The organism is Wenjunlia tyrosinilytica (assembly GCF_014646055.1).
GTDB lineage: Bacteria > Actinomycetota > Actinomycetes > Streptomycetales > Streptomycetaceae > Wenjunlia > Wenjunlia tyrosinilytica.
The window spans coordinates 115343-165553 of the sequence record NZ_BMMS01000021.1; the positions used below are offsets into that span (position 1 = coordinate 115343).

45 protein-coding genes, 3 tRNA genes and 1 pseudogene (1 of these 49 running past the window's edge) are annotated in these 50211 nt (G+C 71.9%); 13 read left to right on the plus strand and 36 right to left on the minus strand.

From position 1 onward, the window contains the following. The 4 genes from IEY86_RS23320 to nsdA form a co-directional block, all read right to left on the minus strand. A protein-coding gene (locus IEY86_RS23320; protein WP_189133778.1) for a [protein-PII] uridylyltransferase crosses the window boundary here: on the minus strand, nucleotides 1-1031 show its 5' portion. Its footprint begins 1510 nt before the window's first position; only the first 1031 of its 2541 coding nucleotides appear in the window; it begins with the start codon at nucleotides 1029-1031; its stop codon lies off the left edge, out of view. Nucleotides 1032-1075: 44 nt separating this feature from the next. Further along, nucleotides 1076-1414: a P-II family nitrogen regulator gene (locus IEY86_RS23325; protein ID WP_189133779.1), complete on the minus strand. Its 339-nt coding sequence runs from the start codon at nucleotides 1412-1414 to the stop codon at nucleotides 1076-1078. Further along, nucleotides 1411-2799: an ammonium transporter gene (locus IEY86_RS23330; protein ID WP_189133780.1), complete on the minus strand. Its 1389-nt coding sequence runs from the start codon at nucleotides 2797-2799 to the stop codon at nucleotides 1411-1413. The genes IEY86_RS23325 and IEY86_RS23330 overlap by 4 nt, the downstream gene beginning before the upstream one ends. A 464-nt stretch (nucleotides 2800-3263) precedes the next feature. After that, a complete protein-coding gene (nsdA, locus tag IEY86_RS23335) occupies nucleotides 3264-4718 on the minus strand; it encodes a transcriptional repressor NsdA (protein ID WP_189133781.1) in 1455 nt (484 codons plus the stop codon). Nucleotides 4719-5221: 503 nt separating this feature from the next. Between nsdA and IEY86_RS23340 the strand changes: the two genes are divergently transcribed. After that, the gene (locus IEY86_RS23340; RefSeq protein ID WP_189133782.1) at nucleotides 5222-5905 is read left to right on the plus strand and encodes a bifunctional DNA primase/polymerase; all 684 of its coding nucleotides are present in this window, start codon (nucleotides 5222-5224) and stop codon (nucleotides 5903-5905) included. A gap of 177 nt (nucleotides 5906-6082) precedes the next feature. Here the strand turns inward: IEY86_RS23340 and ftsY are convergent, their stop codons facing one another. Next, nucleotides 6083-7297: a signal recognition particle-docking protein FtsY gene (ftsY, locus tag IEY86_RS23345; RefSeq protein ID WP_189133783.1), complete on the minus strand. Its 1215-nt coding sequence runs from the start codon at nucleotides 7295-7297 to the stop codon at nucleotides 6083-6085. Nucleotides 7298-8095: 798 nt separating this feature from the next. On the opposite strand from ftsY, the gene IEY86_RS23350 reads away from it, so the two are divergent. After that, nucleotides 8096-9082, plus strand: coding sequence for an LLM class flavin-dependent oxidoreductase (locus IEY86_RS23350; protein ID WP_189133784.1), 987 nt, complete (start codon nucleotides 8096-8098; stop codon nucleotides 9080-9082). Nucleotides 9083-9119: 37 nt separating this feature from the next. Here the strand turns inward: IEY86_RS23350 and IEY86_RS23355 are convergent, their stop codons facing one another. The 4 genes from IEY86_RS23355 to IEY86_RS23370 all read right to left on the minus strand — a co-directional run bounded on the left by IEY86_RS23355 (nucleotide 9120) and on the right by IEY86_RS23370 (nucleotide 15698). Then, nucleotides 9120-10547 (minus strand): sugar porter family MFS transporter, encoded by a 1428-nt coding sequence (locus IEY86_RS23355; protein ID WP_229698685.1) that lies wholly within the window; start codon nucleotides 10545-10547, stop codon nucleotides 9120-9122. A gap of 248 nt (nucleotides 10548-10795) precedes the next feature. Continuing rightward, entirely contained in the window at nucleotides 10796-14359 is a 3564-nt protein-coding gene (smc, locus tag IEY86_RS23360; protein WP_189133785.1) for a chromosome segregation protein SMC, read from the minus strand. A 482-nt stretch (nucleotides 14360-14841) separates the two neighbouring features. Further along, nucleotides 14842-15045: a hypothetical protein gene (locus IEY86_RS23365; RefSeq protein ID WP_189133786.1), complete on the minus strand. Its 204-nt coding sequence runs from the start codon at nucleotides 15043-15045 to the stop codon at nucleotides 14842-14844. 371 nt (nucleotides 15046-15416) lie between these two features. Further along, nucleotides 15417-15698 (minus strand): acylphosphatase, encoded by a 282-nt coding sequence (locus IEY86_RS23370; protein ID WP_189133787.1) that lies wholly within the window; start codon nucleotides 15696-15698, stop codon nucleotides 15417-15419. A 605-nt stretch (nucleotides 15699-16303) separates the two neighbouring features. Here IEY86_RS23370 and IEY86_RS36645 point away from each other — a divergent pair. Continuing rightward, a complete protein-coding gene (locus IEY86_RS36645) occupies nucleotides 16304-16753 on the plus strand; it encodes a CAP domain-containing protein (RefSeq protein WP_265805315.1) in 450 nt (149 codons plus the stop codon). Nucleotides 16754-17335: 582 nt separating this feature from the next. Here the strand turns inward: IEY86_RS36645 and IEY86_RS23380 are convergent. The 11 genes from IEY86_RS23380 to fakA all read right to left on the minus strand — a co-directional run bounded on the left by IEY86_RS23380 (nucleotide 17336) and on the right by fakA (nucleotide 29040). Further along, a complete protein-coding gene (locus tag IEY86_RS23380) occupies nucleotides 17336-18583 on the minus strand; it encodes a hypothetical protein (RefSeq protein WP_189133789.1) in 1248 nt (415 codons plus the stop codon). A 95-nt stretch (nucleotides 18584-18678) separates the two neighbouring features. Next, nucleotides 18679-19548: a bifunctional DNA-formamidopyrimidine glycosylase/DNA-(apurinic or apyrimidinic site) lyase gene (gene mutM / locus IEY86_RS23385; RefSeq protein ID WP_189133790.1), complete on the minus strand. Its 870-nt coding sequence runs from the start codon at nucleotides 19546-19548 to the stop codon at nucleotides 18679-18681. Between the two features lie 136 nt (nucleotides 19549-19684). Next, nucleotides 19685-20488 (minus strand): ribonuclease III, encoded by an 804-nt coding sequence (rnc, locus tag IEY86_RS23390; RefSeq protein WP_189133791.1) that lies wholly within the window; start codon nucleotides 20486-20488, stop codon nucleotides 19685-19687. Between the two features lie 19 nt (nucleotides 20489-20507). Continuing rightward, entirely contained in the window at nucleotides 20508-20681 is a 174-nt protein-coding gene (gene rpmF, locus IEY86_RS23395; RefSeq protein ID WP_189133792.1) for a 50S ribosomal protein L32, read from the minus strand. A 2-nt stretch (nucleotides 20682-20683) separates the two neighbouring features. Continuing rightward, complete coding sequence (locus IEY86_RS23400; RefSeq protein WP_189133793.1) at nucleotides 20684-21322, minus strand: YceD family protein; 639 nt, start codon at nucleotides 21320-21322, stop codon at nucleotides 20684-20686. Nucleotides 21323-21598: 276 nt separating this feature from the next. Next, nucleotides 21599-22732, minus strand: a complete 1134-nt coding sequence (locus tag IEY86_RS23405; RefSeq protein WP_189133794.1) for a F0F1 ATP synthase subunit B — start codon at nucleotides 22730-22732, stop codon at nucleotides 21599-21601. Between the two features lie 92 nt (nucleotides 22733-22824). Beyond that, nucleotides 22825-23304, minus strand: a complete 480-nt coding sequence (coaD, locus tag IEY86_RS23410; protein ID WP_229698686.1) for a pantetheine-phosphate adenylyltransferase — start codon at nucleotides 23302-23304, stop codon at nucleotides 22825-22827. A gap of 47 nt (nucleotides 23305-23351) precedes the next feature. After that, nucleotides 23352-23915, minus strand: a complete 564-nt coding sequence (gene rsmD / locus IEY86_RS23415; protein ID WP_189133796.1) for a 16S rRNA (guanine(966)-N(2))-methyltransferase RsmD — start codon at nucleotides 23913-23915, stop codon at nucleotides 23352-23354. 103 nt (nucleotides 23916-24018) lie between these two features. Then, complete coding sequence (locus tag IEY86_RS23420; RefSeq protein ID WP_189133797.1) at nucleotides 24019-24546, minus strand: hypothetical protein; 528 nt, start codon at nucleotides 24544-24546, stop codon at nucleotides 24019-24021. Nucleotides 24547-25145: 599 nt separating this feature from the next. Next, nucleotides 25146-27362, minus strand: a complete 2217-nt coding sequence (gene recG / locus IEY86_RS23425; RefSeq protein WP_189133798.1) for an ATP-dependent DNA helicase RecG — start codon at nucleotides 27360-27362, stop codon at nucleotides 25146-25148. A 37-nt stretch (nucleotides 27363-27399) separates the two neighbouring features. Continuing rightward, the gene (fakA, locus tag IEY86_RS23430) at nucleotides 27400-29040 is read right to left on the minus strand and encodes a DAK2 domain-containing protein (protein ID WP_189133825.1); all 1641 of its coding nucleotides are present in this window, start codon (nucleotides 29038-29040) and stop codon (nucleotides 27400-27402) included. A 285-nt stretch (nucleotides 29041-29325) separates the two neighbouring features. Between fakA and rpmB the strand changes: the two are divergent. Then, a pseudogene (rpmB, locus tag IEY86_RS38505) lies at nucleotides 29326-29436 on the plus strand (50S ribosomal protein L28); the annotation flags it as partial. Between the two features lie 174 nt (nucleotides 29437-29610). On the opposite strand, the gene thiD reads toward rpmB, so the two are convergent. Next, nucleotides 29611-30402, minus strand: coding sequence for a bifunctional hydroxymethylpyrimidine kinase/phosphomethylpyrimidine kinase (gene thiD, locus IEY86_RS23440; RefSeq protein ID WP_189133799.1), 792 nt, complete (start codon nucleotides 30400-30402; stop codon nucleotides 29611-29613). 23 nt (nucleotides 30403-30425) lie between these two features. Next, nucleotides 30426-31385, minus strand: coding sequence for a thiamine-phosphate kinase (locus tag IEY86_RS23445; RefSeq protein WP_189133826.1), 960 nt, complete (start codon nucleotides 31383-31385; stop codon nucleotides 30426-30428). 160 nt (nucleotides 31386-31545) lie between these two features. Here IEY86_RS23445 and IEY86_RS23450 point away from each other — a divergent pair, with 160 nt between their 5' ends. Both IEY86_RS23450 and IEY86_RS23455 read left to right on the plus strand, forming a co-directional pair. After that, nucleotides 31546-31779, plus strand: a complete 234-nt coding sequence (locus IEY86_RS23450; RefSeq protein ID WP_189133800.1) for an Lrp/AsnC ligand binding domain-containing protein — start codon at nucleotides 31546-31548, stop codon at nucleotides 31777-31779. 26 nt (nucleotides 31780-31805) lie between these two features. After that, nucleotides 31806-32318 carry a DUF3515 domain-containing protein gene (locus IEY86_RS23455; RefSeq protein WP_229698687.1) on the plus strand — a complete coding sequence of 171 codons (513 nt, stop codon included), beginning with the start codon at nucleotides 31806-31808 and terminating at the stop codon, nucleotides 32316-32318. 182 nt (nucleotides 32319-32500) lie between these two features. Here IEY86_RS23455 and IEY86_RS23460 read toward each other — a convergent pair whose 3' ends face one another. From IEY86_RS23460 to IEY86_RS23470, 3 genes are read right to left on the minus strand one after another with little or no spacing between them, the layout of a single operon-like run. After that, the gene (locus IEY86_RS23460) at nucleotides 32501-33667 is read right to left on the minus strand and encodes a D-alanine--D-alanine ligase family protein (protein ID WP_189133801.1); all 1167 of its coding nucleotides are present in this window, start codon (nucleotides 33665-33667) and stop codon (nucleotides 32501-32503) included. A 60-nt stretch (nucleotides 33668-33727) separates the two neighbouring features. Continuing rightward, the gene (locus IEY86_RS23465) at nucleotides 33728-34732 is read right to left on the minus strand and encodes an NAD(P)H-dependent glycerol-3-phosphate dehydrogenase (protein ID WP_189133802.1); all 1005 of its coding nucleotides are present in this window, start codon (nucleotides 34730-34732) and stop codon (nucleotides 33728-33730) included. Then, complete coding sequence (locus IEY86_RS23470) at nucleotides 34729-35622, minus strand: lysophospholipid acyltransferase family protein (protein WP_189133803.1); 894 nt, start codon at nucleotides 35620-35622, stop codon at nucleotides 34729-34731. Before IEY86_RS23470 ends, IEY86_RS23465 begins: the two co-directional genes overlap by 4 nt. A gap of 188 nt (nucleotides 35623-35810) precedes the next feature. On the opposite strand from IEY86_RS23470, the gene cofC reads away from it, so the two are divergent. Beyond that, nucleotides 35811-36635, plus strand: coding sequence for a 2-phospho-L-lactate guanylyltransferase (cofC, locus tag IEY86_RS23475; protein ID WP_229698688.1), 825 nt, complete (start codon nucleotides 35811-35813; stop codon nucleotides 36633-36635). Nucleotides 36636-36644: 9 nt separating this feature from the next. Further along, entirely contained in the window at nucleotides 36645-36866 is a 222-nt protein-coding gene (locus tag IEY86_RS36650) for a hypothetical protein (RefSeq protein WP_229698689.1), read from the plus strand. Between the two features lie 298 nt (nucleotides 36867-37164). Here IEY86_RS36650 and IEY86_RS23480 read toward each other — a convergent pair whose 3' ends face one another. The 4 genes from IEY86_RS23480 to leuC form a co-directional block, all read right to left on the minus strand. After that, nucleotides 37165-37755, minus strand: a complete 591-nt coding sequence (locus IEY86_RS23480; RefSeq protein WP_189133804.1) for an HU family DNA-binding protein — start codon at nucleotides 37753-37755, stop codon at nucleotides 37165-37167. A 125-nt stretch (nucleotides 37756-37880) separates the two neighbouring features. After that, entirely contained in the window at nucleotides 37881-38120 is a 240-nt protein-coding gene (locus tag IEY86_RS23485; protein ID WP_189133805.1) for an SCO5555 family protein, read from the minus strand. A gap of 157 nt (nucleotides 38121-38277) precedes the next feature. Further along, nucleotides 38278-38871, minus strand: coding sequence for a 3-isopropylmalate dehydratase small subunit (leuD, locus tag IEY86_RS23490; RefSeq protein WP_189133806.1), 594 nt, complete (start codon nucleotides 38869-38871; stop codon nucleotides 38278-38280). Nucleotides 38872-38877: 6 nt separating this feature from the next. Then, a complete protein-coding gene (gene leuC, locus IEY86_RS23495; RefSeq protein ID WP_189133807.1) occupies nucleotides 38878-40299 on the minus strand; it encodes a 3-isopropylmalate dehydratase large subunit in 1422 nt (473 codons plus the stop codon). Nucleotides 40300-40463: 164 nt separating this feature from the next. Between leuC and ndgR the strand changes: the two genes are divergently transcribed. Further along, nucleotides 40464-41180 carry an IclR family transcriptional regulator NdgR gene (gene ndgR / locus IEY86_RS23500; RefSeq protein WP_189133808.1) on the plus strand — a complete coding sequence of 239 codons (717 nt, stop codon included), beginning with the start codon at nucleotides 40464-40466 and terminating at the stop codon, nucleotides 41178-41180. A 47-nt stretch (nucleotides 41181-41227) separates the two neighbouring features. Here the strand turns inward: ndgR and IEY86_RS23505 are convergent, their stop codons facing one another. The 7 genes from IEY86_RS23505 to IEY86_RS23535 all read right to left on the minus strand — a co-directional run bounded on the left by IEY86_RS23505 (nucleotide 41228) and on the right by IEY86_RS23535 (nucleotide 45082). After that, the gene (locus tag IEY86_RS23505) at nucleotides 41228-41725 is read right to left on the minus strand and encodes a DUF4188 domain-containing protein (RefSeq protein WP_189133809.1); all 498 of its coding nucleotides are present in this window, start codon (nucleotides 41723-41725) and stop codon (nucleotides 41228-41230) included. A gap of 196 nt (nucleotides 41726-41921) precedes the next feature. Next, a tRNA-Glu gene (locus IEY86_RS23510) sits at nucleotides 41922-41997 on the minus strand. A 66-nt stretch (nucleotides 41998-42063) separates the two neighbouring features. Beyond that, a tRNA-Glu gene (locus IEY86_RS23515) sits at nucleotides 42064-42136 on the minus strand. A gap of 84 nt (nucleotides 42137-42220) precedes the next feature. After that, nucleotides 42221-42292: transfer RNA gene (locus tag IEY86_RS23520), tRNA-Gln, on the minus strand. A 187-nt stretch (nucleotides 42293-42479) separates the two neighbouring features. After that, nucleotides 42480-43964, minus strand: coding sequence for a glutamate--tRNA ligase (gene gltX, locus IEY86_RS23525; protein WP_189133810.1), 1485 nt, complete (start codon nucleotides 43962-43964; stop codon nucleotides 42480-42482). Continuing rightward, nucleotides 43957-44754 carry a fumarylacetoacetate hydrolase family protein gene (locus IEY86_RS23530; RefSeq protein WP_189133811.1) on the minus strand — a complete coding sequence of 266 codons (798 nt, stop codon included), beginning with the start codon at nucleotides 44752-44754 and terminating at the stop codon, nucleotides 43957-43959. The genes gltX and IEY86_RS23530 overlap by 8 nt, the downstream gene beginning before the upstream one ends. A 139-nt stretch (nucleotides 44755-44893) precedes the next feature. Beyond that, a complete protein-coding gene (locus tag IEY86_RS23535; protein ID WP_189133812.1) occupies nucleotides 44894-45082 on the minus strand; it encodes a hypothetical protein in 189 nt (62 codons plus the stop codon). 581 nt (nucleotides 45083-45663) lie between these two features. Between IEY86_RS23535 and IEY86_RS23540 the strand changes: the two genes are divergently transcribed. The 4 genes from IEY86_RS23540 to IEY86_RS23555 form a co-directional block, all read left to right on the plus strand. After that, the gene (locus IEY86_RS23540) at nucleotides 45664-48930 is read left to right on the plus strand and encodes a nitrate- and nitrite sensing domain-containing protein (RefSeq protein WP_189133813.1); all 3267 of its coding nucleotides are present in this window, start codon (nucleotides 45664-45666) and stop codon (nucleotides 48928-48930) included. Between the two features lie 9 nt (nucleotides 48931-48939). Further along, a complete protein-coding gene (locus IEY86_RS23545; protein ID WP_189133828.1) occupies nucleotides 48940-49353 on the plus strand; it encodes a roadblock/LC7 domain-containing protein in 414 nt (137 codons plus the stop codon). A 93-nt stretch (nucleotides 49354-49446) separates the two neighbouring features. Further along, the gene (locus IEY86_RS23550; protein WP_189133814.1) at nucleotides 49447-49857 is read left to right on the plus strand and encodes a DUF742 domain-containing protein; all 411 of its coding nucleotides are present in this window, start codon (nucleotides 49447-49449) and stop codon (nucleotides 49855-49857) included. Next, nucleotides 49838-50211: GTP-binding protein (locus IEY86_RS23555; RefSeq protein WP_373287081.1), on the plus strand; the 374-nt coding region annotated here is incomplete at its 3' end. The genes IEY86_RS23550 and IEY86_RS23555, both read left to right, overlap by 20 nt.

Here is a 50211-nt window from a genome sequence, read left to right on the forward strand (position 1 = left end):
CTGGTGGCTCGGCCGAGTCCGAGCAGTCCGCGGCGGCCCTTGCGTCCTTGTCCGTCGCGGGCGCGCAGCACTCGTCCGACCTCGCGCCAGGTGACGTCGGCGGCGTAGCGGACGGTGTGGGCGGCCTCGTAGACCTGGCGCAGCAGGGCGTCCGCGTCGAGCAGGCCCATGGCGCTGGCGACCTGGTCCTGTTCCTGGAGGGCCAGCCGGTCGGTGGCGCGGCCGGTGCACAGGTGGAGGGCGTCGCGGACGTCGAGGAGGCGGTTGCGGGCTTCGTCCAGGCCCTCGCGAGGGGCGTCGGCGAGCCAGGAGGCGGCGACGGCGCGCAGCACGGTGGCGTCGCGAAGCCCGCCGCGGGCCTCCTTGAGGTCGGGTTCGAGGAGGAAGGTCAGTTCGCCGTGGCGCTCGGCCCGTTCCTGGCAGAGCTCGTGGAGCTCGGGGAGGCGCTTGGGGGCGGCGGCGCGCCAGTCGGCGAGCACGGCCGCGCGCAGGGAGGTGGTCAGGGCCGCGTCACCGGCGATGTGCCGGGCGTCGAGGAGGCCGAGTTGGGCCTTGAGGTCCTCGGCGGCGGTCTTGCGGGCCTCGGCGGGGGTGCGGACCGAGTGGTCCAGTGCCAGGCCCATGTCCCACACGGGGTACCAGATGCGGTCGGCCAGGGAGGCGATCCGGTCGCTCTTCCAGCTGCCGTCGTGGATGAGTACGAGGTCGAGGTCGCTGCGCGGGGAGAGCTCGCCGCGCCCGTAGCCGCCGACGGCCACGAGGGCGACACCGGGCGCGGCACCGGGGGCGTTGGTCGTGCGGGGTCCGCCCGAGCCGTCGGAGCCCTCGGGGTCCGGCCGCTGGTACTGGGCGGTGGTGGCGGCGACACCTCCGGCGAGGAGGGCGTCGAGCCAGCGGTCGGTCAGTTCGGCGAGGGCTGTGCGGCGGCCCCGCCCGGACTGCGTCTCCTCCTGGAGGAGGCGCAGCCGGGCCTGGGCGTATCCGCCGGTGTTGCCGGCCGCCTCTGACGGGGTTTCGACGCGTTCCGTCACTCGGTCTCCTTCTTGATTTCCGGGGCGGGACACGTCGAGGGGCGTCACAGCGCGTCCGGTCCCCGTTCGCCTGTGCGGACTCTCACCGCGGTCTCGACCGGCACGCTCCACACCTTGCCGTCGCCGATCTTCCCGGTGCGGGCGGCCTTGACGATGACGTCGATGAGCTGCTCGGCGTCGTCGTCCTCCACCAGGACCTCGATCCGCACCTTGGGCACGAGGTCGATCGTGTACTCGGCGCCGCGGTAGACCTCGGTGTGGCCGCGCTGGCGGCCGTAGCCGCTGGCCTCGGTGACGGTCAGACCGTTGACTCCGAAGGACTGGAGGGCGTCCTTGACGTCGTCGAGCCGATAGGGCTTCACGACGGCGGTGATGAGCTTCATGCGTCAACCTTCTTCTGCTCGGCCTGGTTCTCGGTCGTGCCGCTTCCGTTCTCCTCGCCGATCGGCAGGACCGGTCCCGTTGCGGGAGTGCGGCCGAGTGAGCCTCCCACGGCGCTGAAGTCGTAGGCGGTCTCGGCGTGGAACGCCTGGTCGACGCCGGCGGTCTCCTCGTCGGCCGTGGCGCGGAAGCCGATCACCAGGTCGACGATCTTGGCGAGGAGGTACGAGGCGACGAACGAGTAGCCGAGGACGGAGAAGGCACCGATCGCCTGCTTGCCGAGCTGGTCGAACCCACCGCCGTAGAACAGGCCCTTGACGTCGCTCTGGACACCGCCGGAGGCGAACAGGCCGATCAGCAGGGAGCCGGTGAGTCCGCCGACGAGGTGGACGCCGATGACGTCGAGGGAGTCGTCGTAGCCGAAGCGGTACTTCAGGCCCACGGCCCAGGCGCACAGGACACCGGCGATGACGCCGACCGCGATGGCACCCATCGGGCTGACGGCGCCGCACGCCGGGGTGATGGCGACGAGGCCCGCGACCGCGCCGGAGGCGGCGCCCAGGGTGGTGAAGCTGCCGTGGCGGATCCGCTCGAAGGCGAGCCAGCCGAGCATGGCGGCGGCGGTGGCGATCTGCGTGTTGAAGAAGGCGACACCCGCGACGCCGTCCTTCACACCGAGCCACGAGCCCGCGTTGAAGCCGAACCAGCCGAACCACAGCAGTCCGGCGCCCAGCATCACCAGCGGGAGGTTGTGCGGGCGCATCGGGTCCTTCTTGAACCCGATCCGCTTGCCGAGCACGAGGATGGCGCCCAGCGCCGCGGCACCGGCGTTGATGTGGACGGCGGTGCCGCCCGCGAAGTCGATGACGCCGAGTTCGAAGAGCCAGCCGCCGGCGCCCCACACCCAGTGAGCGACGGGGAAGTAGACGACGGTGACCCACAGCGTGATGAACAGGGTCCACGCGGTGAACTTCACCCGGTCCGCCAGGGCCCCGCTTATCAGCGCGGGGGTGATCACGGCGAACATGAGCTGGAAGACGGCGAAGACGTAGATGGGAATGGTGTAGCCGGGCCAGAGCTCGGTGAGCCCGATACCGCTGAGGCCCAGGTAGTCACCCTTGCCGATGAAGCCTCCGGCGTCGGTACCGAAGGTAAGGCTGAAGCCGTACAGCACCCACAGGATGGTGACCACCCCGAGGCTGATGAAGCTCATCATGAGCATGTTCAGAACGCTCTTGACCCGCACCATGCCCCCGTAGAAGAAGGCAAGGCCAGGCGTCATCACCATCACAAGAGCGGCGCTGATGATCATGAAGGTGGTGTTACCCGTATCCAATTTGTCCGCGGCCAGGGATACGGTGCTCGCGGCGCTGAGGCCAACCGGCATCGGCGTCTCCTCATCTCGATCCGGCCCAGGGCGGTCAGGGAAGGTGGGCCGGTTTTCGCCATGAGATTGGCGGACGGGGGTTTCAGCGGATGCCATGCGGTGTTTCACCGCAGTGACGAACCCCCCGGGCGTGTTACACGGCCGTGAACTGCCGGATGGGGCGGAGCGCCGCGCGTACCGTGGGCGGCCGCTCCGTACAGCAGCGCCTCTCACGACCCGGTGACCCTGGCGGAGCCCGTCGGCGGCCTGTGCACGGGGCTCCGCGGTGGCCTGCGGCGGGGCTCTGCCGGGGGGAGGAGCACCGGCCGCGGAAGTCTCCCTGTCGACCTGGCGTGGGGGAGCCGAGTCGGGCGGTTCGGGGGCTTCCGCGGCCGGAACCTGCGGGCGTCGGCCGGTGTCCGAGCGGTGAGACGGGCCTGTGCCGACGAAGGGTGCCGGTGGTCGCACCGGCGCTGAGGGCAGGGTCAGACGGCCTGCCTGGCGGGGGTCGGGTCGGAGGGGTCGGGGAGCTCGGAGAGGTGCTCGGCGAGCTCGCGGACCTCGGGGACGTCACCGAAGTCGTTCATGGCGTTGGCGGTCGTACGGCGCAGCCGCGTATTGACCCGCTCGGAGCGGATCCGCTCCGCGACGCCCGCGGCTTCGTATGCGAACGCGGCGGCCTCCTCGGGCTCGCGCTGGAGCAGGTGGACCGTGGACATGCCGATGAGGTTGAACGCCAGGGTGCGCTGCTGGTCGGGGTCCTGGCGGAAGAGTTCGACGGCCTTCTCCATCGCCGGGCGGGCCAGGGAGGCGTAGGCGGGGCTGCGTCCGGCGACGTACGACAGGTCGCGGTAGGAGTGGGCGTTCTCCCCGTACAGCTCGCCCTGCGTGAAGAAGCCGATCCAGTCGGGGTCCTCGCCCGGCCGCGACTCGGTGAAGGTCTCCTCGGCCATGCGCACCGCTCGGTGGCACTTGTTGACCTCGCCCATATTGGCGTAGGCGCGGGCCTCCACCGCGTGCAGCATCGCCTGCGTCCTGGCGGTGGCCGAGTCCCGGCTTCCGTACTGGGCGAGGTGGATGAGCTCGAGGCCGTCCTCGGGGCGGTTGAGGTGGATCATCTGCCGGCCCATCGCGGACAGGACCAGCGCGCCGAGCGGGCGGTCCCCCGCCTCCTTGGCGGCGTGCAGCGCGAGGACGAAGTACTTCTGCGCGGTGGGCTGCATACCGACGTCGTAGCTCATCCATCCCGCGAGGTGGGCGAGTTCCGCGGTGGTGCGGAACAGGCGCTTGGCCACGGGTGCCGGGTGCGACTCCTGGAGGAGGTCGGTGACCTCGTGGAGCTGGCCGACGACGGCCTTGCGGCGCAGCCCTCCCCCGCACTGGGCGTCCCACTGGCGGAACATCACCGTCGTGGTCTCCAACAGGTCCAGCTCGGGCTCGGACAGCCGGGTGCCGCCCCTGCGCACGTCCTGGCGGGGGATCTCGACCACGCCGGTGGCGGTCGGTGCCAGCCAGCGCTGCATCGGCTCGACGAGGGCGGGGCCGGCCGAGAGCGCGAGGGAGGTGCCGAGGAATCCGCGGCGGTTGAGCATCAGGTCGCTGCGGGAGAACTCGTTGATCAGCGAGACGGTCTCGGGTGCCGCCCAGGGCAGGTCGATGCCGGACATCTGCGGCGAGCCGAGGGTGGAACGCAGCCCGAGGTCCTCGACCGACACCACGCTGCCGAAGCGCTCCGAGAACAGCTCGGAGAGGATCTTCGGAATGGGCTCGCGGGGCTGTTCCCCGTCGAGCCAGCGCCGCACCCGCGAGGTGTCGGTGCTGATGTGGTGGGCCCCCATCTGCCGCGCTCTGCGGTTCACCTGGCGTGCGAGCTCGCCCTTCGACCAGCCGCTGCGCATGAACCACGAGCTCAACTGGGCATTGGGCTGCTTCTCACCCACCGGAACGCCCCCATCCCGGGTCTCCCCGCTGCTGTCGCCCGCCGAATTCGCTTCCGGCGGTCGGGCCTGAGAACCGTCACCAGAATGCCCTGTCCCGGGCGTCCTGCCGACACCACGTCAGAGGTCTGTCGGAGGGGGCCCGGGACTCGACCCGAAATCCGGCTCGAAAGCCGACTCGAACGTCGAACGGATGCCATTGCCTCCGGCATACCCGCGGACTGACGCGCCGCCGGGTTCATGCACTGAACGTAATCCCCCGATCACCGGTCCCGCGAGGGAGGTCGCAGAAACGCCACCATTCGCCACCCCTACGGATGAACTCTTCTACCGCATCGCACGATTCACTTGACACATGACGATTGGAGCGCGCGGGGAGAGCCACGAGGCAGCGAGGGGCGCAAGCCTCGAAGGCCGCGCCGCACCGCCGCGGCGCGCGCCGCCACATCCTCGACGCTGTGTCACAGGGGCGTAACCATCGGCTACCACGACCCGTTGGAGGTGACATGGGCATCACGTTGGGCGACATCAGGACCGGCTCGCGCCGCCGCGCCCGCGCCACGGTGTGCAGCACTGTGACCGAGTACACCGGACTGTGGGGCTGGGCCGTCGCACCGGGCACCCGCCTGGTCCGCGGTGACGAGTGCTCGTGCGGGGACGAGCGGTGCGCCGCCCCCGGACGCCACCCGCTGGCCGGGGCCGGTGAGGTGGGGCCCGGATCGACGGCCGACGAGGTGGCGGCCCTGTGGGAGCGGTTTCCCGGGGCGTCGGCGCTCCTTCCGGCCGGGCGCTCCTTCGACGTGCTCGAGGTGTCCGAGGCCGCGGGATGCCGGGCGATGGTCAGGCTGGAGCGGATGGGCACCCGGCTGGGGCCCGTGCTCGCCACGCCCGAGGGCCGGGCGCAGTTCTTCGTGGCGCCGGGCGCCGCCGCGGAGCTGTCCGGGCTGCTGTACAAGATGGGCTGGGACGACGCCGGGCTGGATCTGCGCCCGCTGGGGCTCGGTGACCACGTCACCGCGCCGCCCTCCGAACTCGGGGGGCTGGGGCCGGTCCGCTGGCTGCGCCCGCCGACGCTCGACACCGCCGTGCACCCGCCCGAGGCCCGGCTGGTCCTCGGCACCCTCGCCTACGCCTGCCACCGGGACCGGCGGCCCTTGGCAGGCAGCGGCTCCTGGCTCGTTCCGTCGTAGTCCGAGCGGCCGCCCCGCAAAGAGCGTCGGCCCCTCCCGCCCGGTGGCGGAGGGGCCGACGCTCTTCTGTGCGCTCCTGAGATCGGTGCGCGGCGCACGCTCGGTGCGCTCGGTGCGCTCGGCGTGCTCGGTGCGCTCGGCGCATCGCGGTGCGCGCGGTCTGCGGTGGCGTGCGGCTCACTCGCCGATGAGGGCGTCCACGAAGGCGCCCGGCTCGAAGGGCGCCAGGTCGTCCGGGCCCTCGCCGAGTCCGACGAGCTTGACGGGCACGCCCAGCTCGCGCTGGACCGCGACCACGATGCCGCCCTTGGCCGTGCCGTCGAGCTTGGTGAGCACGATGCCGGTGATGTCGACGACCTCGGCGAAGACCCTCGCCTGGACCAGGCCGTTCTGGCCGGTCGTGGCGTCGAGGACGAGCAGGACCTCGTCGACGGGGCCGTGCTTCTCCACCACCCGCTTGACCTTGCCGAGCTCGTCCATCAGGCCCGTCTTGGTGTGCAGGCGGCCGGCGGTGTCCACCAGGACGGTGTCCGCGCCCTCGGCGATACCTTCCTTCACCGCGTCGAACGCGACGGAGGCGGGGTCCCCGCCCTCCGGCCCGCGCACGGTGCGGGCGCCGACGCGTTCGCCCCAGGTCTGGAGCTGGTCGGCCGCGGCGGCGCGGAAGGTGTCGGCGGCACCGAGCACGACACTGCGGCCGTCGGCGACGAGGACACGGGCGAGCTTGCCCGTGGTGGTGGTCTTGCCGGTGCCGTTGACCCCGACGACCATGACGACGGCCGGGCGCTCCTCGTGACTGTGCGTGTGCAGGCTGCGGTCGGCGTCGGTGCCGATGAGGTGCACCAGCTCCTCGCGCAGCAGGCCGCGCAGTTCGGCGGGGGTGCGGGTGCCGAGGACCTTCACCCGGGTGCGCAGGCGCTCCACGAGTTCCTGCGTGGGCGCCACGCCGACGTCGGCGGTGAGGAGGGTGTCCTCGATCTCCTCCCAGGTGTCCTCGTCGAGGTGCTCACGGGAGAGCAGGGAGAGCAGTCCCTGGCCCAGGGTGTTCTGGGAGCGGGACAGGCGCGAACGCAGCCGCACCAGGCGCCCGGCGGTGGGCTCGGGCACCTCGATGGCGGGCGGGGGCAGGGTCTCGGGAACCCCGGGGATCTCGGGCTCGAGGACGGTGACCGTGCCGGCGTCCGGCAGGTCGACGGACTCCACGGTGCGCTTCGGTGTGTCCCGGGGGACCTCCGCGTCCTCGCCGACCTGCGGCTCGGCGGGCGGCGCGAGCGCGTCCGGCTTGGGGGCGGGAGGGGCGGCGTGCCCCTTGCGGCGCCGCGCCAGGACCAGGCCGCTGAGCCCGCCGAGAACGACCACCGCGATGACTACGGCAAGGATCACAAATTCCATAACGCATCCAGTATCACGGACGCGCGGCCCGGCGCTGGGCGGCGGTTGGGAAGGGACTGCTGGGCCGGACGGTGAGAGGTGATGGGGATGAGACCGCCCGGGGCGGCGCCGGAGAACGGAAGGGACAGCGGCTGCCGGGCGGCCGGGGCCGCGAGGAACGGCACTGCGGGCCGATGGCGCCTCGGCCGCTGTGCGGCGGCTGGATGGGAAGGGCGCCGCCGTGGACGGGGCCGGTAGGCGGGGTGGGAAAGACGTTGCCGTGGGGCGGGGCCGGTGGGCGGGGTGGCACGGGCGCCTACCGTGGGCAGGGCCGGTCGGCGGGGTGGCTGCGGAGGCAGCCGTCGGTGGGATCGGTCGGCTGGGTGGGTGGGTAGGGGGCCCGGCTGCGGGCGGGGGCCGGTCGGCGGGGTGGCTGCGGAGGCAGCCGTAGACGGGGCCGGTCGGCGGGGTGACACGGGGGTCGCCATGGGCGGGTCCGGTCGGCGGAGTGGCACGGGCGCCAACCGTGGGCCGGGTCCGGTCGGCGGAGTGGCACGGGCGCCAACCGTGGGCGGGGGCCGGTCGGCGGGGTGGGAAAGGCGCCGCCGTGGGCGGGGCCGGTCGGCGGGGTGGCTGCGGGGGCGGCCGGGCCGAAGGGGGGCGGCACCCGCCCGGCAGGCACCCTTCGTGGGACGAGGGAGCGCTTCCCCCCTGCTCCGCTGCAGGGGGCGCTTCCCCGTTGGGTCTGCGTGAGCATTGAAAGCTGACGATGTGTCAGCTACCTTGCCCCGGACATCTTCCGCTGGGGAGGGGTGCGGCGTGGTGGTTTCCAATGTTCGGTTCAATCTCGTGCAGCCGGGGTTGGCGACCGAGGAACTGGCCGAGCGGTACCGGGCGGCCGTGGAGATGGCCGCGGCGGCCGACGGCAGTGGGGTCGACACCATCACGCTCGAGGAGCACCACGGCGCCGACGACGGATGGCTGCCCTCGCCCCTGGCCCTCGCCGGGCTCATGCTCGGGCGGACCCGGCGGATCGGGGTCACCGTTTGCGCGTTGATCACCCCGCTCTACGACCCATTGCGCCTCGCCGAGGATCTGGCCGTGCTCGACCTCGCCGGGGGCGGTCGGCTGATGGCGGTGGCCGGGATCGGCTACCGGCCGCAGGAGTACGCCGCGCACGGGCGGGACTGGCACGCGCGCGGGAAGCTCCAGGACGAGTCGCTGGAGACGCTGCTCGCGGCGTGGAGCGGTGAGCCGTTCGAGCACCGGGAGCGCACCGTGCGGGTCACTCCTCCCCCGGCGACGCGCCCGCATCCGCTCCTGCTCGTCGGCGGGGCCTCCAAGGCGGCCGCGCGCCGGGCCGCCCGCCTGGGGCTGCCTTTCTTCCCCTCCGCGCATCTGCCGGAGTTGGAGGAGTACTACCACGCCATGCGCGCCGAGTACGGGACGGAGGGCTGGTGCCTGCTGCCCCCCGCCACCACCGCGTTGCTGCACATCACCGAGGACCCCGACCGGGCCTGGGCAGAGTACGGGAAGCACCTGCTCCACGAGGCCGCCGTCTACGCCGGGTGGCAGACGCCCGAGACCCGTTCCGCCGTGAAGTCGGCCGCCGCCACCGCCGAGGAGCTGAGGGCCGAGGGCGTGTACCGGATGCTGACTCCGGACGAGTGCGTGGCGTTCGCCGAGGAACAGGGGCCGGGCGCCGCCCTCGTCCTGCACCCGCTGTGCGGCGGAATGCCCGTGGACGAGGGCTGGCGCAGCCTCCATCTGTTCACCGAGCGGGTCCTGCCCAGGCTGAAGGACTAGGCCGCTGACGGAACGGGCCGGCGGAACAGGCCGGACCTCAGCCCATCTCCTCCAGCTTCTTGCCCTTCGTCTCGGGCACGAACTTCAGCACGAAGAAGAACGACAGCACGGCGAATCCGGCGTATGCGATGTACGTGGCCGACAGGTTCCAGTCCGACAGCGACGGGAACGTCACCGTGATCGCCCAGTTGGCCAGCCACTGCGCCGACGCGGCGATGCCGAGGGCGGCGGCGCGGACGCGGTTGGGGAACATCTCACCGAGCAGGACCCAGACCACCACACCCCAGGACAGGGCGAAGAAGAGCACGAAGACATGCGCGGCGATGAGCGCCACCGTGCCCTGCGTGTCCGGGATGGAGATGTCCTGGCCGGTGCCGCTCTTGTAGGAGAACGCCCATGAGGCGGCCGCCAGCGACAGCGCCATGCCGGCGGAGCCGACCAGCGCCAGGGGCTTGCGGCCGACCCGGTCGACCAGCGCGATGGCGATGAAGGTGCCGATCAGGTTGATGATCGAGGTGGAGAGGCTGATCAGGAGGGAGTTGCTGGTGTTGATGCCCACCGACTGCCACAGCGCCGAGGAGTAGTAGAAGATCACATTGATGCCGACGAGCTGTTGGAACACCGACAGCAGGATGCCGACCCAGACGATCGGGAGCAGGCCCCACCTGCCGCCGAGCAGGTCGGAGAGCTTCGGCTCGTGGTCGCTGCGCAGCAGTTGTTCGATCTCGGCGACCCGCGTGTCGAGGTCCACGTCCGAACCCTCCACGTCGGCGAGGACCTTGCGGGCCTCGTCGTGGCGCCCGGCCGAGATCAGATACCGCGGCGACTCGGGGATCGTGAGCGACAGCACCCCGTAGAGCGCGGCCGGGACGACCATCACACCGAGCATCCACTGCCAGGCCTCGATGCCGAGGATCGTGTTCGTGGTCTCACCGCCGGCGGCCTGGGCGACGGCGTAGTTGGCGAGCTGGGAGATCACGATGCCCACGACGATGCCGAGTTGCTGGAGCGAGCCGAGGCGGCCCCGGTACGCCGGGGGCGCCACCTCGGCGATGTAGGCGGGGGCGATGACCGAGGCCATACCGATCCCGATGCCGCCGACGACCCTCCAAAAGCCCAGGTCCCAGAGGGAGAAGGGGAACATCGAGCCGATCGCGCTCGCCGTGAACAGCACGGCCGCGATCTGCATCGAGCGGATACGACCGAGCCGGTCGGCCAGTCGCCCGGCGAACGCGGCGCCGAAGGCGCAGCCGAGCAGCGCCACGGAGACGACGAGGCCGGTCTCACCGCTGCCGACCCCGAAGTGGGACTTGATGCCGGTGACGGCGCCGTTGATGACGGCGCTGTCGTAGCCGAACAGGAAGCCGCCCATCGCGGCCGCCGCGGTGATGAAGACGACATGGCCGAGATGGTCGGGGTGGGCGCTGCGGCCCTGCGGGTCCATCGGCGGGGCGGTGCTGGTCAACGCTTGCTCCTGGCGGTCCGGCGCCTGTGCCGGACCTGTGGCTCGGGCCTTCGGCGGCAGCCGGTCGGGACCCGAGCACGGCTATCACTCGAAAGCAAAGACAACGCAACGGACACTATGCCTTCAACTTCCGAACACAAATCATGAGCGAGAGTGCCATGGAAGCTGCGCTTCCGCGCATACCCGCGGCGGCAACCTTCACTCCATGACATTTGCTGCACGGCCCCGAGCCGCTGCGAAAGCGGTCCCTACGAGGCCCGGTCCAGCCTCTGGCTGATGACCTTCGAGACCCCGTCACCCTGCATCGACACACCGTAGAGCGCGTCGGCGACCTCCATCGTCCGCTTCTGGTGGGTGATCACGATCAGCTGCGAGCTCTCCTGGAGCTCGCGCATGATCCGGATCAGCCGCTGGAGGTTGGTGTCGTCGAGCGCCGCCTCGACCTCGTCCATGACGTAGAAGGGGCTCGGCCGGGCCTTGAAGATCGCCACCAGCAGGGCCACCGCCGTCAGGGACCGCTCCCCGCCGGAGAGCAGCGAGAGCCGCTTGACCTTCTTGCCGGGTGGCCGCGCCTCCACCTCCACACCGGTGGTGAGCATGTCCGAGGGGTCGGTGAGGATCAGCCGCCCCTCACCGCCGGGGAACAGCCGGGAGAAGACGCCCTCGAACTCCCTCGCGGTGTCGTGGTAGGCCGCGGTGAAGACCTGCTCCACCCGCTCGTCGACCTCCTTGACCACCGTCAGCAGGTCGGCGCGGGTCTTCTTCAGGTCCTCGAGCTGCTCGGTCAGGAACTTGTGCCGCTCCTCCAGCGCCGCGAACTCCTCCAGCGCCAGCGGGTTGACCTTGCCGAGTTGGGCGTAGGCACGCTCCGCCGCCTTCAGCCGCTTCTCCTGCTCGGCCCGTGCGTACGGCCTCGGCTGCGGGTCCTCGGGCGCCTGCTCCCCCTCCGCCGGGGGCGAGGGCGGAACGAGGACCTGGGGACCGTACTCGTTTACGAGCCCGTCCGCCTCGATGCCGTGCTCCTCCAGCGCCTTGGTCTCCAGCTGCTCGATGCGCATGCGCTTCTCCGCGCCGAGCACCTCGCCCCGGTGCACCGAGTCGGTGAGCTTGTCCAGCTCCGACTTCAGGTCCCGGCCGCGCGAACGCTCCAGGCCCAGCTCCTGTTCGCGTTCGGCGCGCACCTGCTGGGCGAGTTCCCGTTCGCGTTCCGCGCGGACGAGGGAGACCTCGATGAAGCGCAGCAGGTCCCTCGAGCCCGCCAGCACCGCGGTCGCGACCGAGGCCTCGCGCTCCATGCGGGCCCGGCGCGCGGCTGCCTGCGCTCGTGCCTCGCGCTCCATGCGGGCCGCTCGGTCCAGTCCGTCCGCCCGTCCGGCGAGTCCCTTGACCCGCTCCTCGTGGGTGCGCACCTGGAGGCGCGCCTCCATCTCGGTCTGGCGGGCGTTGGCGCCGTCGGCGGCGAGGCGGTCGCGGGCCGCGGTGTCGGGCTCCTCCTCGGCCGGCTCCTCCTCGGCGTAGTCGAGCCGGGCGGACAGCTCCTCGTAACTCGCCCTCGCCTTCTCCAGCGACTCCTCCGCCCTGGCCACGGAGGCGGCCAGCCGCTCGGCCTCACCCGCGGCGCCGCGGGCCTGCCCGCCGAGGCGCCCGAGCGCCTGCGCGTACGAGGACTTCTCCTTCTCGGCCGCGCGCCGCCGCTGGGTCAGCTCCTCGACCCGCGCCTGCGCGTTCCTGCGGGCTTCCCCTGCCTCGGCCTGGTCGACGGCGGCCTGCTCGCAGCGAGTCTCGAGCTCCTCCAGCCGGGACGCGGCCTCGTCGACCGCCGCCTGCACCTCCAGCAGGCTGGGCGCCCCGGCGGACCCGCCGTGGGCGAAGTGGCCGCTGAGCAGGTCACCCTCCGCGGTCACGGCGGTCAGGGAGGGGTGGTGGGAGACCAGCGTCTCCGCGGCGTCCAGTGTGGGCACGGCGACGATGCCGCGCAGCATCGCGCGCACCGCGGGCAGCAGTCCTTCCGGCCCGCCGACCAGTTCCTCCGCCCACCGTGCGTCCGGCGGCAGCGGCGGACGGGGAGCGGTGCCGGGCCAGGGAGCGGTTTCCGGGGCGCCTTCGAGCAGGAGCGCGGCCCGCCCGGCGTCGTCCTTGCGCAGCAGGCGCAGCGCCTCGGCCGCGGCAGCGGTTCCCGAGACGGCGACCGCGTCGGCGGCGACGCCCAGCGCCGAGGCGACGGGCACCTCGTACCCGACCGCCACCGTCAGGAGTTCGGCGGCCGGGCCGAGCAGGCCGGTGAGCCGGTCGGCGGCCAGCAGCGCCCCCGTGCCGTCCTTGCGCCGCAGGCCCATGGCCAGGGCCTCGTGCCGGGCCTGGAGCGCGGCCCGCTGCCGCTCCGCCGACGACTTCTCCTCCCGGGCGCGGCCGAGCGCCTCCTCGGCCCCGGCGAGGCGCCGCTTGGCCTCTTCGAGCTCGTCCTCCATGTCGGCGCCGCCCTCGTCGAGGCCGTCCACCTGCGCCTGGAGCTGCTCGTACTCCTCCTGCGCGGCCTGCGCGCGCGCCAGGGCCTCGTCGCCGGCGGACCTGAGCCGGCCGATCTCGGCCTCGGCGGCGCCCACCTGGCTGCGGGCGGCGTTGACCTGGCCGTGCAGCCGGGCCAGGCCCTCGCGCCGGTCGGCGATGGCCCGGGCGGCCGCCTTCAGGCGCTTCTCCTCCTCGACCAGCTCGCGTTCGAGGTGGGCGCGGTGGTCCACGGTGTCGTCGAGGGCGCGCTGCGCCGCCTCCAGCGCGTCCTTGAGCTCCGCCTCCTGCTCGCGGATGCGGGCGGCCTCGCGCTCCATGTCCTCGGGGTCGCGGCCGCGCCGCTCCTGCTCGGGCGCGGCGGTGGCGTGCTTGACGCGCTGCTCGGCGAGGCCGATGGTCCCGCGCACCCGCTCCGCCGCCTGGGAGAGCCGGTACCAGGTGTCCTGCGCACGGGTGAGCCGGGGCGCGAGCTCGCGCACCTGCGACTCCAGATACGCCTCGCGCTGCTGGGCTGCGGCCAGCTCCTCCTCGACCGACTCCTTGCGTGCCTTGAGCGCGGCCTCGTCGGCGACCTCCGCCCGCAGCGCCTTGCGCAGGGTGACGAGGTCGTCGGCGAGCAGCCGCAGCCGGGCGTCGCGCAGGTCGGCCTGGATGACGGCGGCGCGGCGGGCGACCTGGGCCTGGCGGCCGAGTGGCTTGAGCTGGCGGCGCAGCTCGTTGGTGAGGTCCTGGACGCGGGCGAGGTTGGCCTGCATCGCGTCCAGCTTGCGCAGCGCCTTCTCCTTGCGCTTGCGGTGCTTGAGGACCCCGGCGGCCTCCTCGATGAACGCGCGTCGCCCGGCCGGGTCCGCGTGGAGCACGGAGTCGAGCTGTCCCTGGCCGACGATCACGTGCATCTCGCGGCCGATGCCGGAGTCGGAGAGCAGTTCCTGGATGTCGAGCAGGCGGCAGGTGTCACCGTTGAGCTGGTACTCGCTGCCGCCGTTGCGGAACATCGTCCGCGTGATGGTGACCTCGCTGTAGTCGATCGGCAGGGCGCCGTCGGTGTTGTCGATGGTCAGGCTCACCTCGGCGCGGCCGAGCGGCGGGCGGCCGGTGGTCCCGGCGAAGATGACGTCCTCCATCTTCCCGCCGCGCAGGGATTTGGCGCCCTGCTCGCCCATCACCCAGGACAGGGCGTCGACGACATTGGACTTGCCGGAGCCATTGGGGCCGACGACGCAGGTGATACCCGGCTCGAAGCGCAAGGTGGTCGCGGAGGCGAACGATTTGAAACCGCGAAGGGTCAAGCTCTTCAAGTGCACGCCGAGCTCTCCTCCTCTTGGACCTGTTTGTCTGGCTTGGCCGGGGTGTCTGCGCAGGCTCGGACTCTACCGGTCGCGGAGGGCTCCACAGCGGTTTCACCGCCGTGGCCAGGGGGCACATCAAAGGTGAAGGCTCAGTGGATGATCAGTCAGTGGATGATCAGGGGGATCACGGGGAAGCGCTCACAGCGAGCGCGAGGGCCCATCATTCGAACGACTCGTACAGGACGACCGGCGCACGGGGCGCTCGGCGCACACACGGAAAGCGGGGGAACCAGGCCCGGCGGACGACCACCGGGCCGTTTGAGCGGCCGGACGACTGACAGGCCGCACGCCAGCCGCGGGAATTTCAGCAATGACAGCGGCGGCAATGACAGCGGCAGGAATGGCAGCGGCGGGAATGACAGAAGGGACGCCGAAGCGTCCCTTGGGATTTGCCGAACGGCGAGAGCACAGCCCGCCCGTCCCTGGCACGGGACGGATCAGGTGAGCGCAGGCTCCGCCTGGGGTACGTCGATGCTGCGGAGCAGCGCCTCTTCACGCGATGCGGCAGCGAGCGCGTCGTTCTCGGACTGGATCCGTACGAGCTCGGACTCAAGGTCCTGTACGCGCTGCTGGAGCCTTCGCATCTCGGAGAGGAGTCGCGGGTCGGGACCGCCGACGTAACCGAGAAGCGCCTTTGCCATGATGGATGGTCCTCCACGCTGAGTGACCGACCGGGAGCGGTTGGGTCGAGAAGGGTTCGCACCCGCTATGTGCGCGCCTACACATCGTTCCGTACTTGCAGACAGCGGAGTGCGCGGGCTTTCAGCGTCTCACCAAATGGTTTGAGGGTCAACACGATCACAGCGCGTTATTCGCGACCGCCCAGGCGCAGAACGGGGGCACTCCCCCGCGCGCGGCGGTCCGGCGGCCGTGGCGATCATTGGCGATCATCCTCAGGCCCCGGAGTTAAGCACGGTCCTCCCGGATTGGCAACCTCCCGTTCGGCAGCGCCCGATGGACTCCTCTGCCGCCCGCCCGGTCCCCGCCGGACGGTGCCCGCCGGGAGGGGATCTCAGCGGATGGCGAATCCGTCGTAGCCACCACGGGGTTCGCCCCACAGGTCGGCCACGCCGACGACCTGTCCGGGCGTGTCGGGCGCCGTCCGCAGAAGCTCCAGAAGGCGCTCGCAGTACTCGCGCGGCCCCTCCGCCACGACCTGGACCCTGCCGTCGTCGAGGTTGCTCGCGTAGCCGAGAACGCCGATCTCCAGGGCCCGGGCACGGGTCCACCAACGGAATCCGACGCCCTGCACATCTCCCCGAACCCAGGCAGTAAGCCGGACATTGCTGCTCATATTCGCCACGCTATACCGGTAACGAACCCTCTTCACAGCGGCACCTCCCGTATCTGGTCTAGAGTCCACGCCGAGGCCATTCACTCCTTCGAGTGATCTCCCCAATCTGACTCTGACGGAGGCGACAGATGGGCCGCCACAGCCGTAACCGCGTCGGCGCCGTTTCCGATGCCATGCCGGCGTCCGCTCGGCACCGGGGTCACAGAAGCCCCCGGCGTCGTTCCGGCAGCCCGGTGCGAACGGGTTTCCTCGCCACATCCGCAGCTCTGGCTGTCGGAGCGGTGGCCATGGGCAGCGGGCTCATTCCCGGCCCCTCGGGACTTCCCGGCAATGTGAGCGCGTTCGGGGGCGGCAACGGCCCTGCGCAGCCGCTGCCGCCCGGGTCCTCGACCGGTCCCGACGGTTTCTCCGGCGCCCCGGTGGACCCGGGGTCCCACACCGCTCCCCCGGCGCCGGGCCGCGGTTCAACGCGCACACCGGCCCCGCCGAGCAGCCCGACGCAGACGAGCCCGACACGGACCCCTTCAGCGCCGAGGCCCTCCCACACCAGGCCCCCCTCGACCCCTTCCGCGCCCACCACCAAGCGGCCGACGACTCCGCCGCCGGTGACGAAGAAGCCCAAGCCCGGGAAGCCGACGAAGAAGCCCAAGGAGACGCAGCCGCCGGGTCCGAGCACCGGTGACGCGGCGGAGGCGGCCGTGGTCTCGCTGGTCAACATCGAGCGGGCCAAGGCGGGGTGCAAGCCCCTGAAGCCGTCCGGTGGGCTGGCGGACCTCGCGGGCGCGTTCAGCCTCGACATGGCGCTGCGCGGCTTCTTCGACCACACCGACCCCGATGGGCTCACCCCGTGGGACCGCGCCTCGGCGGCGGGCATCACGACGCTCGGCGGCGAGAACATAGCCAGGGGCCAGGCGGACGCCGAAGCGGTGATGGCGGCCTGGATGGGCAGCCCCGGCCACCGGGCCAACATCCTCAACTGCGACTACAAGACGATAGGCGTGGGTGTCCAGAACGGCCTCGGCGGCCCGTGGTGGACCCAGGAGTTCGGCTACTGACCGGACCACCGTCCCGGTGGCGGCAGCCCCGGTCGGCGCAACGCCGACCCGGTAGCGCCAGCCACGGACAGGCGCAGCCCTGGGCTTGCGCAGCGCTGGACAGGCACAGCCCTGGCCGGGGCCAGCGCTGGACTGGCGGGGCGCCGGACAGGCACAGCCCTGGGCAAGGCCAGCGCTGGACAGGCGCTGCGCTGGACTGGCGCAGCCCTGGGCTTGCGCAGCGCTGGACAGGCAGAGCCCCGGTCGGGCCAACGCTGGACAAGCACAGCCCCGGACAGGCACAGCCCTGGCCGGGACCAACGCTGGACAAGCACACCCCCGGTCGAGCCAACGCTGGACAAGCACAGCCCCCGACAAGCACAGCCCTGGACAGGCACAGCCCTGGCCGGGACCAACGCTGGACAAGCACAGCCCCCGACAGGCGCAGCCCTGGAAAGGCACAGCCCTGGCCGGGGCCGGCGCTGGGCAGGCGCGGCCCCCATCGGCGCTGCCGCGGTGGATCCTGCCTCGCTCCCGCTCGGGTGCGGGGCTGTGAGGGCGCGCGGGACCGTTGGCCCGGGGGCGGCCGGGAGGCCGCCCGCGTCAGCGGGGCACAGCGCAGACCAAGTGGGCTGCCTCGGGGACACGGGAACGCGTCAGGAGGTGCGCGCGGGAGCGGTCCACCGTGTCCCAGACCGCTATGCCGGAGCCGGCCTGCCCCTCGCCGCCCACCAGGAAGAGCACCCGCGCGCCGCGGCCGACCACGCCGCGCGGGTCGGCCGAGGAGGCGCCCTCGCTGCCCGGGACGAGGACGGAGCGGCCCGTGTACAGATCGGCGTAGGCCAGCGCCGTCTGCTCGCCGTCGGCCGTTCGGACCACCATCGCGAAGCCGCCGTCGGCGAACGCGAACCGGCCTGCCCGCGGCGGGCCGGGCAGTGTCCAGCCCTCGGGCAGGGTGACCGCGGTGCGGACGGCCTCGCCGCGCTGGTTGACCTGGATGACGACGAGTCGCAGGTCCAGGGCCACGATCGCGTCGCGGCCGTACGCGAGGACGCGGTCCACATGGAAGCCGGTGCCACGGCGCCCCGGCCACTCCACGTGGAGTTCGTAACCGCCCGCGCGCGGGAGCGACGGATCCCCGGAGTCCGCGAACAGCACCCCGGTGTCGGCCCGTGCCACGGGGCCGGGGAAGACCCGGTCGTCCAGCAGCGCCACCGGCACCCGGGAGTCGGCGCTGCGCCGGCTCAGGTCGATCATCCGCACCGTACGCGGCGCGGCCTCGGCGCCCCTGCGCACCCTCACCCCGGCGTCGGGGGTACCCACGCCCTCCTTCGAGACCGTCCAGACCTGCTCTCCGCGGTATCCGAGCAGCCTGATGAACGGGGGAACGGTGTCCACCTCGCCCATCAGCCCGGGTTCACGCAGCGCCGGGCGGCTCTCCCCCGCCGCCCACATGCGCTGGACGACCGCGCGGCCGCCCCTGCCGTCCGACGGCACGGCGCACGGGTCGAGGCCCTCGGGGACGTCCAGGAGCGTCCCACGCAGCGGCACACTGCGTTCCCGGACGCCGGGGCCCATGCGGGCCAGCACCGTGCCTCCGCCGGGGAAGCCGTCCTCGCCCATGGCCACGATGGCGTCCACGTCGGCGTCGCTCAGCACGGGGCCGGGTGTGCCGGGCAGGGTGCGGCTGCGGGCGGAGTCGGGCCGCCCGTGCTCGGCGTGCATGGTGACGAATCCGTACCAGGCGAGCAGGAGCCCCGCGACGGTGGCGGCGGTCAGTCGCAGCCCTCGCCGGAGCTGCGCGGTCCCCCACTCGCGGTCCCCGCCCCCGCCTTCGAGCACCTCCGGCATGGGCTCATGGTGACGCACCGGTCCGCCGATGTAACTACCCCGTGCTCACCTCGGCCCCGGGGGAAGGGCCGCTGGGCCCCCAGGGAAGGGTCGCCTCAGCCGCGCGGGAGCCGCGGTGGCCGCTGGCATCTGGGGCAGTAGTAGCTCGAGCGGTTCATGAACGGGCGCCGGCGGACCGGGGTGCCGCAGCGGCGGCAGGGCTCGTCCTCGCGCCCGTAGACGTCGAGCGAGCGGTCGAAGTAGCCGCTCTCGCCGTTGACGTTGACGTACAGGCTGTCGAAGCTCGTACCGCCGGCCTCCAGCGCCTGGCCCATCACCGCGCGGACCGCCGCCACCAGCTCGGCGGTGCGCGGGCGGGTCATCGAGCCGGTCGGCCGGTCGAAGTGCATCCGGCAGCGCCACAGCGCCTCGTCGGCGTAGATGTTGCCGACGCCGCTGATGAGCGACTGGTCCAGCAGCGCCCGCTTGAGCCCGGTACGGCGGCGGCGCAGCGCGATGTGGAAGACGTCCTCGTCGAAGTCCGGGTCGAGGGGGTCGCGGGCGATGTGCGAGATGGCCAGCGGGGTGGCCTCGGGGTCGCCGGGCCGGGCCTCGTGCACGGAAAGGCCGCCGAAGGTGCGCTGGTCGACGAACCGCAGCTGCATGCCCCCGTCGGTGAACGAGATCCTGATCCGCAGATGCGTCTCGTCGGGCGAGTCCGCGGGCCGCACCAGGAGCTGCCCGCTCATGCCGAGATGGCCGAGCAGGGAGAAGTCGGTCTCCTCGATCGGCAGCCACAGGTACTTGCCCCTGCGGTAGGCGGGGCCGAGGCGGTGGCCGACCAGAGCGGCTGCGAAGTCCTCCCCTCCGCCCACCTGGCGGCGCACCGCGCGCGGGTGGAGGACGTCCACGGCGGCCACGGTCCGTGCGCTGACCCAGCGGTCCAGGCCGCGCCTGACCACCTCGACCTCGGGAAGCTCGGGCACGTGCCCCTCCTTGCGTCGTCCGGTGCGCGTCCGCCGCCCCGGTGCGGCTCCGGCGATTCCGGTGCGGCTTGCTGCAAACGCAGAAACCCACCGCCCTGGGGACGGTGGGGTTGTGCGTCGTGCGGGTGTCCGGCGATCAGAGCGCGGCCGTCTCGGCGCTGTCCGCCGATCCGGCCTTGCCGCCCTTTTCCCCGTACTGGTCGCGGATGGCGTGCCAGGCGGCCTGTGCCGCCTTCTGCTCCGCTTCCTTCTTGCTCCGGCCCACCCCGGACCCGTAGTCCTCGCCACCGACCCGGGCGCGCGCCGTGAACGTCTTCTCGTGGTCGGGTCCCGACTCACTGACGACGTACTCGGGGACGCCGATGCCCGCCGTGGCCGTGAGCTCCTGGAGACTGGTCTTCCAGTCCAGGCCCGCGCCCAGGTTGGAGGACTCCTCGATCAACGGATCGAAGAGCCGGTGCACCAGCTCGGAGGCCGCCTCCAGGCCGCGGTCGATGTAGACCGCGCCGATCACGGCTTCGAGGGTGTCGGCCAGGATCGAGGACTTGTCCCGTCCTCCGGTCCCTTCCTCACCGCGTCCCAGCCGGATGAACCTTCCCAGCTCGAGGCCGCGGCCGACGCCCGCCAGCGCACGCGAGTTGACCACCGCGGCCCGGAGCTTGGCCAACTGGCCCTCCGGGAGGTCCGGGTGGATGCGGTACAGCGTGTCCGTGACCACGAGGCCGAGCACGGAGTCCCCCAGGAACTCCAGCCGCTCGTTGGTCGGCAGTCCGCCGTTCTCGTACGCGTAGGAACGGTGCGTCAGCGCACGCACCAGAAGGGCGGGCTCGAGGGTGTACCCGAGCCGCCCTTCCAGGAGTGCGTGGGACGAGGCCTTGTCGGGCGGTCCGTCCCCGCCTGAGCGGGGCGAGCGCTTCTTCGGCGCTGTGCCGTCTGACATCGAGCCTGTCACCCGCCGATCAGACCTCGAGGACCTGACGACGGTTGTAGGTGCCGCAGCTCGGGCACGCGATGTGCGCCAGCTTCGGCTCGCGGCAGCGGTCGCACGCCACGAGAGCCGGAACCGCAGCCTTCCACTGCGAACGGCGGTGACGCGTGTTGCTGCGCGACATCTTCCGCTTCGGAACAGCCACGGCTACTTCTCCTGGTTCTCGTCGGGGGCCTCCCGGCCACCGATGGGTTCGTCCTTTTCGCCATCCTCAGCAGAGGCGGCGAATCCCTGCAGAGCCGCCCACCGGATGTCGACGGTCTCGTGGTGGTGGCCGGGGTCGTCCGACAGCCTGGCTCCGCATTCGGAACACAGGCCGAGGCAGTCCTCCCGGCACACCGGCTGCAGCGGCAGTGCGAGCACCACCGCGTCACGCAGCACGGGCTCGAGGTCGAACATGTCGCCCTCGAGAACAAGCACCTCCTCCTCGTCGCCCTCCTCGGCATCGCTGCCGCGGTCATCGGCGTCGGGGTAGGAGTACATCTCCTGGAACTCCGCTTCGAGCTCCCGCTCGAGCGGATCCAGACAGCGTACGCATTCTCCCTTGAGCGGTGCGGTGGCGGTACCCGTGACGAGCACGCCCTCCATCACCGACTCGAGTCGCATCTCCAGCTCGACCGTCGCGCCTTCGGGGACGCCGATCACCTCGACGCCGAGGTCCGCCGGAGCCGAGATCGTACGGGAAACCCGCTTCATCGACCCAGGCCGTCGCCCCAGCTCGCGTGTGTCGAACACGAGCGGGTCGCGGTGGTCTAGGCGGTTCAGGGCTTCCTGCTCTCGGATCATCCCCCGCCGGGGCGGAGAGTGCGGTTCTCGGACATCGCTCCCGTGCCGCAAGGGATGCGGTACTCGGGCAGCCGACATCACCGGCGCTTCAGAGGCCGGAGGTGTCAGGATACTGGACAAGCTCCGCGAGCCCAACTTCGGGCCCCGCCGAGGGACTGCGGCCCCGGCTTCCCTGCCGGCCCCGGCCCCCGTACCGGGCCCGGCGGTCCCGATCCGGACCCCGGCGGCCTCGGTCCGGTCCCCCGGCGGCCTCGGCAGTCCTCGGCAGTCCTCGGCTCAGCCCCGGCCGTCGAGTTCCCGCAGGCGCTGGACGTCGATCACGGAAGTGTCGAAGAAGCTGGTCTCGTCCAGGCTCCCGCCGCCGTACCCGGCCTGGGGCTGCTGGTACTGCTGGGGGTCCTGCTGCGCCTGGGCCCCCTGCTGGGGATCGAGCGGCTGGGCCTGCCGGCCGTATCCGTCCTGGGCGTAGCCCTCCTCGCCGTACTGCGGCTGCGCCTGGGGCTGCCAGCCGTAGTTCGGGTCGTAGTAGCCGTCCTGGGGGTACTGCTGGGGGGCCGGCGGCTGGGGCTGCTGGGGATCCTGCTGTGACTGGGCCGCCGCGCCGTAGCCGTCCTGCGGGTAGCCGCCGTACGTGTACGGCGAGCCGTCGTAGGCGGCGGGCTGCTGGGGGATCTGCGGGGCGGCGGGCACCGCGGCGAGGGCGGCCACGTAGTCGACGTCGCTCTGCCCGGCGTGCGCGGAGTGCTCCTCGCCGATCGAGGAGTAGTCGGCGAGCTCGTCCATGGGACGGTGCCCGAGCAGCTTCTTGCGGCCCCTGCCGACGGCCTCGAGCGTCTTGCCCAGCACGGCCTCGAAGCTGCGCAGCTTGGTGTCGACGTACTCGTCGGCCCGGCGCCGTAGCTCCATCGGGTCGGTGGAGCGCTCGGGGACGTCCGCGTCGGGCTCGCCCCGCTCGTCCACCCCCGGGCCGCGGCCGAGCAGCTTCTCGCGGCCGCGGTCGACGGCGCCGAGGGTCTTGGTCAGCACGACCTCGAAGTTGGCCAGTTTGCTGTCGACGTAGTCGTCGGCCTCGGCACGGATCTCCTCGGCCTCGCGGCGGGCGTCGGACAGGATGCGGTCCGCCTCGCCCTGGGACTGGCGGGCCACCTGGGTGTCCGAGATGAGCGAGCCCCGCTCGGCGTGCGCCGACTGGAGGATCCGCTCGGCCTCGCGGCGGGCCTCCTCGACCACCTGCTCCCGGTCGCCGAGCACCGCCCGCGCCTGGGCGAGGGAGTCCGGAAGGACCGCTCTGACCTCCTCCAGCATGGCTAGCAGCTCGGCGCGGTTGACGACGCAGGAGGCCGACATCGGCATGGAACGGGCGCCCTCAACAGCCGCGACGATCTCGTCGAGCTTCTTCTGCACGTCCACTACAGCTCAGTCTTTCCTCGGGCCCGCCGACTGGAGCGGGTGCGGATGGAGTCGAGGAAGACTCTACGACCACCGGGCCGCTCGAGCGGAGGTCAGTCCGAAGCCAGCTTCCTGCGCAGCGCGGCCAGCACCGTGGGCGGAACGAGGTGCGAGACGTCTCCGCCCCATGTGGCCACCTCCTTGACCAGGCTGGAGGACAGGAAGCTGTAGGTGGGGTTGGTGGGGACGAACAGGGTCTCCACGCCGGACAGGCCGTTGTTCATCTGGGCCATCTGCAACTCGTAGTCGAAGTCGCTGACGGCTCGCAGCCCCTTGACGATCGCGGGGATGTCGCGCTGCTTGCAGAAGTCGACGAGGAGGCCGTGGAACGCCTCCACCTCGACATTCCCGAATTCGGCGGTGACTTCCTCGATGAGCGCTATCCGCTCCTCGACGGTGAACAGGCCCTGCTTCGCCTTGTTGATCATCACCGCGACGTGGACGACGTCGTAGAGCTTGGCGGCCCGCGCGATGATGTCGAGGTGGCCGTTGGTGATGGGGTCGAACGAACCCGGACAGACGGCTCGGCGCACTGGTGATTCCTCGCTCTCCGACGTATGACGGCGGCCCGCCCCGCCCGTCATGCGGCGCGACCGTACCAAAGCGTGCCCTCGCCGTAACGACGGGCCCGCAGCGCCTCGAAACCGGCCGGCCAGTGAAACTCTCCGCCCCTGCTGCTGCGTTCCACGGTGGCCAGCGCGCCCTCGTCGAGCCACCCCTCCACGAGGAGTGTGAGGAGGATCTCCCGTACGTCGTCGTCCGCCATCGAGTACGGCGGGTCGAGGAAGACGACGTCGTACGGAGTCCGCGGGGCCCCGGCCGCCGCGATCCGCTCGGCCTTGGCCGCGCGGACCTCGGCGCCGGGCAGGCCGACGGCGCGGACGTTCTCCCGGATGGTACGGGCGGCGCGTGAGTCGGCCTCGACGAGGAGGACGTGCTCCGCCCCGCGGGAGAGGGCCTCGAGTCCTACGGCTCCGGAGCCGCCGTAGAGGTCGAGCACCCGTGCACCGCGCAGACCGCCGCGCAGCGACTCCCAGGTGGAGAACAGTCCTTCGCGTGCCCGGTCGGAGGTCGGGCGGGTGCCCTGCCCTGGAGGCACGGCCAGGCGGCGGCCGCCCGCCGCTCCGGCGATCACGCGGGTCATGAGAGTCGCTTCCTTCGGCCTTCGGCATGGGTGCGCGCAGCCCGCGCCCGTCCATTATCGGGCGCGGGCCGCACTTCGCGCGCCGCCCCGCGGCGGCTGGGCGTCAGCCCTCCGCCTGCTCCTGCGGTGTGCCCAGGAGGGCGGGCGAGGCGTAGCGCGACCACGACAGGCAGCCGTCGGGCGGGCAGTACTCCGGGCGGCGCGGCTCGTGCCCGAGCTCACGCAGCTTGGTGCGCACGGAGTCCGGGGTACGCCCGAAGCGGGCGGCTATCCGGGCGATGGTGTCGCCGTCGTGGAAGCGGCGCAGCAGCTCCTCCTCGTGCTGCGGGACCCACGGGGCGCCGTGCCCGGGGAAGAGCTCGCGCAGGACGTCGCGGTCCGGAATGGGCTCGGCCACCTCGGCGACGATGGCGAGGGCGCGCAGCGCGCGGTTGAGCGCGATGCGCAGGGCGGCGACGTCCTGCATGGGCATCGTGAGCTCCCCGCCGGCGATGGGCTCGGCGGTGCCGCCTTCCGCGTCCTCCCGCCAACCGGTGAGATTGAGGGTCACCGTGCTGTCGTCGTCGCTGGCGAGCTCGATCCGGAAGACCTTGTCGCCCAGCGGCAGTTCATTGAGATGACGAAACGCCATTTTCCAGCCCCCAAATGCCCAACCATGCCGATTCCCTGGCGGATCGGCTCGGACTGGTCCCATTGTGCCGCGCAGGTCCGACAATCCTGACGTGCCGTCAGATCCCATACGGAGGGAGCGGGGTCGGCCCCCGGGCCGACCCCGGCGCCCCGACGGCGGAAGGAGGCGGGCCAAAGGTACGGCAGCGCCGACAGCGCAGCGTGACGCCGCCCACCTCGGCCCCGTCGGCGGGCCCGGGGGCCGCCGCACGCCCCCCGAGCGGACCCGCGCGCCGACGCGAGCGCCGCCTCGGCCGAACGCGCGGCAGGGACACGGCAGAGGAGCACGAGACAGGAGAACCAGCGGTACCCCGGCAACCGCCGGGACCGCACAGAGCACGGCGCGCCGCCCACCTCGGCCGCCTCAGCGGGGCCGCGGGCCGCCGCACGCCCCCGAGCGGACCCGGCGGGCCGAAACCCCGCGGCCGTGCGGCCACGGCGGACCCGGGTAGCTCACCACCGGCTCCCGAGCGGCCCCGCGCGCCGACGCGAGAGCCGCCTCGGCGGGGCCGGGGCTCGCCGCCCGCCCCGAGCGGACCCGCGGGCAAGGGCGGCGCGCTGCTAGCCCTTCTCCAAGTACTCCGCCCGGTCGGCGTTCAGGAGGCTGGTCAGGGCGGTTCTCAAGTCGGGGTGGGATGCCAGGTCGGGGTCCGCCGCTACCAGCGTGGTGGCTTCCTCGCGGGCGGCTTCGATGACGTCTTCGTCCTGGATCACCGCCAGCATCCTCAGTGAGGAGCGGCTGCCGGACTGGGCCTGGCCCAGGACGTCGCCCTCGCGGCGTTGCTCCAGGTCGATCCTCGACAGCTCGAAGCCGTCCAGGGTGCCCGCCACCGCGTCGAGGCGCTGCCGGGCCGGGCTGCCGCCCGGCATCTCGCTCACCAGCAGGCACAGGCCCGGGGCGCTGCCCCGGCCCACGCGGCCGCGCAGCTGGTGGAGCTGGGAGACGCCGAAACGGTCGGCGTCCATGATCACCACGGCCGTGGCGTTGGGCACGTTCACCCCCACCTCGATCACGGTCGTGGCGACGAGCACGTCCACCTCGCCCGCGGTGAAGCGCCGCATCACGTCGTCCTTGGCGTCCGGGTGCATCCGGCCGTGCAGTGGCTCCACACGGAGCCCGCGCAGCGGGCCCTCCCGCACCTGCTCGAGGATGTCGACCACGGCGAGCGGCGGGCGCCGTTCCTCCGCGTCGGCGCCGACGTCGTCCACCTCGTCGTCGGAAGCCTTGCGCCGCCCCTTCGCGGGCGGCTCCTCCTCGTCGCCGATGCGGGGGCACACCACGTAGGCCTGGTGGCCGTTCTCCACCTCCTCGCGGACGCGGTCCCACGCCCGGGAGAGGAAGTGCGGCTTCTCCTTGGCGGGCACGACATGCGTGGCGATCGGGGAGCGGCCGGACGGGAGCTGGTCCAGGACCGAGGTCTCCAGGTCGCCGAAGACCGTCATGGCCACCGTGCGCGGAATCGGGGTCGCGGTCATCACGAGCAGGTGAGGTGGCCGCTCCGCCTTGGCCCTCAGCGCGTCCCGCTGCTCGACTCCGAAGCGGTGCTGCTCGTCCACGACCACGAGGCCGAGGTCGTGGAACTTCACCTTGTCCTCGATGAGCGCGTGCGTCCCGACCACGATCCCGGCCTCCCCCGTGACCAGGTCGAGCAGGGCGCGCTTGCGTGCCGCCGCTCCCATCGAGCCCGTCAGGAGCACGACCTTGGTGCCCTCGGCGGAGCCACCGAGCATCCCGGCCTCCGCCAGCGGGCCCATCATCTCCACGATGGACCGGTGGTGCTGCTGGGCCAGCACCTCCGTGGGAGCGAGCATGGCCGCCTGCCCACCGCTGTCGACGACCGTGAGCATCGCCCGGAGCCCCACCATGGTCTTGCCGGAGCCCACCTCGCCCTGGAGGAGCCGGTGCATCGGGTGGTCGGTGGCGAGATCCGCGAGGATCTCCCCGCAGACCGTCTCCTGGCCTTCGGTGAGGGTGAACGGCAGCCGCTCGTCGAAGGCGGCCAGCAGCCCGTCCTCACGTGGGCGCCTCGGCACGGCGGGCAGCGAGGAGTCGGCGAGACGGCGCCGGGCGAGCGCCACTTGGAGGACGAAGGCCTCGTCCCACTTCAGCCGTGAGCGCGCCTGCTCGACCTCCGCCCTGCCGCGCGGCCGGTGGACCTTCTCCAGCGCCTCGGGCAGCGGGATGAGCCCGCGCGACTCACGCAGCGCGCCGGGCAGCGGCTCGCCCACCCCCTCCCACGAGGAGGCGTTCAGCGAGTCGAGGGCCACCTCCACGCACTGCGCGATCTTCCACGACTGCATCTTGGCGGCGGCCGGGTAGACGGGGATCAGCCGGTTCGCGAACCGCTCGGCGGTGGAGGAGTCGGCGTCCGCGTCGAGGAGCTGGTAGTCGGGGTGGGCGAGCTGCCGGGTCCGGTTGAAGACGGTGACCTTGCCCGCGAACAGCCCGCGCATGCCCGGACGCAGCTCCCGCTCCCGCCAGCCCTGGTTGAAGAAGACCAGGGTGAGCGAACCCCGGCCGTCGGTGACGACCACGTCGAGCCGGTCGCCCCTGCGGCCCCGGAAGGGGACCTTGGTGACCTTGGCGATCTGTGCGACGACGGTGACGTGCTCGTCGACGACGAGGTCGGTGAGGCTGGTCAGCTCACCGCGCTCGGCGTAGCGGCGCGGATAGTGGTGCAGCAGGTCCCCGACCGTGCGCAGGTCGAGGGCGTCGGCCAGCACTTTCGACGTGCGGTCGCCGACGAGTTTGCTCAAGCTCATCTCCAGGGCAGCCATCGCTGCCCATTTCACACCACGGCGGCGACAGAAGGGGTCACTCGACGCCGATGAGCAGCGGGCAGGTCTCCTGGCCGCCGTGGTAGACGACCGTGTCGACCGCGAGGTGGTGGTCGTGGACATGGGCCTCGAGCCGCTCGGCGAGGCCTTCGGGAGCGGTGGCGCCGACCACGAGGGTGACCATCTCGCCGCCCGCCGCGAGCATGCGGTCGAGCAGGGTGGTGGCGGTGGCGGCCACCTCGGCGCCGATCACGGCCACGTCGCCGTCGATGAGCCCGAGAACGTCCCCGGCCTGGCAGACGCCGGCCATGGTCCAGGACTGGCTCTCGGCGATGGCGAGCTGGGCGTGGCGGGTGGCGCCGGCGGCCGCGGTCATGGCGACCACGTCCTCGTCGAAGCGGTGGGCGGGCTCGTGGACGGCGAGTGCGGCGATGCCCTGGACGACGGAACGGGTGGGGATGAGGGCGACGCGGACCCCGTCCTGGCGGGCGCGCTCGGCGGCGACCGCGGCGGTGTTGCGCAGCGAGGCGTCGTTGGGGAGGAGGACGACCTCGCGGGCGTGGGCGCGGCGGATGGCCCCCGCCAGGTCCCCGCTGGCGGGCGGCTGGTCGGGCTCGGCGAGCAGGACGGTGGCCCCGGCGCGGGTGTAGAGCCGGGCGAGGCCGTCGCCCTCGACCACGGCGACGACGGCGCGCAGCGCGCGCTCCCCCGGCTCGTGCCGGCCGGGGGCCGCCGCGGCGCCGAAGTGGGTGATGCGGATGCGGTGCGGCCGCCCGGCCTCTATCCCGGCCTCGACGGCGGCGCCCGCGTCGTCCACGTGCACATGGACCTTCCACAGCCCTCCGCCGCCGACCACGACGAGGGAGTCGCCGAGCCGGTCGAGCTTGGCGCGCAGGGCGGGCAGGGCGGCGTCGGTCGCGTCGAGGAGGTAGATCACCTCGAACGCGGGCCCGCCGGGGACGGCGTGCGGATCGCCCCGGTCGCATCCGGCGGGGGCGATCCCGTGCGCGGGCGGCCCCTGTACGTACGCCAGCGGGCCCATGGGGGTGTCGCCGACGGCGGCGTCGGCCAGCGCCGCGAGGACGGCGACGAGGCCGCGTCCTCCGGCGTCCACGACGCCCGCCTTGGCGAGGGCCTGGAGCTGATCGGGGGTGGCGGCGAGCGCGGTGCGGGCGCCCTGGTGGGCGGCGCGGGCCACGGCGGCCAGGCCGCCCGGCTCTGCCTCGGCGGCGGTGGCCGCGGCGGAGGCGACGGTGAGCACGGTCCCCTGGACGGGGTGGGCGACGGCCTCGTAGGCGGAGGCGGCGGCCCGGCGCAGCGCCCGGCGCAGCTGGTCCGCGTCGCACGGCGATCCGTCGCCGTCGGGCGCGAGGACCTCGCTCATGCCGCGCAGCAACTGGGCCAGGATCACGCCGGAGTTGCCGCGCGCGCCGATGAGCGCGCCATGGGCCATCGCGCGGACGACGTCGCCGAAGGACGGGCTCTCGTCGGAGGTGCCGTATCCGCTGAAGACCGCGTCGACGGCCTGCGCGGCGGACTCGACGGTCAGGTAGAGGTTGGTCCCGGTGTCCCCGTCCGGCACGGGGTAGACGTTGATCGCGTCGATCTCCTCGCGCGCCTGGCCGAGTGCGTCCAGTGCCAGATGGCACCAGGCCCGCACCGCGGGTGCGTCGAGCATGTCCTGCACCGGTTCTCCTCCCAGGGGCGCGTCCGGCGGGACGGCCCAGTTGGCCAGCGGCCGATCGTAGCCGCCGGGCTGCTTGCCAAGCCGGATCGCCCTCGGGGAAGAGCTGTCCCTGGTCATGGTAGTTTCGCTGTTCGGGAGAGGCCGTTGTATGCTTCTCCGGTTGCCCGATACACATCGGGCCCTCAAACCCTCGGTAACCGACCGGTCGCGTCGAAGGACGTTCGGTCACTGCCGGGAAATTCACCGTAAGTGATCCTGAAGTCTTTGGAGTGACCCGTGGCTGCCAACTGCGACGTCTGCGGCAAGGGGCCGGGCTTCGGCAACAACATTTCGCACTCGCACCGCCGTACTCGCCGTCGTTGGAACCCCAACATCCAGACGGTGCGTGCCGTGGTCGGTCGGACGCCGAAGCGGCTCAACGTCTGCACCTCGTGCATCAAGGCCGGCAAGGTCTCGCGCTGACGCGTAGGCAGCCGGTTTCACCGAGGCTTTGAGCCGGTCCACCTGTGGGTGGGCCGGCTTTCTGCTGTCCGCGCCTCGACACGCGCCGCCCGCGCGGCCTCAGTCCCGGCTGCGCCAGCCGTGGTCCACCGGGCCTATGCCCGCGCCCAGCGGGAAGCCGCCCCTTATGGCCCCGGTGATGTACTCCTTGGCGGCGGCCACGGCCTGCGGCGGCTCGTTCCCCATGGCGAGGAACGAGGCCACCGCGCTGGCGAGCGTGCATCCGGTGCCGTGCGTGTGCCGGTTGTCGTGGCGCTCGGCGCGGAACCAGTGCTCCCGACGGCCGTCGAAGAGCAGGTCCGCCGCCTCCCCCTCCAGGTGGCCGCCCTTGATCAGCGCCCATTTCGGCCCGAACGCCAGCACCGCCTCCGCGGCCTCGCGCATGGTGCTCTCGCCGGTCACCTTCACCCCCGTGAGCTGTTCGACCTCGTAGAGGTTCGGGGTGACGACCGTGGCGACGGGCAGGAGCCGGGTGCGGACGGTGTCCACGGCCTCGGCGGCGAGCAGGGGGTCGCCGTGCTTGGAGACGCCCACCGGGTCGACCACCACCGGCACCTCGGCGTCGGCGAGCAGCCCCGCCACCGTCTCCACCAGCTCCGCCGACGCCAGCATGCCGGTCTTGATGGCGTCGACGCCTATGTCGTCGACGACGCTGCGGAACTGCTGCCGCACCGCCTCGGCGGGCAACTCCCAGTACCCCTGGACTCCCACGGAGTTCTGGGCGGTCACCGCAGCGATCACGCTCATGCCGTGCACCCCGAGGGCCAGCATGGTCTTCAGGTCCGCCTGAATGCCCGCCCCGCCCCCGGAGTCGGAGCCGGCGACGGTCAGTACGCGAGGAGGTGTCTGCATACCTGCGAACCTAACGCGTCGTCCTACTGCTCGCCGAAGTGGTCCCAGCCGCCCGCGGTGTCCCACGGGGCGCCGTCCACGGTCACCTGCGGCTTGCCCCCGGCGCGGCCGACCTCGCCGATGACCCGCCAGCGCGCCGGCAGCTTCACCTCCGGCGGGAAGGTGGCCACGATGGCGTGGTCCTCGCCCCCGGACAGCACCCACTGGAGCGGGTCCACACCGACCGCCTGGCCGATGTCGGACATCTGGGCGGGGACGTCGAAGTCGGCGGCCTTCAGGTCGATCCGCACTTCGCTGGCCTCCGCGATGTGCCCGAGGTCGGCCACGAGGCCGTCGCTGACGTCGGTCATGGAGGTGGCGCCGAGCTCGGCGGCCGCCGGGCCCGCGTGGTACGGCGGTTCGGGGCGGCGGTGGGCCTCGACGAACGCGCGCGGGGACCGGAATCCGCGCGAGAGCACCGCGTGCCCGGCGGCGGACCAGCCGAGCCAGCCGGTCACCGCGACGACGTCCCCCGGCTTGGCGCCGGAGCGGGTGACCGCGTCCTTGCCGCGCAGGTCGCCCAGCGCCGTGATGGCCACCGTGATCACGTCCCCGCGCACCACGTCGCCGCCGACCACGGCAGCCCCCGCCACATGGCACTCGTCGCGGATGCCGTCCATCAGCTCGACCGGCCAGGTCGCGGGCAGGTCGGCGGGGACGACGAGGCCGAGCAGGAGCGCGGTGGGCACCGCCCCCATGGCCGCGACGTCGGCGAGGTTCTGCGCGGCTGCCTTGCGGCCCACGTCGTACGCGGTCGACCAGTCCCGGCGGAAGTGCCTGCCCTCGAGCAGGATGTCCGTGGTGGCCACCACGCGCTGATCGGGGGCGGCCACGACCGCCGCGTCGTCCCCGGGGCCGAGCTCGACCGCGGGGGTGCTGGGCAGCCGGGCGGTCAGCTCCCGGATCAACCCGAACTCCCCCAGCTCGCCGACGGTGCCCTTCATCTCCATGCCTCTCCCGAGCCTCTCCCGATCCTGAATTCCGTGTCCGGGCGGCCCGCCGCCCGCCACCCGCCTGCTGAGGTCTCCCCGCCTCAATCGGTGACGCGGTACCGTTGCGTCCCCATCCACATGATCCTCGTACGCGCCTGCCTGGAGGTCGTTCGTGGTACAGGCATACATCCTGATCCAGACAGAGGTCGGCAAGGCGTCGTCGGTCGCCGAGACGATCTCCAAAATCACTGGAGTGATCACGGCGGAGGACGTCACGGGACCCTATGACGTCATCGTCCGAGCGCAAGCGGAGACCGTGGACGAACTGGGACAACTGGTGGTCGCCAAGGTCCAGCAGGTGGAGGGCATCACACGCACCCTGACCTGCCCCGTGGTCCATATCTAGTTCCAGCCCCCGTCTATGCTCGGCCGGTGAGACATCGAAACCACCGGCCGCGGTTCCGCACCTGGTTCTGGTCCGCGCCCCTGTGCGCAGCCGGTCTGCTGCTCTCGCTGACCGGCTGCTCCGGGGGCGCTGTCGATACGGAGCCCCCGCCCTCCCCCGATGGCGCCACGGCACGGTTGTGCAAGGCGCTGCACCGCGCTCTGCCGGACAAGGTGAACGGACTCGAGCGCCGCGGCACCGACCCCGACTCCGATCTGACCGCGGCCTGGGGCGGCAAGCCCGTGGTGCTGCGCTGCGGGGTCCCGCTGCCGTCCGAGCTGACGCCCGGCACCGAAGACTACAACCCGTCCGCCCCGTCGGTGGGGGCCAACGGCGTCTACTGGCTGCCGCGGAAGTCGCGCGAGGGGGTCCGGTTCGTCACCGTGGAGCGCGAGGCGAATGTGGAGGTGTGGGTGCCCCGCGACTACGCGCCCGGCTACCCCGATGCCCTGCTCGACCTCGCCGACGCGGTGAAAAAGACCGTGCCCGAACGGCTGTGACGAGCGGCCGGACCGCCTCGCCTCCGACGAGCGGCGCCGCCCGAACGGCTGCGGCGAGCGCCTGCCCCGGGCGGATGCCCGGAGCCGGGCCCGAGGGGGCCGGTGGAGCTCAGCGCAGGCCGGTGGCCCGAGGGGGTCGGCGGAGCTCAGCGCAGGCCGGTGGCCCGAGGGGCCGGTGGAGCTCAGCGCAGGCCGGTGGAGCGGCGCAGGGCGGCCCGCACCAGCAGGTCGATGAGCTCGGGATAGGAGACGCCGCTCTCCTGCCACATGCGCGGGTACATCGAGATCGGGGTGAAGCCCGGCATGGTGTTGATCTCGTTGATGACGAACTCGCCGCTGTCGAGCAGGAAGAAGTCGGCGCGCACCAGCCCCTCGCAGGAGGCCGCGTCGAACGCCTGGACGGCCAACTCCTGCACCCGGGCGGTCTGCTCGGGGGTGAGCGGCGCGGGCACCAGCCCCTCGGCGGAGTCGATGTACTTCGCCTCGAAGTCGTAGAAGTCGTGGGCGGTCACCGGCGGGATCTCGGCGGGCACGCTCGCGCGCGGCCCGTCCTCGAACTCCAGCACGCCGCACTCGATCTCACGGCCGCGCAGCAGTGCCTCGATCAGCACCTTGGGGTCGTGGCGGCGGGCCTGCTCGATCGCCTCGTCGAGGTCCTCGACGCGGTCGACCTTGGTGATGCCCATGCTGGAGCCGGCGCGGGCGGGCTTCACGAACACCGGCCACCCGTGGTCCGCGGCGAAGCCGACGACACGGGCGTGCGCGGCGGAGGGGTCCTTCTCCCACTCGCGGGGGCGGATCACCGTGTAGGGGCCGACGGGCAGCCCGAACGAGGTGAAGACCCGCTTCATGTACTCCTTGTCCATGCCGACGGCGCTGGAGAGCACTCCGGAGCCGACGTAGGGGACGCCGGAGAGCTCCAGCAGGCCCTGGAGGGTGCCGTCCTCGCCGTAGGGGCCGTGCAGCATCGGGAAGACCACGTCGACCTCGCCGAGCGCCTTGGGCACGGAGCCGGGCTCGGAGTAGACGACCTCGCGGTTGCCGGGGTCGACGGGGAGCACCACGGCGCCCTCGTGGTCGCGGACCTGCTCGACGCTCGGCATCTTGCGGTCGGTGATGCCCATGCGGTCGGGCTCGTCGGCCGTCAGGGCCCAGCGGCCGTCGGCGGTGATGCCGATGGGAAGCACGTCGTACTTCGACCTGTCGATGGCGCGCAGCACGCTGGCGGCGGTGACCACGGACACTCCGTGCTCGGAGCTGCGTCCGCCGAAGACGACGGCGACGCGCGGCTTGCGGAGCGGGGCCGCGGGGCTCTGGTCGGGGCTCTGGGAGGAAGGCTGATTGCTCATGTCGCGGTCGAGACTATCGCGCGGTATCGGTCAAGTCAGCGTCCAGCGCGCCGCGGTCACTCACCGTCGCTCGGGCTTCGCCGAACGGGACATGAGCTCCTTCAGGCTCACCAGCGGCGGCTTGCCGTTGTGCACGATGGCCACGACGGTCTCCGTGATGGGCATGTCGACGCCGTGTCGCTGCGCCAGGTCGAGCACGGATTCGCAGGACTTCACGCCTTCGGCGGTCTGCCGGGTGACCGCGATGGTCTCCTCCAGCGTCATACCGCGGCCGAGGTTGGTGCCGAAGGTGTGGTTGCGCGACAGGGGCGAGGAGCACGTGGCCACGAGGTCGCCCAAACCGGCCAGCCCCGCGAAGGTGTGGGCGTCCGCGCCCATGGCGATGCCCAGGCGGGTGGTCTCGGCCAGGCCCCGGGTTATCAGCGATGCCTTGGTGTTGTCGCCCAGCCCCATGCCGTCGGCGATGCCCACCGCGAGCGCGATGACGTTCTTCACCGCGCCGCCGAGCTCGCACCCGACGACATCGGTGTTGGTGTAGGGGCGGAAGTAGGCCGTGTGGCAGGCGGTCTGAAGCCGCTGGGCCACACTCTCGTCGCGGCAGGCGACAACGCTGGCGGCGGGCTGGCGGCCGGCGATCTCCTTGGCCAGGTTGGGGCCGCTGAGCACGGCCACCCGGTCGGGGGACGCCTTGGCGACCTCCTCGATGACCTCGCTCATGCGCTTGGCCGTGCCGAGTTCGACGCCCTTCATGAGGGAGACCAGCACGGTGTCGGGGGCGAACGCGGGCGCCCACTGGGCGAGGTTCTCGCGCAGGGTCTGGGAGGGAACGGCGAGTACGGCGAACTCGGCGCCCTCGGCGGCGGCCACCGGATCGGTGGTGGCCCGCACCCGCTCGGGCAGCTCGATCCCCGGCAGGTAGTCGGGGTTGACGCGGGTGGTGTTGACCGCTTCGACGAGGTCGGCGCGCCGTCCCCACAAGGTCACCTCGCATCCGGCGTCGGCGAGGACCATGCCGAAGGTCGTCCCCCACGAACCCGTGCCGTACACCGCCACGCGCGTGCTCACTGGCTGCTCTCCCCGGTCTCCGCGGTCCTCGCGGCCTCGGCGGTGCCGGGCTTCGCGGCCCCGTTGGTGCCGGGCTTCGCGGCCCCGTTGGCGCCGGCGGTGTCGGCCGGGGCGGGGGCCGCGGCCACCTGCTTCTTCTCCGAGCGCTCCAGAATCTGCCGCTTGGCGGCGGCCGCGGCGATCCTGCGGCGCTCGTCGTAGCTGCCGGTGGGGGCGGGCTCGTCACGCAGCTCGGCCAGCAGCGCCGTCACCGACTCCATGATCGTGTCGGTGGCACCGCGCAGCACGTCGACCGTCGGATCCTTGCCCAGGTAGGCCGACAGGTCCACCGGCGGCCCGGCCAGCACCCTGAAGGTCTTGCGGGGGAAGAGGCGCAGCCTCTTCTCCTTGGCGTACGGCGGCATGGCCTCGTGGGCGCCCCACTGGGCGACGGGCACCACGGGGGCTCCGGTCATCAGGGCGATCCGGGCCGCGCCGGTCTTCCCGGTCATCGGCCACAGGTCCGGATCGCGGGTGAGCGTGCCCTCGGGGTACACCGCCACGCATTCGCCGGAGTTGACCGCGTCGACGGCGGCCTTGAAGGCGGTGGCGGCGTCGGTGGACTCGCGGTAGACCGGGATCTGGCCCGTGCCGCGGAGCATCATGCCGACGAACGGGGCCTTGAAAAGACCGGCCTTCGCCAGGAATCGCGGGACGCGGCCGCTGTTGTACTGGAAGTGGGCATAGGACAGCGGATCGAGATACGAGTTGTGGTTCACAACTGTGATGAATCCGCCCGCGGCGGGAATGTGCTCCATTCCGCGCCAGTCCCGCTTGAAGAGAACCACCAGCAGCGGTTTGCAGATGATCGCTGCCAAGCGGTACCAGAAGCCGATTCTGCGGCGGGACACCCGAACACCCTCCTCGTTTCGCCGCGTGCTGCGCGCCACGGCCTCTTCCTGCGCTGCCCTCGGGCAGCCGCACAAGTGTGGACCCGGGTTCGCGGTCTGTCGAGAAAGCCCACCGTAACCCGCGGCTCCCGGCGCGGCGGGACCGGCTGCCGCCGCACACCCTCCCGGCTGCGGAGACAATGACGTCGATGCCAGTTTTCGGGACACCGGGTTCCAGGGACGCGTCTCGGCGCGTCGCCTGGTCCCTCGTGCTGCCGCTGAAGCCGCTGTCGCTGGCGAAGAGCCGCCTCCACGCGGTCGCGGGCGAACTGCGTGCGGGGCTCGCGCTGGCGTTCGCGCAGGACACCGTGGCGGCGGCGCTGCGCTGCCCGGCGGTGGGCGGGGTGATGGTTGTCACGGACGACCCGCAGGCGCGGCAGGCGCTGCGCGCGCTCGGCGCGACCGTGGTGCCCGACCTTCCGGGCAGCGGGCTCAACGCCGCTCTGGCGCACGGTGAGGCCAGGACAAGGGCCGCCCGCCCCGACGCCCCGGTGGCCGCGCTGAACGCCGACCTTCCCGCCCTGCGGCCCGAGGAACTGGAACGGGTGCTGGAGGCGGCGGCGCGCTGGCCGAGGGCGTTCCTGGCGGACGCGGCCGGTGTCGGTACGACCCTGCTGGCGGCCCGGCCCGGTGTGGCGCTGCGCCCGGCGTTCGGGGAGGGCTCCCGGGCCGGTCACCGGGCGTCGGGGGCGGTGGACCTGGCCCTGGAGGGCGGCACCCGCGATGGCAGTCGCCGTGACCCCGCGAGGGCGGGGGCCGGGCATCGCGGCCCGGCGCTCGGCGGCGTCGGCTCGGTACGGCAGGACGTGGACACCGCCGAGGATCTGCGGGCCGCGCTGCGCCTGGGAGTGGGGCCCCGTACCCGGGAGGCGGCCTCGGGCCTGGAGGAGTTCGCCGCCCCACTCGCCGCCCCCCTCCCCGCCTCCCTCGCGGCCGACCGGGCCGCGACCGGCACGGACGGGGCCGGGGAGTAGGCTCGCCGTATGCAGGCGACGGCTTACACGTACTCCCCCGAGACGCGTTCCGGCAGTGTGCTGCTGGACGACGGCACCGCGGTGCCGTTCGACGCGGAGGCCTTCGATGCCGGGGGCCTTCGGCTGCTTCGCCCCGGGCAGCGGGTGCGGATCCGCACCGAGGGCGAGGGCGAGGCGCGCAGGGTGGTCCATGTGACCCTGCACACCTTCCCCGACCCGGCCGGGGGCTGAGCCGGACCCGCCGAAAGGCGGGGAAATGCCGGGGCGGGGGCGAAGACACCCGGGGGGAGGTGGCGGGTCGTCCCCGCGAGACCTCCCGGTCGCACAGGGAGGACCTCCCCGGAGAGGCACCGGCCGCAGGCCGTGCGCCACCGCGTCCGCGCTCTTGCGGCGAACCGGGTGTCCGCGGACACATCGCGGGCCGGACTCCCATGGGGGAAGTCCGGCCCGAATGCGGTGCTGCGGGTGATGGCGGGTACCGGGTGATACGGGTGATGCGGGAGCTGTGCCGCCAGGGTCTGCCGACGGGTCAGCGCTTGGCGGCGGTCTTGCGTCCGCTGGACTTGCGGGCGCGCTTGGCCGGCGCGGTCCTCTTGGCCGTGGTCTTCTTGGCCGCGGACTTCTTGGCGGTGGTCTTCTTCGCCGTGGTCTTCTTGGCCGCGGACTTCTTGGCGGTCGTCTTGGCCGCCGTCTTCTTCGCCGCGGCCGTGGTCTTCTTGGCCACGGTCTTCTTCGCCGTCGTCTTCTTGGCGGCTGCCCTCTTCGTGGTGGCCTTGGCGGTAACGCCGCCGCTCAGGCTTCCCTTGGGGGCCTTCTTGACCGAGGGGCCGCTCTTCGGCAGCTTCTTGGAGCCGCTGACGAGGTCCTTGAATCCCTGGCCCGCCCGGAAGCGCGGCACCGAGGTCTTCTTCACGCGCACCCGCTCACCGGTCTGCGGGTTGCGCGCGTAGCGGGCGGGACGGTCAACCTTCTCGAACGAGCCGAACCCCGTGACCGAGACCCGGTCGCCCGCGACGACCGCACGAACGATGGTGTCGAGGACGGCATCAACCGCATCAGCGGCGGCCTTTCGACTGCCGAGCTGGTCGGCAACCGCTTCGACGAGCTGCGCCTTGTTCACGTCTTCCCCTTCGGAAACCCTGGCCAGAACAATGTGTTCAAGCTTTTTCGCACGTTAGGCAGATATAAACCGCAAATCAATTACCAAACGGGCGAATCACCCTACTGCCGCAACGGATTCGTCTGTCAGGGAGTTCCGGGATCGGGGATTCGGCCCGCGTCCAGGTCGTCCATCAGCCGGTCCAGGCGCCTTGCCGCGTCGGCGAGATCGCGCTTCGCGGCAGCCGTGATGACCAGCAGCTTGCGGGCGAGTGCGACGGAGACCTCGTCGGGGACGTCCAACGCCCGCACCCGCGCGTGTGCCTGCTTCAACCGGGCGGCGACGGACGCGTAGAGCTCGAGCTCCCCGTCGCCACCGTGGTCCATGTACCGATTGTGCCATCTGTGAGGAGTTGTCCACCAAGACTCCTCAAAACCCGCGCGGATACGGCGAAGCGCCCCGCCGGTCGGGCGGGGCGCTTCAGTGGGGTGTGCGGGGCCCCTCCTGCCGCGGGGGCGAGGAGGGCGAGGCCCGGGTCGGGGGTCAGCCCTGCAGCGTCCGCGGTTTGAACGAGGGGCGGCCGGCCTCGTAGGCGCTCACCGCGTCCTCGTTCTGCAGCGTCAGGCTGATGTCGTCCAGCCCTTCCAGCAGCCTCCAGCGGGCGTTCTCATTGAGCTCGAACTCGGCCGTGACACCCTCGGCGCGCACCTGGCGCCCGACGAGGTCGACCGTGATCTCGGCGGCCGGGTCGGCCTCCACGAGCTTCCACAGGCGCTCGACCGTCTCCTGCGGCAGGATCACGGTCAGAAGGCCGTTCTTGAGCGAGTTGCCGCGGAAGATGTCCGCGAAGCGCGAGGAGATCACGGCCTTGAAGCCGTAGTTCTGCAGCGCCCACACCGCGTGCTCGCGCGAGGAGCCCGTGCCGAAGTCCGGCCCGGCGACCAGGACGGTCGCGCCCTCCCGCTCGGGGTGGTTGAGCACGAACGACGGGTCCTTGCGCCAGGCCTCGAACAGTCCGTCCTCGAAGCCGTTGCGCGTGACCTTCTTCAGCCAGTGCGCGGGGATGATCTGGTCGGTGTCGACATTGCTGCGGCGCAGCGGTACGGCCCGGCCGGTGTGCGTGGTGAAAGCTTCCATGGCTGCTCAGGCCTCCACAGGGGTGCGAGCGTCGAGGTCGGCGGGCGAGGCCAGGTGGCCGAGCACCGCGGTGGCGGCGGCGACCTGCGGCGAGACCAGGTGGGTGCGGCCGCCCTTGCCCTGCCGCCCCTCGAAGTTGCGGTTGGAGGTGGACGCCGAGCGCTCACCGGGGGCGAGCTGGTCGGGGTTCATGCCCAGGCACATCGAGCAGCCGGCGTGCCGCCATTCGGCGCCCGCGGCGGTGAAGACCTTGTCCAGGCCCTCCTCGATCGCCTGGAGGGCGACCCGTACGGAGCCGGGGACGACCAGCATCCGCAGGCCCTCGGCGACCCGGCGGCCGTCCAGGATGGAGGCTGCGGAGCGCAGGTCCTCGATGCGGCCGTTGGTGCAGGAGCCGACGAAGACGGTGTCCACGGCGATGTCGCGCAGCGGCTGACCGGCCGTCAGGCCCATGTACTCCAGCGCCTTCTCCGCGGCGTGGCGGTCGCTCTCGTCGTCGAACGAGGCGGGGTCCGGCACGGAGGCGCTCAGCGGCGCTCCCTGGCCGGGGTTGGTGCCCCAGGTGACGAACGGCGACAGCGCGGAGGCGTCGATGTAGACCTCGTGGTCGAAGACGGCGTCCTCGTCGGTGGCCAGGGTCTTCCAGTACTCGACGGCGGCGTCCCAGTCGTCCCCGGAGGGAGCGTGCGGGCGGCCCTTCAAGTACTCGAAGGTGGTCTCGTCCGGCGCGATCATGCCGGCGCGGGCGCCCGCCTCGATGGACATGTTGCACACGGTCATGCGTGCTTCCATCGACAGGTTGCGGATGGCCGAGCCGCGGTACTCGATGACGTAGCCCTGGCCGCCACCGGTGCCGATCCGGCTGATGACGGCCAGGATCAGGTCCTTGGCGGTGACGCCGTCGGGCAGCTCGCCCTCGACGGTGATGGCCATGGTCCTGAAGGGGGCCAGCGGCAGCGTCTGCGTGGCCAGGACGTGCTCGACCTGGCTGGTGCCGATGCCGAACGCCAGAGCGCCGAACGCGCCGTGCGTGGAGGTGTGGCTGTCACCGCAGACCACGGTGGTGCCGGGCTGGGTCAGTCCCAGCTGCGGTCCCACGACGTGGACGACGCCCTGCTCGACATCGCCCAGCGGATGCAGGCGGACACCGAACTCGGCGCAGTTCTTGCGCAGCGTCTCCAACTGGGTGCGCGAGACCGGGTCGGCGATCGGTTTGTCGATGTCGAGGGTGGGGGTGTTGTGGTCCTCGGTGGCGATGGTGAGGTCGGTGCGGCGCACCGTGCGCCCGCTCAGCCGGAGACCGTCGAACGCCTGGGGGCTGGTGACCTCGTGCAGAAGGTGCAGGTCGATGTACAGGAGGTCGGGCTCGCCCTCGGCGCGCCGCACGACATGGTCTTCCCAGACCTTCTCCGCGAGTGTCCGTCCCATCGCTTTCCCTCCGGTCGGTGTGCGGCCGACCTGCTCGTGTGGGTGATTCCACCGTCTGTTCCCCTCGTCCCAGGCGGTGGTTCCGAACGCGTACCCCTCCAGACTGACGGCTGCGCCGGAAATTTGAACTTGCGTTTCACGATATGAGACCGCAGTATCGATTCATGGACAACTCTAGCGGCGTCGGCGTTCTCGACAAGGCTGCTCTGGTTCTCGGAGCTCTCGAATCAGGTCCGGCCACCCTGGCCGGGCTGGTCGCCGCGACCGGTCTCGCCCGTCCCACGGCGCACCGGCTCGCGGTGGCGCTGGAACACCACCGGATGGTGGCGCGGGACATGCAGGGGCGGTTCATCCTGGGTCCGCGCCTGGCCGAACTGGCCGCGGCGGCCGGTGAGGACCGCCTGCTGGCCACGGCCGGACCGGTACTGACCCACCTGCGCGACATCACCGGTGAGAGCGCGCAGCTCTACCGCCGCCAGGGCGACATGCGCATCTGCGTGGCGGCCGCCGAGCGGCTGTCCGGCCTTCGGGACACGGTCCCGGTGGGCAGCACCCTGCCGATGAAGGCGGGCTCGGCCGCCCAGGTGCTCATGGCCTGGGAGGAGCCCGAGCGACTGCACCGCGGACTCCAGGGCGCCCGGTTCACGGCGACCGCGCTCTCGGGTGTGCGGCGGCGCGGCTGGGCCCAGTCGATCGGCGAGCGCGAGCCGGGCGTGGCGTCCGTCTCCGCGCCCGTGCGCGGCCCCTCGAACCGCGTGGTGGCCGCCGTGTCGGTCTCCGGCCCGATCGAGCGCCTGACCCGCCACCCGGGCCGGATGCACGCCCAGGCCGTGACCGACGCCGCCGCCCGCCTCAGCGAGGCCCTGCGCCGCGCGGGCTGAGCGGTCGAACGCCGCAAAGTACCGCGGGGGCCGGACCGGCCGGGTGATCAGTCCAACGTGTCGAGGTTCAGGCGCGCCGCCGCCGTCTCGCCCCGCCTGCCGACCGGGACGGCACCGAAGGCCTCCCCGAGACCCATCGGCGGCATGTTCACGTACACGGCCTCGTTCGCGCCCTTGGGCACGACGTAGGTCTCGTGCCAGAACCCGACCCGCCCCCTGCCTCCCCGCATGCGCCTGCTGAACCGCTGCCATGCGGGGCGGTGGTGGTGCCCGGGATCGGCGGCGTAGGCGAGCAGCGCCTCGTGGGAACTCCAGTACTGGACCATGTAGAGGGTCCTCGGCGGCCCGTAGAGCCGGCGCACCGCGAGCAGCCCCAGCCCCTTCTCCCGGTCCAGCTCCGCCAGCATCGCCGGCATGGCCAGGAAGACCGGGACCCAGTCCCGGACGGCCCACCAGCTGTTGATCCGCATCCCGATCAGGAAGACGGTCACTCCCTGATCACCCGCGTCGGCGGTCGTGCGCCCCTGTATCGGCTTGGCTGCCACGAGGCGATCGTAGGCAGTCCGCCGGGGTGCGAGAAGGGCGCATATGAGCCGCGTTCACGGGGGCGGCGCGTTCACGAGGGCGGCGCGTTCCCCTCGTCGCCACCGGGGGCGCCGCGCCGCAGGCGAAAGGGACCGCAAGGCGAACCGCAAAGCGAGAAGGCCCCCCGCCACCAGGGCGAGGGGCCTTCTTCGACTGTGGTACCCCCGACCGGATTCGAACCGGCGCTACCGCCTTGAGAGGGCGGCGTGCTAGGCCGCTACACAACGGGGGCCCTGGCGATCCTGTGCTCGCCGCCTCCGGGGAAAGTACTTCCGGATGGTGGCTTGGGAAGGATCTGTACCCCCGACCGGATTCGAACCGGCGCTACTGCCTTGAGAGGGCAGCGTGCTAGGCCGCTACACAACGGGGGCTCTCCATAAGGGCTCTCAGGACTCGACCCCCCGTCGATCTTTCGAAGAGATCGACCGGAAGGCCGCGACCAGCGAGAACTCTCGCTGGGGTACCAGGACTCGAACCTAGACTAACGGAGCCAGAATCCGTCGGGCTGCCAATTACCCCATACCCCATCGCGCTGACCCCTGACGGGGACTTCGCTTGGCTTGCGCCTCTCCATCCAACCAGAGGTCTCGATCTTGCCTTCGGGGGCTTCCGCACCCTTCGGCCCTCTCGGGCGGCGCAGGAAGAACATTACCTGATCGGGGGCGCGGCACCAAAACCGATAACCGCGCCCCGTCCCACCTGCGTCGCCTTGCGTCAGCGCGCCAGCGCCAGACGCAGCCGCCTCAGCGTCTCCTCGCGCCCCAGGAGTTCCATCGACTCGAACAGCGGAGGGGAGACACGCCGGCCCGTCACGGCCACGCGCAGCGGTGTGAAGGCGAACTTCGGCTTGATGCCGAGCCCCTCGACCAGGGCCTCGCGCAGCGTCGCCTGGATGGGCTCCGGGGAGAAGTCCTCCAGATCCTCCAGCGCCTTGACGCCGACCTCCAGCACGGGCTTGGCGTCCTCGCCGAGCGACTTGGCCGCGTCGGCCTCGTCGACCTCGAACCTGTCCGGGGAGACGAAGAGGAAGCCGAGCATGCCCACGACCTCGCTCAGGACGACCATCCGCTCCTGGGTGAGCGGGGCGGCCTTGGCCAGCAGGTCGAGCTGCTCGGCCGAGGGCTCGGCCGGGAGCAGGTCCGCCGACTGAAGGAACGGCACCAGGCGGCGCGCGAACTCCTGCGCCGGGAGCCGGCGCAGGTGGTGGGCGTTGATCGCCTCGCACTTCTTGAGGTCGAATCGCGCCGGGTTCGCGTTCACGTCGGAGATGTCGAACGCGGCGACCATCTCCTCGACCGAGAACAGGTCGCGGTCCTCGGACAGCGCCCAGCCGAGCAGTGAGAGGTAGTTCAGCAGGCCCTCGGGCAGGAAGCCGCGCTCGCGGTAGAGGTTGAGGGATGCCTGCGGGTCGCGCTTGGACAGCTTCTTGTTGCCCTCGCCCATCACATACGGCAGATGCCCGAAGCGGGGCGGCTCGCCGGTGCCGATGCCGATGTCGCCCAGCGCCTTGTACAGCGCCACCTGCCGCGGCGTGGAGGAGAGCAGGTCCTCGCCGCGCAGGACGTGGGTGATCTCCATCAGCGCGTCGTCGACGGGGTTGACCAGGGTGTAGAGCGGCTTGCCGTTGGCGCGCAGGATGGCGTAGTCCGGCACGTGCTCGGGCTCGAAGGAGAGCTCACCGCGCACCAGGTCGTCGAAGGTGATCGTGGTGTCGGGCATCCGGAAGCGCAGTACGCCGTCGCGGCCCTCGGCGCGGTACGCGTCGATCCGCTCCTGCGTGAGGTCGCGGCAGTGGCCGTCGTAGCCGGAGGGGCGGCCGGCCCTGCGGGCCTCGTCGCGGCGCTCCTCGAGCTCCTCGGTCGTGCAGTAGCAGTAGTAGGCGTGCCCGGCCTCGTGGAGCCTGCGGGCGACGTCCTCGTAGATGTCCATGCGCTGCGACTGGCGGTAGGGCTCGTGCGGGCCGCCGACCTCGGGGCCCTCGTCCCAGTCGAAGCCGAGCCAGCGCATGGAGTCCAGCAGCTGCTGGTAGGACTCCTCGGAGTCCCGGGCGGCGTCGGTGTCCTCGATGCGGAAGACCAGGGTGCCGCCGTGGTGGCGGGCGAACGCCCAGTTGAAGAGGGCCGTGCGGACCAGGCCCACATGGGGGTTGCCGGTCGGCGACGGACAGAAGCGGACACGGATGGGGGGTGCGCTAACCACGCTTGATCACCTTGTTGGTGAGAGTGCCGATGCCTTCGATGGAGACGGCGACCTCGTCGCCGACGTGGACGGGCCCTGTGCCCGCCGGGGTGCCGGTGAGGACGACGTCGCCGGGGAGCAGCGTCATCGCCTCGGTGATGTGCACGATGAGGTCCGCGACGGAGCGGACCATCTCGGCGGTGCGGCCGGCTTGCCGCAGCTCGCCGTTGACGGTGCAGGTGATCGCGAGGTCGGCCGGGTCGAGATCGGTCTCGATCCAGGGGCCGAGGGGGCAGGAACTGTCGAACCCCTTGGCGCGGGCCCACTGGCTCTCGGTCTTCTGGACGTCCCGCGCGGTGAGGTCGTTGGCGCAGGTGTAGCCGAGGACGACGTCGGCGACGCGCTCGGCCGGCACCTCGCGGCACATGCGGCCGATGACGACGGCGAGCTCGGCCTCGTGGTGGACCAGGGAGGAGAAGGAGGGGTACGCCACCGGGTCGCCGGGACCGATCACCGAAGTGGAGGGCTTGAAGAAGGCGACGGGGACCTCGGGCACCTCATTGCCGAGCTCCGCGGCGTGCGCGGCGTAGTTGCGGCCGATCGCGACGACCTTGCTGGGGAGCACCGGGGGCAGGAGGCGGACCTTGGAGAGGGGGACCTTCTGGCCGGAGAGCTCGAAGTCGCCGAAGGGGTGGCCCCTGATGATGTCGAGGACGAGGGAGTCCACGTCGTCGGACGTGGCCGTGGACCGGTCGCCCTCGACGACCCCGAATCCGACGTTGCCGTCGATGGAGAACCTGGCGATGCGCACGGTTCGCTGCTGCCCCTCACATATGAACGCTGAGACTGACGTCTCAGGTTAACTCGCGGGGGCAGCGCGACCGGGCGCGGAATCGGGTGGCGGGGGATCCGGCGGGCGGCGCCGGATCGGGTGAGGGTCTGGCGGCGGATCAGGCGATCGGTGCTTCCATGAGGGTGGTGCGGCGGGGGTTGGCGGTGTTGACGGGTGTCGGGGACGCCTCGTCCTCGCCCTCGGCTCCGGCCACCGCGCTCGGCTGCAGCGTCTCGGCGTCCTCGAGGTGCGCGAGGGTGGTGCGGCGCGGGTTGGCTATGGAGCGGAACATCATGGTCGTCTTCATCGGACGGACTCGACCTCGGCAGGTGTCGGAATGCGGGCACGGCCAACGGGGCGGGTTCGTCAGAAACCCGCCCTCTGTAAAGCGTCAGGCTAAACATGGGTAATGCCCCGGTACCGTGACCCAGGCAACGATCATGGTGTGATTTTGCTCACCACTCCCCCGGCAATTGCCGTCAATGCCCCATAGGCGACATCAGGACTATCCGGGCGCAGGCTACGAAGGCGGACAATTCACGCTCGACGGACTGTAGTAGGGCAACCACACGTGACGTCGCAAGTGCCCGTTTTGGTTGGTTATCAAGCGGACGTTTGACCACATGATGTAGCCGACCACACCCGCACGGTCACCCAAACCGACGCCTGCGCGTCCGCCCTTGTTGGAGATCCCTGGCTGTGCTGGAATTCCGGGGACCGCCGCGACTCGCAAACAGCTCGCACGCAAGGGAGCACCCAGCACCCTGCGGCGGCTCACCACACACGGGCTCGTGCAGGTCATCCGACCCAGGGGAACACGGGCCTTCAAGACTCGACACCGTCCTGCCGCCCGCGCGGGGGACGCCTGGTCCAGAGGTTGCGACGCTAGTGCAGGGACGTATCAAGAGGGATGGCGGCGCTGCTGGCGATCCGGAGCAGCGCGGCGGAGCCGGCCACGACGCCGCGCCGCCGAACGCCCCGGGCGCCGAGACCGCTGTGACACCCAAGCCGAAAAGCTCGGCCGGCAACGGCACCGCCGACCAGCCACTGGAAGGCCTCGACAAGCCGGTCTCGCGAATACGGCTGCGCAACTGGCGAATCAGCACCCGCCTCGTTGCCCTGCTGACCCTCCCGGTGGTCGCCGCGACGACCCTGGGCGCCCTGCGTATCCAGAGCTCGCTCGACGACGTCGCCCAGCTGGAGCACATGGACCAGCTCACCACGCTGACGGAGAAGGCGACCCAGCTCGCCGACGCCCTGCAGGACGAGCGGGACATCACCGCGGGTCCGCTGACCAAGGGCGCCCGCAACGACGACGACGTCATCGCCACGCACGACGAGACCGACAAGGCCGCCCGCACCTTCCTCGCGACCAGCGACCTGCCCCGCAACGACAACGACCTCGCGGGCGTGCGCAACTCGCTGGTGCAGATCGACACCCAGCTGCGTGAGCTCAACCAGATCCGCAAGCTGGCCTACACCAACGACAACTACGTCTCGCAGACCGCCAACAGCTACAACCAGCTGATCAGCGGACTGCTCTCGCTGTCGCAGGACATGGCGCAGGCCACCAGCAACAGCGACATGATCAAGCGCACCCGCGCGCTCAACGCGTTCTCCTCCGCCAAGGAGGACTACTCGATGCAGCGCGCCATCCTTGCCGCGGGCCTCGCCCACAAGGGCGGCCCCAAGCTGGACGAGAGCGACCGCCGTGTCGCCCGTGCCGCCTTCCTCGGCGAGAAGAGCTCACTGGGCCAGTTCCGCTCCCTCTACAGCGGTGACTCCGGCAGGCTGCTGGCCGGCCTCGACGGCAACTCGGTCGAGATCCAGCTCGCCGACAGGTTCCGCGACCGCGCCGTGAACCTGCCCAACGGCATCGAGGGCTCGAAGCTGTCCTACCTCGACTGGGTCGACAAGGCGTCGACCAAGCTCGACGCGATGGACACGATCCAGACCGAGCTCCTCAACGAGATGTCCAAGCAGGCCAAGAAGCTGCGCAGCCAGGCCCAGCGGGACGCGCTCCTCAACGGTGCGATCATCCTCATCGTCCTCGGTGTCGCCGTCATCGGCGCCGCGGTCGTCGCCCGGTCCATGATCCGCTCGCTGCGCCGCCTCCAGGAGACGGCCAACGAGGTCGCGCAGAAGCGGCTGCCCGAGCTGGTCAAGCACCTGTCCGAGGCCGACCCGCAGGAGATCGACACCAGCGTCGAGTCCATCGGCCTCAACTCCCGCGACGAGATCGGGCAGGTGGCCCGCGCGTTCGACGAGGTCCACCGCGAGGCGGTCCGGCTGGCGTCCGAGCAGGCGCTCCTGCGAGGCAACGTCAACGCGATGTTCACCAACCTCTCGCGCCGCAGCCAGGGTCTGATCCAGCGCCAGCTGACGCTGATCTCCGAGCTGGAGAGCCGCGAGGCCGACCCCGACCAACTCTCCAGCCTCTTCAAGCTGGACCACCTCGCGACCCGTATGCGCCGCAACGGTGAGAACCTCCTCGTCCTCGCGGGCGAGGAGCCCGGCCGCCGCTGGACCCGCCCGGTCCCGCTGGTCGACGTCCTGCGTGCCGCCGCCTCCGAGGTGGAGCAGTACGAGCGCATCGAGCTGACCGCGGTGCCCTCCACCGAGGTCGCCGGACGCGTCGTCAACGACCTCGTCTACCTGCTCGCCGAGCTGCTGGAGAACGCCACCTCGTTCTCCAGCCCGCAGACCCGCGTCAAGGTCACCGGCCACGCGCTGCCGGACGGCCGGGTGCTCATCGAGATCCACGACACCGGCATCGGCCTGTCGCCGGAGGACCTCGCGGACATCAACGAGCGGCTCGCCAGTCCGCCCACCGTGGACGTGTCGGTCTCGCGCCGCATGGGCCTGTTCGTGGTCGGCCGCCTGTCCCTGCGGCACGGCATCCGCATCCAGCTGCGTCCCAGCGACTCCGGTGGCACCACGGCGCTGGTCATGCTGCCCGTGGACGTCACCCAGGGCGGCAGCGCCCCGAAGGGCGCGGGGGGCCGCGGCGCCCCCGTCAAGGGCTCGCCGCAGCGCGGCCAGCTCGGCGGCGGTGCCGGTGGCGGCATCGGCGGCAAGGGCCTGGGCAGCGGCGCCGCACGGCCCGCGGTCGGTCCCGGCCAGTCCTCGGGCGCGCGGGAGCTTCCGCAGCGTCCGGGCGGCGGTGCCCACGGCCGTCCCCAGGGCGGTCCCGGCATCCCGCAGCAGCGCCCCCAGGCTCCTGGGCGGGCCGGGTCGGCCCCGCAGCAGCCCGCCCAGCCCGCACGCGGGCAGCAGCAGCGTCCCCAGCCGCAGCCCGCGCAGTCCCCGCAGTGGGCACGCGCCAACGGCGAGGACCCGAACCGCGGCGCCGTGCCGCCGAGGGCCCCGCAGCCGTCGCGTGCCGAGCACGGCTCCGACGAGGGGCTGAACCCGGTCGAGTCCACGGTGCAGTTCGGGCTCGTCCCCGACGGTGAGCACCAGCGTCCCCAGCCGCCGCAGCCGCAGCCCCCGCAGCCCCTCGAGCCGGTCCAGGCCCGCCCGGAGGCGCAACTGCCGCCGGTCGCCGAGCCGATGGCGCTGCCGCCGGCCCCGGCCGGTACCGAGGAGCGCACACCGATCTTCGACACGATGGAGTCGGACTGGTTCCGCACCCCGGGTGCCGGCCAGGTCGGGCGGATGCAGTCGGTCCGCGTCGGCGAGAGCGTGTCGCCGGAGCAGACGCGGGAGGTCACGCAGCCCCCGCTGCCGCAGCGTCAGCAGGGCGCCACGCAGCCGCCGGCGCCGGACCGTCCCGCCCAGCGGCCCGACCGCGGGCAGGCCACTCCCGCCCCGCAGCGCCCGCAGAGCCCGCCGCAGCCGGCCCGCCTCAGCGGCGGCCCGACCGCCGCGTGGCGCCCGTCGCAGAACGACGAGCGCTGGCGCCGTGCCGAGCAGGCGCGGGAGCCGCAGGCCGGAGGGGTCACTCCTTCGGGTCTGCCGCGCCGAGTGCCGCGCGCGAACCTCGTGCCGGGTACCGCTCAGCAGCAGCAGGCCCCGGCCGGGGGTCCCCAGGTCTCGCGTGCCCCCGATGAGGTCCGCGGCCGTCTGACCAACCTGCGCCGCGGAATCCAGCAGGGCCGCCAGGCAGGCGGCACCGACGGTCGTGGTTTCAGCCCTAATCACCAGGAGCGTTAGTTGAGTGCGATGAGCCAGGCGGCACAGAACCTGAACTGGTTGATCACCAACTTCGTGGACAACACCCCCGGTGTTTCCCACACCGTGGTGGTCTCCGCCGACGGTCTGCTGCTGGCCATGTCCGAAGGATTTCCCCGCGACCGCGCCGACCAGCTCGCCGCCGTCGCCTCGGGACTCACCTCCCTGACCGCGGGAGCCTCCCGCATCTTCGAAGGCGGCCACGTCAACCAGACCGTGGTCGAGATGGAGCGGGGCTTTTTGTTCATCATGTCCGTCTCCGACGGCTCCTCCCTGGCCGTCCTGGCACACCCGGAGTGCGACATCGGCCTCGTCGGCTACGAGATGGCCCTGCTCGTCGACCGCGCAGGCTCGGTCCTGACCCCCGACCTGCGTGCCGAACTCCAAGGCAGCCTGCTGCACTGAGCCGAGCCGCCCGCCCCGCCGCCCGCGGGGAGAGCACCCGCAGCGAGCTACTCCATTCGTGCCCAGTGTGTCCCTTAGCCCGGAGGACGACCCATGACCCCGCCACCAGCCTCGCCAGGCCCGTACGGCGCTTCGCACCACGCGCCGTACGGGGCCGAGAGCAGCGACCAGCCGCTGGTGCGCCCCTACGCGATGACCGGCGGCCGCACCAGACCCCGGTACCAGCTCGCGATCGAGGCGCTGATCAGCACGACGGCCGACCCGTCGCGCACGGCTGGGCTGCTGCCCGAGCATCAGCGGATCTGCCACCTCTGCCGTGAGATCAAGTCGGTGGCGGAGATCTCGGCCCTGCTGACCATTCCGCTGGGCGTCGCCCGGATTCTCGTGGCGGACCTGGCAGAGGCCGGACTGGTCGCCATTCACCAGCCCGGCGGCAGCGAAGCCGGTGGGCAGCCCGACGTGACACTGCTGGAAAGGGTGCTCAGTGGACTTCGCAAGCTCTAGGCCGCACCCGGCCACCATGGGCGCGGCTCCTCAAGGAGTGGGCACGCGTGCCACGACCTCCGCGAAGATCGTGGTCGCGGGGGGATTCGGCGTGGGCAAGACCACGCTGGTGGGTGCCGTCTCCGAGATCAACCCGCTGCGCACCGAAGCCGTGATGACCTCGGCCTCGGCCGGCATCGATGATCTGACGCACGCGCCGGACAAGACCACGACGACCGTGGCGATGGACTTCGGCCGTATCACGCTGGACGAGGACCTGATCCTCTATCTCTTCGGCACCCCTGGACAGGACCGGTTCTGGTTCATGTGGGACGACCTGGTCCGCGGCGCCATCGGCGCCGTCGTCCTCGTCGA

What these genes read in the sequence shown, in the direction of transcription:
- IEY86_RS23330 (WP_189133780.1), bottom strand. Translation starts at nt 2,799, where the DNA reads ATGCCGGTTGGCCTCAGCGCCGCGAGCACCGTATCCCTGGCCGCGGAC.
- IEY86_RS23340 (WP_189133782.1), top strand. Translation starts at nt 5,222, where the DNA reads ATGGGCATCACGTTGGGCGACATCAGGACCGGCTCGCGCCGCCGCGCC.
- ndgR (WP_189133808.1), top strand. Translation starts at nt 40,464, where the DNA reads ATGGACAACTCTAGCGGCGTCGGCGTTCTCGACAAGGCTGCTCTGGTT.
- IEY86_RS23365 (WP_189133786.1), bottom strand. Translation starts at nt 15,045, where the DNA reads ATGGCAAAGGCGCTTCTCGGTTACGTCGGCGGTCCCGACCCGCGACTC.
- IEY86_RS23420 (WP_189133797.1), bottom strand. Translation starts at nt 24,546, where the DNA reads ATGGCGTTTCGTCATCTCAATGAACTGCCGCTGGGCGACAAGGTCTTC.
- IEY86_RS23380 (WP_189133789.1), bottom strand. Translation starts at nt 18,583, where the DNA reads ATGCCGGAGGTGCTCGAAGGCGGGGGCGGGGACCGCGAGTGGGGGACC.
- IEY86_RS23545 (WP_189133828.1), top strand. Translation starts at nt 48,940, where the DNA reads ATGAGCCAGGCGGCACAGAACCTGAACTGGTTGATCACCAACTTCGTG.
- recG (WP_189133798.1), bottom strand. Translation starts at nt 27,362, where the DNA reads ATGGCTGCCCTGGAGATGAGCTTGAGCAAACTCGTCGGCGACCGCACG.
- leuD (WP_189133806.1), bottom strand. Translation starts at nt 38,871, where the DNA reads ATGGAAGCTTTCACCACGCACACCGGCCGGGCCGTACCGCTGCGCCGC.
- IEY86_RS36650 (WP_229698689.1), top strand. Translation starts at nt 36,645, where the DNA reads ATGCAGGCGACGGCTTACACGTACTCCCCCGAGACGCGTTCCGGCAGT.
- IEY86_RS23445 (WP_189133826.1), bottom strand. Translation starts at nt 31,385, where the DNA reads ATGAAGGGCACCGTCGGCGAGCTGGGGGAGTTCGGGTTGATCCGGGAG.
- thiD (WP_189133799.1), bottom strand. Translation starts at nt 30,402, where the DNA reads ATGCAGACACCTCCTCGCGTACTGACCGTCGCCGGCTCCGACTCCGGG.
- IEY86_RS23550 (WP_189133814.1), top strand. Translation starts at nt 49,447, where the DNA reads ATGACCCCGCCACCAGCCTCGCCAGGCCCGTACGGCGCTTCGCACCAC.
- ftsY (WP_189133783.1), bottom strand. Translation starts at nt 7,297, where the DNA reads ATGGAATTTGTGATCCTTGCCGTAGTCATCGCGGTGGTCGTTCTCGGC.
- rnc (WP_189133791.1), bottom strand. Translation starts at nt 20,488, where the DNA reads ATGTCAGACGGCACAGCGCCGAAGAAGCGCTCGCCCCGCTCAGGCGGG.
- IEY86_RS23325 (WP_189133779.1), bottom strand. Translation starts at nt 1,414, where the DNA reads ATGAAGCTCATCACCGCCGTCGTGAAGCCCTATCGGCTCGACGACGTC.
- IEY86_RS23535 (WP_189133812.1), bottom strand. Translation starts at nt 45,082, where the DNA reads ATGAAGACGACCATGATGTTCCGCTCCATAGCCAACCCGCGCCGCACC.
- IEY86_RS23370 (WP_189133787.1), bottom strand. Translation starts at nt 15,698, where the DNA reads ATGAGCAGCAATGTCCGGCTTACTGCCTGGGTTCGGGGAGATGTGCAG.
- fakA (WP_189133825.1), bottom strand. Translation starts at nt 29,040, where the DNA reads ATGCTCGACGCACCCGCGGTGCGGGCCTGGTGCCATCTGGCACTGGAC.
- IEY86_RS23485 (WP_189133805.1), bottom strand. Translation starts at nt 38,120, where the DNA reads ATGGACCACGGTGGCGACGGGGAGCTCGAGCTCTACGCGTCCGTCGCC.
- cofC (WP_229698688.1), top strand. Translation starts at nt 35,811, where the DNA reads ATGCCAGTTTTCGGGACACCGGGTTCCAGGGACGCGTCTCGGCGCGTC.
- leuC (WP_189133807.1), bottom strand. Translation starts at nt 40,299, where the DNA reads ATGGGACGGACACTCGCGGAGAAGGTCTGGGAAGACCATGTCGTGCGG.
- IEY86_RS23400 (WP_189133793.1), bottom strand. Translation starts at nt 21,322, where the DNA reads ATGATCCGAGAGCAGGAAGCCCTGAACCGCCTAGACCACCGCGACCCG.
- rsmD (WP_189133796.1), bottom strand. Translation starts at nt 23,915, where the DNA reads ATGACCCGCGTGATCGCCGGAGCGGCGGGCGGCCGCCGCCTGGCCGTG.
- IEY86_RS23460 (WP_189133801.1), bottom strand. Translation starts at nt 33,667, where the DNA reads ATGAGCAATCAGCCTTCCTCCCAGAGCCCCGACCAGAGCCCCGCGGCC.